The organism is Erythrobacter epiphyticus (assembly GCF_034653295.1).
Taxonomy (GTDB): Bacteria; Pseudomonadota; Alphaproteobacteria; order Sphingomonadales; family Sphingomonadaceae; genus Erythrobacter.
Genome location: NZ_JAYEEU010000001.1, coordinates 1 through 56,383, shown reverse-complemented (window position 1 = coordinate 56,383; position 56,383 = coordinate 1). Strand labels below are relative to the sequence as shown.

At 64.4% G+C, this 56,383-nt stretch carries 56 protein-coding genes and 1 tRNA gene (1 of these 57 cut by a window edge); 32 read left to right on the top strand and 25 right to left on the bottom strand.

Features of this window, described 5'->3' with window-relative positions; all coding sequences use genetic code 11:
- Together SOQ14_RS00285 and SOQ14_RS00280 are read right to left on the bottom strand one after the other, a co-directional pair.
- A protein-coding gene (locus SOQ14_RS00285) for a sensor histidine kinase (protein ID WP_322895669.1) crosses the window boundary here: on the bottom strand, window positions 1–680 show its start. Its footprint begins 877 nt before the window's first position; 680 of the gene's 1,557 nt are visible here — the first part of the coding sequence; it begins with the start codon at window positions 678–680; its stop codon lies beyond the left edge, outside the window.
- Window positions 673–1,446: a response regulator transcription factor gene (locus tag SOQ14_RS00280; RefSeq protein ID WP_322895667.1), complete on the bottom strand. Its 774-nt coding sequence runs from the start codon at window positions 1,444–1,446 to the stop codon at window positions 673–675. Before SOQ14_RS00280 ends, SOQ14_RS00285 begins: the two co-directional genes overlap by 8 nt.
- Window positions 1,447–1,787: 341 nt before the next feature.
- Between SOQ14_RS00280 and SOQ14_RS00275 the strand changes: the two genes are divergently transcribed.
- Entirely contained in the window at window positions 1,788–3,401 is a 1,614-nt protein-coding gene (locus SOQ14_RS00275; RefSeq protein WP_322895665.1) for a phosphoenolpyruvate carboxykinase, read from the top strand.
- A gap of 76 nt (window positions 3,402–3,477) precedes the next feature.
- Window positions 3,478–3,801 (top strand): hypothetical protein, encoded by a 324-nt coding sequence (locus SOQ14_RS00270; protein ID WP_322895663.1) that lies wholly within the window; start codon window positions 3,478–3,480, stop codon window positions 3,799–3,801.
- Window positions 3,802–4,029: 228 nt separating this feature from the next.
- On the opposite strand, the gene SOQ14_RS00265 is transcribed toward SOQ14_RS00270, so the two are convergent.
- The gene (locus tag SOQ14_RS00265; RefSeq protein ID WP_322895661.1) at window positions 4,030–5,871 is read right to left on the bottom strand and encodes a DUF885 domain-containing protein; all 1,842 of its coding nucleotides are present in this window, start codon (window positions 5,869–5,871) and stop codon (window positions 4,030–4,032) included.
- Between the two features lie 11 nt (window positions 5,872–5,882).
- Here SOQ14_RS00265 and SOQ14_RS00260 point away from each other — a divergent pair, with 11 nt between their 5' ends.
- A complete protein-coding gene (locus SOQ14_RS00260; protein WP_322895659.1) occupies window positions 5,883–6,167 on the top strand; it encodes a hypothetical protein in 285 nt (94 codons plus the stop codon).
- Window positions 6,168–6,216: 49 nt separating this feature from the next.
- Here SOQ14_RS00260 and SOQ14_RS00255 read toward each other — a convergent pair whose 3' ends face one another.
- Window positions 6,217–6,873, bottom strand: a complete 657-nt coding sequence (locus SOQ14_RS00255) for an alpha/beta hydrolase (RefSeq protein WP_322895657.1) — start codon at window positions 6,871–6,873, stop codon at window positions 6,217–6,219.
- Window positions 6,874–6,998: 125 nt separating this feature from the next.
- Between SOQ14_RS00255 and SOQ14_RS00250 the strand changes: the two genes are divergently transcribed.
- The 4 genes from SOQ14_RS00250 (at window position 6,999) to parC (ending at window position 11,774) form a co-directional block, all read left to right on the top strand.
- Window positions 6,999–7,988, top strand: coding sequence for a cysteine desulfurase family protein (locus SOQ14_RS00250; protein ID WP_322895655.1), 990 nt, complete (start codon window positions 6,999–7,001; stop codon window positions 7,986–7,988).
- Window positions 7,985–9,079, top strand: a complete 1,095-nt coding sequence (locus SOQ14_RS00245; RefSeq protein WP_322895653.1) for a cysteine desulfurase family protein — start codon at window positions 7,985–7,987, stop codon at window positions 9,077–9,079. Before SOQ14_RS00250 ends, SOQ14_RS00245 begins: the two co-directional genes overlap by 4 nt.
- On the top strand, window positions 9,076–9,411 hold the full coding sequence (locus SOQ14_RS00240) for a 2Fe-2S iron-sulfur cluster-binding protein (RefSeq protein ID WP_322895651.1): 336 nt from the start codon (window positions 9,076–9,078) through the stop codon (window positions 9,409–9,411). Before SOQ14_RS00245 ends, SOQ14_RS00240 begins: the two co-directional genes overlap by 4 nt.
- A gap of 68 nt (window positions 9,412–9,479) precedes the next feature.
- A complete protein-coding gene (gene parC / locus SOQ14_RS00235) occupies window positions 9,480–11,774 on the top strand; it encodes a DNA topoisomerase IV subunit A (RefSeq protein WP_322895649.1) in 2,295 nt (764 codons plus the stop codon).
- 109 nt (window positions 11,775–11,883) lie between these two features.
- Here the strand turns inward: parC and SOQ14_RS00230 are convergent, their stop codons facing one another.
- The 7 genes from SOQ14_RS00230 to SOQ14_RS00200 all read right to left on the bottom strand — a co-directional run bounded on the left by SOQ14_RS00230 (window position 11,884) and on the right by SOQ14_RS00200 (window position 17,294).
- Window positions 11,884–12,444, bottom strand: coding sequence for a hypothetical protein (locus tag SOQ14_RS00230; RefSeq protein ID WP_322895647.1), 561 nt, complete (start codon window positions 12,442–12,444; stop codon window positions 11,884–11,886).
- 86 nt (window positions 12,445–12,530) lie between these two features.
- Entirely contained in the window at window positions 12,531–12,785 is a 255-nt protein-coding gene (locus SOQ14_RS00225; protein ID WP_322895645.1) for a hypothetical protein, read from the bottom strand.
- Between the two features lie 221 nt (window positions 12,786–13,006).
- Complete coding sequence (locus SOQ14_RS00220) at window positions 13,007–14,185, bottom strand: CCA tRNA nucleotidyltransferase (protein ID WP_322895643.1); 1,179 nt, start codon at window positions 14,183–14,185, stop codon at window positions 13,007–13,009.
- The gene (locus SOQ14_RS00215; RefSeq protein WP_322895641.1) at window positions 14,175–14,786 is read right to left on the bottom strand and encodes a CoA pyrophosphatase; all 612 of its coding nucleotides are present in this window, start codon (window positions 14,784–14,786) and stop codon (window positions 14,175–14,177) included. Before SOQ14_RS00215 ends, SOQ14_RS00220 begins: the two co-directional genes overlap by 11 nt.
- Window positions 14,783–15,346, bottom strand: a complete 564-nt coding sequence (locus SOQ14_RS00210; protein ID WP_322895639.1) for a DUF1285 domain-containing protein — start codon at window positions 15,344–15,346, stop codon at window positions 14,783–14,785. Before SOQ14_RS00210 ends, SOQ14_RS00215 begins: the two co-directional genes overlap by 4 nt.
- 40 nt (window positions 15,347–15,386) lie before the next feature.
- Entirely contained in the window at window positions 15,387–15,929 is a 543-nt protein-coding gene (locus tag SOQ14_RS00205) for a GNAT family N-acetyltransferase (protein WP_322895637.1), read from the bottom strand.
- Between the two features lie 198 nt (window positions 15,930–16,127).
- Complete coding sequence (locus SOQ14_RS00200; protein WP_322895635.1) at window positions 16,128–17,294, bottom strand: PQQ-dependent sugar dehydrogenase; 1,167 nt, start codon at window positions 17,292–17,294, stop codon at window positions 16,128–16,130.
- On the opposite strand from SOQ14_RS00200, the gene rnhB reads away from it, so the two are divergent.
- The 6 genes from rnhB to SOQ14_RS00170 all read left to right on the top strand — a co-directional run bounded on the left by rnhB (window position 17,293) and on the right by SOQ14_RS00170 (window position 23,688).
- A complete protein-coding gene (gene rnhB, locus SOQ14_RS00195) occupies window positions 17,293–17,916 on the top strand; it encodes a ribonuclease HII (protein ID WP_322895633.1) in 624 nt (207 codons plus the stop codon). The two genes, SOQ14_RS00200 and rnhB, sit on opposite strands and share 2 nt — an antisense overlap.
- Before the next feature lie 3 nt (window positions 17,917–17,919).
- Complete coding sequence (locus SOQ14_RS00190) at window positions 17,920–18,843, top strand: sodium:calcium antiporter (protein ID WP_322895631.1); 924 nt, start codon at window positions 17,920–17,922, stop codon at window positions 18,841–18,843.
- A gap of 193 nt (window positions 18,844–19,036) precedes the next feature.
- Complete coding sequence (locus SOQ14_RS00185) at window positions 19,037–20,194, top strand: site-specific DNA-methyltransferase (RefSeq protein ID WP_416232708.1); 1,158 nt, start codon at window positions 19,037–19,039, stop codon at window positions 20,192–20,194.
- A gap of 193 nt (window positions 20,195–20,387) precedes the next feature.
- Window positions 20,388–21,173 (top strand): outer membrane protein, encoded by a 786-nt coding sequence (locus SOQ14_RS00180; RefSeq protein ID WP_322895629.1) that lies wholly within the window; start codon window positions 20,388–20,390, stop codon window positions 21,171–21,173.
- Window positions 21,174–21,303: 130 nt separating this feature from the next.
- Entirely contained in the window at window positions 21,304–22,416 is a 1,113-nt protein-coding gene (gene folP, locus SOQ14_RS00175; RefSeq protein ID WP_322895627.1) for a dihydropteroate synthase, read from the top strand.
- Window positions 22,417–22,443: 27 nt separating this feature from the next.
- Window positions 22,444–23,688, top strand: a complete 1,245-nt coding sequence (locus tag SOQ14_RS00170; protein ID WP_322895625.1) for an alkaline phosphatase D family protein — start codon at window positions 22,444–22,446, stop codon at window positions 23,686–23,688.
- A 41-nt stretch (window positions 23,689–23,729) separates the two neighbouring features.
- Here SOQ14_RS00170 and SOQ14_RS00165 read toward each other — a convergent pair whose 3' ends face one another.
- Together SOQ14_RS00165 and SOQ14_RS00160 are read right to left on the bottom strand one after the other, a co-directional pair.
- On the bottom strand, window positions 23,730–24,488 hold the full coding sequence (locus SOQ14_RS00165) for an SDR family NAD(P)-dependent oxidoreductase (RefSeq protein WP_322895623.1): 759 nt from the start codon (window positions 24,486–24,488) through the stop codon (window positions 23,730–23,732).
- Window positions 24,489–24,507: 19 nt separating this feature from the next.
- Entirely contained in the window at window positions 24,508–25,953 is a 1,446-nt protein-coding gene (locus tag SOQ14_RS00160; protein WP_322895621.1) for a sigma-54-dependent transcriptional regulator, read from the bottom strand.
- 302 nt (window positions 25,954–26,255) lie between these two features.
- Here SOQ14_RS00160 and SOQ14_RS00155 point away from each other — a divergent pair, with 302 nt between their 5' ends.
- The 15 genes from SOQ14_RS00155 to SOQ14_RS00085 all read left to right on the top strand — a co-directional run bounded on the left by SOQ14_RS00155 (window position 26,256) and on the right by SOQ14_RS00085 (window position 39,165).
- Window positions 26,256–26,375, top strand: coding sequence for an aa3-type cytochrome c oxidase subunit IV (locus SOQ14_RS00155; RefSeq protein WP_322895619.1), 120 nt, complete (start codon window positions 26,256–26,258; stop codon window positions 26,373–26,375).
- Between the two features lie 14 nt (window positions 26,376–26,389).
- A complete protein-coding gene (locus tag SOQ14_RS00150) occupies window positions 26,390–27,511 on the top strand; it encodes an NAD(P) transhydrogenase subunit alpha (RefSeq protein WP_322895617.1) in 1,122 nt (373 codons plus the stop codon).
- Window positions 27,508–28,281 (top strand): hypothetical protein, encoded by a 774-nt coding sequence (locus SOQ14_RS00145; RefSeq protein WP_322895615.1) that lies wholly within the window; start codon window positions 27,508–27,510, stop codon window positions 28,279–28,281. Before SOQ14_RS00150 ends, SOQ14_RS00145 begins: the two co-directional genes overlap by 4 nt.
- A 12-nt stretch (window positions 28,282–28,293) precedes the next feature.
- A complete protein-coding gene (locus SOQ14_RS00140; protein WP_322895614.1) occupies window positions 28,294–28,575 on the top strand; it encodes an NAD(P) transhydrogenase subunit alpha part 2 in 282 nt (93 codons plus the stop codon).
- Window positions 28,576–28,682: 107 nt separating this feature from the next.
- On the top strand, window positions 28,683–30,146 hold the full coding sequence (locus tag SOQ14_RS00135) for an NAD(P)(+) transhydrogenase (Re/Si-specific) subunit beta (RefSeq protein WP_416232707.1): 1,464 nt from the start codon (window positions 28,683–28,685) through the stop codon (window positions 30,144–30,146).
- A gap of 67 nt (window positions 30,147–30,213) precedes the next feature.
- A complete protein-coding gene (locus SOQ14_RS00130; protein ID WP_322895612.1) occupies window positions 30,214–30,555 on the top strand; it encodes a hypothetical protein in 342 nt (113 codons plus the stop codon).
- Window positions 30,556–30,623: 68 nt separating this feature from the next.
- On the top strand, window positions 30,624–31,829 hold the full coding sequence (locus SOQ14_RS00125) for a parallel beta-helix domain-containing protein (RefSeq protein ID WP_322895610.1): 1,206 nt from the start codon (window positions 30,624–30,626) through the stop codon (window positions 31,827–31,829).
- A complete protein-coding gene (locus tag SOQ14_RS00120; protein WP_322895608.1) occupies window positions 31,826–32,842 on the top strand; it encodes an SO2930 family diheme c-type cytochrome in 1,017 nt (338 codons plus the stop codon). The genes SOQ14_RS00125 and SOQ14_RS00120 overlap by 4 nt, the downstream gene beginning before the upstream one ends.
- A complete protein-coding gene (locus SOQ14_RS00115) occupies window positions 32,839–33,846 on the top strand; it encodes an alpha/beta fold hydrolase (RefSeq protein ID WP_322895606.1) in 1,008 nt (335 codons plus the stop codon). Before SOQ14_RS00120 ends, SOQ14_RS00115 begins: the two co-directional genes overlap by 4 nt.
- Window positions 33,847–33,906: 60 nt before the next feature.
- Window positions 33,907–34,608: an aspartate/glutamate racemase family protein gene (locus SOQ14_RS00110; protein WP_322895762.1), complete on the top strand. Its 702-nt coding sequence runs from the start codon at window positions 33,907–33,909 to the stop codon at window positions 34,606–34,608.
- Between the two features lie 11 nt (window positions 34,609–34,619).
- A complete protein-coding gene (locus SOQ14_RS00105) occupies window positions 34,620–35,795 on the top strand; it encodes a deoxyguanosinetriphosphate triphosphohydrolase (protein WP_322895760.1) in 1,176 nt (391 codons plus the stop codon).
- Complete coding sequence (locus SOQ14_RS00100; RefSeq protein WP_322895604.1) at window positions 35,788–36,480, top strand: NAD(P)H-binding protein; 693 nt, start codon at window positions 35,788–35,790, stop codon at window positions 36,478–36,480. Before SOQ14_RS00105 ends, SOQ14_RS00100 begins: the two co-directional genes overlap by 8 nt.
- Window positions 36,480–36,932, top strand: a complete 453-nt coding sequence (locus tag SOQ14_RS00095) for an ABA4-like family protein (RefSeq protein ID WP_322895602.1) — start codon at window positions 36,480–36,482, stop codon at window positions 36,930–36,932. The genes SOQ14_RS00100 and SOQ14_RS00095 overlap by 1 nt, the downstream gene beginning before the upstream one ends.
- A gap of 71 nt (window positions 36,933–37,003) precedes the next feature.
- Complete coding sequence (locus SOQ14_RS00090) at window positions 37,004–38,566, top strand: long-chain-fatty-acid--CoA ligase (protein ID WP_322895600.1); 1,563 nt, start codon at window positions 37,004–37,006, stop codon at window positions 38,564–38,566.
- On the top strand, window positions 38,563–39,165 hold the full coding sequence (locus tag SOQ14_RS00085; RefSeq protein ID WP_322895598.1) for a DUF938 domain-containing protein: 603 nt from the start codon (window positions 38,563–38,565) through the stop codon (window positions 39,163–39,165). Before SOQ14_RS00090 ends, SOQ14_RS00085 begins: the two co-directional genes overlap by 4 nt.
- Window positions 39,166–39,187: 22 nt before the next feature.
- Here SOQ14_RS00085 and SOQ14_RS00080 read toward each other — a convergent pair whose 3' ends face one another.
- Window positions 39,188–39,334, bottom strand: coding sequence for an Entericidin EcnA/B family protein (locus SOQ14_RS00080; RefSeq protein WP_322895596.1), 147 nt, complete (start codon window positions 39,332–39,334; stop codon window positions 39,188–39,190).
- Between the two features lie 4 nt (window positions 39,335–39,338).
- Window positions 39,339–40,280, bottom strand: a complete 942-nt coding sequence (locus tag SOQ14_RS00075) for a DMT family transporter (protein ID WP_322895594.1) — start codon at window positions 40,278–40,280, stop codon at window positions 39,339–39,341.
- A 66-nt stretch (window positions 40,281–40,346) separates the two neighbouring features.
- Here SOQ14_RS00075 and SOQ14_RS00070 point away from each other — a divergent pair, with 66 nt between their 5' ends.
- The gene (locus SOQ14_RS00070) at window positions 40,347–40,592 is read left to right on the top strand and encodes a hypothetical protein (protein WP_322895592.1); all 246 of its coding nucleotides are present in this window, start codon (window positions 40,347–40,349) and stop codon (window positions 40,590–40,592) included.
- Window positions 40,593–40,635: 43 nt separating this feature from the next.
- Here SOQ14_RS00070 and SOQ14_RS00065 read toward each other — a convergent pair whose 3' ends face one another.
- On the bottom strand, window positions 40,636–42,165 hold the full coding sequence (locus tag SOQ14_RS00065) for a TadA family conjugal transfer-associated ATPase (protein WP_322895590.1): 1,530 nt from the start codon (window positions 42,163–42,165) through the stop codon (window positions 40,636–40,638).
- A 356-nt stretch (window positions 42,166–42,521) separates the two neighbouring features.
- Between SOQ14_RS00065 and glmS the strand changes: the two genes are divergently transcribed.
- Window positions 42,522–44,354: a glutamine--fructose-6-phosphate transaminase (isomerizing) gene (glmS, locus tag SOQ14_RS00060; protein WP_322895588.1), complete on the top strand. Its 1,833-nt coding sequence runs from the start codon at window positions 42,522–42,524 to the stop codon at window positions 44,352–44,354.
- An 82-nt stretch (window positions 44,355–44,436) separates the two neighbouring features.
- Complete coding sequence (locus SOQ14_RS00055) at window positions 44,437–46,791, top strand: putative bifunctional diguanylate cyclase/phosphodiesterase (protein WP_322895586.1); 2,355 nt, start codon at window positions 44,437–44,439, stop codon at window positions 46,789–46,791.
- A 5-nt stretch (window positions 46,792–46,796) separates the two neighbouring features.
- Here the strand turns inward: SOQ14_RS00055 and purQ are convergent, their stop codons facing one another.
- The 9 genes from purQ to infA all read right to left on the bottom strand — a co-directional run bounded on the left by purQ (window position 46,797) and on the right by infA (window position 53,732).
- Complete coding sequence (purQ, locus tag SOQ14_RS00050; RefSeq protein WP_322895584.1) at window positions 46,797–47,486, bottom strand: phosphoribosylformylglycinamidine synthase subunit PurQ; 690 nt, start codon at window positions 47,484–47,486, stop codon at window positions 46,797–46,799.
- A 5-nt stretch (window positions 47,487–47,491) separates the two neighbouring features.
- The gene (gene purS / locus SOQ14_RS00045) at window positions 47,492–47,728 is read right to left on the bottom strand and encodes a phosphoribosylformylglycinamidine synthase subunit PurS (RefSeq protein WP_322895582.1); all 237 of its coding nucleotides are present in this window, start codon (window positions 47,726–47,728) and stop codon (window positions 47,492–47,494) included.
- Window positions 47,729–47,809: 81 nt separating this feature from the next.
- Entirely contained in the window at window positions 47,810–50,677 is a 2,868-nt protein-coding gene (locus SOQ14_RS00040; protein ID WP_322895580.1) for a M16 family metallopeptidase, read from the bottom strand.
- 110 nt (window positions 50,678–50,787) lie between these two features.
- A complete protein-coding gene (gene purC, locus SOQ14_RS00035; RefSeq protein ID WP_322895578.1) occupies window positions 50,788–51,588 on the bottom strand; it encodes a phosphoribosylaminoimidazolesuccinocarboxamide synthase in 801 nt (266 codons plus the stop codon).
- A gap of 23 nt (window positions 51,589–51,611) precedes the next feature.
- Window positions 51,612–51,686, bottom strand: a tRNA-Phe gene (locus tag SOQ14_RS00030).
- Between the two features lie 97 nt (window positions 51,687–51,783).
- Complete coding sequence (locus SOQ14_RS00025; protein ID WP_416232709.1) at window positions 51,784–51,966, bottom strand: DNA gyrase inhibitor YacG; 183 nt, start codon at window positions 51,964–51,966, stop codon at window positions 51,784–51,786.
- Between the two features lie 2 nt (window positions 51,967–51,968).
- Window positions 51,969–52,925 (bottom strand): ribonuclease E/G, encoded by a 957-nt coding sequence (locus SOQ14_RS00020; protein ID WP_322895573.1) that lies wholly within the window; start codon window positions 52,923–52,925, stop codon window positions 51,969–51,971.
- Window positions 52,918–53,481: a Maf family protein gene (locus tag SOQ14_RS00015; protein WP_322895571.1), complete on the bottom strand. Its 564-nt coding sequence runs from the start codon at window positions 53,479–53,481 to the stop codon at window positions 52,918–52,920. The genes SOQ14_RS00020 and SOQ14_RS00015 overlap by 8 nt, the downstream gene beginning before the upstream one ends.
- 5 nt (window positions 53,482–53,486) lie before the next feature.
- Complete coding sequence (gene infA, locus SOQ14_RS00010) at window positions 53,487–53,732, bottom strand: translation initiation factor IF-1 (protein WP_007163491.1); 246 nt, start codon at window positions 53,730–53,732, stop codon at window positions 53,487–53,489.
- Window positions 53,733–53,958: 226 nt separating this feature from the next.
- Between infA and SOQ14_RS00005 the strand changes: the two genes are divergently transcribed.
- Window positions 53,959–56,383: TonB-dependent receptor (locus SOQ14_RS00005; RefSeq protein ID WP_322895549.1), on the top strand; the 2,425-nt coding region annotated here is incomplete at its 3' end.

Here is a 56,383-nt window from a genome sequence, read left to right as displayed (position 1 = left end):
GCCAGCACCAATGTCACCGCAAAGCCGAGCGTGGTGCGCGCCGAGCGCACTGACTGCGTGATGTCGACTGCGTTGCGCACCGTCAGCAAGGTCGCGCCTTGCAGGCCAACCGGGGCGGCGGCGGTAATCACCGGGGTGCCATCGCTCCAGTCGTAAAGCCGCACCTGCGACAATCCCAGCTCGCGTGCACGGGCCAGTTCGGGCCAGGCATCGGCTTCCTGGGCTTCGGGCTCGCGGTAGTCAGTGATCGGTTCAGCCGCGACGATGGTGTCCACCGTGCGATCAAGCCAGCGCGCAAAGCGCTGCTCCCAATCGTCATCCGCGATGTTGTTGAACTGGAACGCGGGTTCGGCAAGGGCAAAGCTGTCGGCGGTGAGCCGGCCCTCGGGATCGAACAGCCGCAGGCGCATGCGCTGCTCCTTGCCGATCTGCACCAGCAGCGCTTCCTGCCGTTCGCGCGTCGCGCCTGCGAGCGCCTCGGCGGTGATCTGGGCTTCGATACGCGCCAGCTTGAAGCGTTCGTCGACAAGCTGCGTGCGGTAGCCGTCGAGGTAGAACAAGCCGCCACCGAGCAGCGCCAGCGGCATGATGTTCACCACAAGGATGCGCGCCGTGAGCGCAAAGCGCCCGCGCGCCAGCCAGCGCCCGGCCAATCCGCGTGGAGTGCCCGCGTCAGGCATCGTTGAAGCTGTAGCCTGCCCCGTACAGCGTCTCGATCGCGCCGAATTGCGGATCGACGCTGCGGAACTTCCGCCGCATCCGCTTGATATGGCTGTCGACGGTGCGATCATCGACAAAGACATCATCGGGATAGGCCGCATCCATCAACTGGTTGCGGCTCTTGATGACGCCGGGGCGGATGGCGAGCGCTTCGAGGATCAGAAATTCGGTGACGGTCAGGCTGACATTGCGCCCGTCCCAGGTGACAGTGTGCCGCGCCGGATCCATGAACAGGCGCCCTTGTCGGATCATTGGCCCGATCGGCATGGGCGGCTCGTCGCCCGCGCTGGTTTCACGCGGGGGTTCGGCACGGCGCAGGATGGCGCGGATTCGCGCAATGAGCAGGCGCAGGCTGAACGGCTTGGCGATGTAATCATCCGCGCCGAGCTCAAGCCCCATTTCCTCGTCGTTCTCATCATCCTTGCTGGTCAGGAAAATCACCGGCAGCGCGGAATGTTCGCGCACCCGTGCGAGCAGTTCCAGCCCATCCATCTTCGGCATCTTGATGTCGAACACCGCAAGATCAGGCGGGTTTTCGAGCAAGGCCTTGAGCGCGGTTTCGCCATCGGAATAAAGCCGCGTCGCAAAGCCTTCGGATTTGAGCGCGATCGAGACCGTGGTGAGGATATTGCGATCATCATCCACGAGCGCGATCTGATAGGCGCGCGCGGCCTCGGCAGGGTTGGCCTCGCCGGAGGTGGGATCGTGCGCGGCGCCTGATGGCATCGGGGGTTCCTTTGTCTCGCAACCGGTTGGCCTGTGCCGAAGCCTAGCCGCAAGCGGCCTTGCAGACAATTGATTGCAGCGCATGATTCCTGCGCGGCGTCAAAGCGCTTCGGCGAGGTTGCAAAACGCGCTGCCGCACATGCGTTTTGGGTGGTTTGACGCCGCGGCAGCGGCATTCTATGGCGCGAGGCCGAGGGGTGAATCAGCGGCGCATCTCAGGTAATCTGCCCATGGCTGCATAGGTATGCAATGCGCTATGTGGAGGGCAGGACCGGCGAGATGAGGCCTCTGATGTGCCCTCCCGCCTTGCCGCCCTGCCATCAGGCTCAGGAGACACGACTTTGACCGCTCTTGCTCACCCGCTCGCCGCCCAGAACCTCAAGACCGGCGCGTTCATCCATGCCAATCTCGGCACTGCCGCTCTGGTCGAGCACGCGCTCAAGAAGGGTGAGGGCAAGCTGACCAAGCATGGTGCGCTGCTCGTCGACACCGGCCGCTTCACCGGCCGCAGCGTCAAGGACAAGTATGTGGTCCGCGATGCCGAGACCGAGAACAGCATCAACTGGGGCCCGATCAACCAGCCGATGAGCGAAGCGCACTTCGCCAATCTCAAGGCCGATTTCCTCAAGGAACTCGAAGGGCAGAGCGAACTCTATGTCGCCGATCTGTTTGGCGGCTCGCAGCCGGAATACCGCGTCGACGTGCGCGTCATCAACCAGCTGGCGTGGCACAACCTGTTCATCCGCACCCTGCTGGTCCGCCCCACCGCGGAAGAACTGGCGGATTTCGTCCCCGAATACACCATCATCAACCTGCCGAGCTTCAAGGCGAACCCCGAACGCCACGGCTGCCGCAGCGACACGGTGATCGCGGTGAGCTTCACCGAGAAGCTGATCCTGATCGGCAACACCGAATATTCGGGCGAGATGAAGAAGGGCGTGTTCGGCCTCCTGAACTATCTCCTGCCCGCGCAGGGCGTGATGCCGATGCACTGCTCGGCCAACATCGGCGCTGACGGCAAGAGTGCGATCTTCTTCGGCCTGTCGGGCACCGGCAAGACCACGCTTTCGGCTGACGCCAGCCGCACCCTGATCGGCGATGACGAGCACGGCTGGTCGGATACGGCGGTCTTCAACTTCGAAGGCGGCTGCTACGCGAAGATGATCAACCTTTCGGCCGAGGGCGAGCCGGAGATCTACGCGACGACCAAGATGTTCGGCACGATCCTCGAAAACGTGGCGATGGATGAAGACACCCGCGAGCTCGACTTCACCGATGCGAGCAAGACCGAGAACACCCGCGGCGCCTATCCGATCGAATCGATCCCGAACACGAGCGAGAAGAACCTCGGCCCGGCGCCGTCGAACGTGATCATGCTCACCGCAGATGCTTTCGGCGTGCTGCCCCCGATCGCGCGGCTGACCGCGGATCAGGCAATGTATTACTTCCTCAGCGGCTACACCGCCAAGGTCGCGGGCACCGAAATCGGCGTGACCGAGCCGGAGGCGACCTTCTCCACCTGCTTCGGCGCTGCCTTCATGCCGCGTCACCCGAGCGTCTATGGCAACCTCCTCAAGGAGCGGATCGCCAAGGGCAATGTGCAGTGCTGGCTGGTCAACACCGGCTGGACCGGCGGCAAGTATGGCACCGGCAGCCGGATGCCGATCAAGGCGACCCGCGCGCTGCTCAACGCCGTGCTCGATGGCGACATGGACAATGTCGAGTTCCGCAAGGACCCCAATTTCGGCTTTGACGTGCCGGTGCATGTGCCGGTGCTGGCCGCAGCCGGGATCGATCAGACCATCCTCGATCCGCGCAGCACCTGGGCTGACGCCGCCGAGTATGACGCGACCGCCAAGAAGCTGGTGCAGCTGTTCATCGACAACTTCGCCCAGTTCGAAGCCCATGTCGATGAAGGCGTGCGCAACGCCGCCCCGGCGCCTGTCGCCGCCTGAAGTTCTGGCCTCGCGCGCCATCATGGCGTAACCTTGGTGGCGGAGTGTAAGGCTCCATCACCGAGGGAGAGGTGCGATGAGCATTTTTGACGGTATCCTGAAAAGCATCGGCGGCGCGCCCGATGATGTCACCAACCTGGCCAAGCAGGTCGGGCTTGATCCGGCCATGGTTGAGCAGGCGATTGCGGCGCTTGGTCGCACCCATCAGCTTGATGGCGACACGGTGACGCTGGCGGCGGAAAAGACTGGCCTCAGCCCCGATATCCTTCAGCAGATTGTCGGCGCGATTGGCGGTGAAGGATCGCTCAGCAATTTTGCCACGATCCTTGACCGCGATGGCGACGGCAACCCGCTCGACGATATCATGGGCATGGCCAAGGGGCTGTTCGGCAAAAGCTGATTCGGGTGCTGTTCAGGCTTCGTAACGGTTTCCTTGCAGTTGGAGACAGTTGAGACACTGTCTAAGACAGAAAAATCCCCCTTGCGTGTGGCCGCAAGCGGGGGCGGGATGCCTGTATCGGGGATTGTCCGGGCGTGCATATCGCGGGCGAGGCTAGCCTACCCGGTCGCGGTAGGAAATTGCTTTCCCCCAGCGGCCAAGCCCGCGCGGGCGCGAGCGGAGTGGCAACTACCCCTTTGCGCCTGCGATGTAACGGCTGACGGTGTTGGCCATCACATCGAGCGGCGCATTGCCGCCGAGCACCACGGCGGTGTTGAAAGCGCGCATATCGTAAGCCGATCCCAGCGCGGATTGCGCCCGCGCCCGCTGGCGCACGATTTCGGTGTGGCCGATCTTGTAGCCGCAGGCCTGCCCCGGCCAGCTACAATAGCGATCCACCTCGGAGGCGACTTCATCGACCTTTGAGCCGTTTTCCTCGACAAAGAACCGCCGCCCTTCCTCACGCGTCCAGCGCTTGTGATGCAGGCCGGTGTCCACCACCAGGCGGCAGGCGCGAAACGCGAGGCTTTGCAGATACCCGAGCCGCCCGACCTTGAATTCATCATAGGCGCCCAGTTCATCGGCAAGCTGTTCGGCATAAAGCGCCCAGCCTTCGGAAAAGGCGTTGAAAGCAAGGATCGACCGGATCAGCGGCAGGCGGTTCGAGAACTCGCCTTCCCACACGTGGCCGGGGATGCTTTCATGGAAGGTGAGATCCGCCAGATCATATTTGCGGTGCAGATCGGTGGTGCGCAGGTTGATCCACATCCGCCCCGGAATGCTGCCATCCTTGCTGCCCGCTCCGCCATAAGCCCCCGGCGCGCCCGGCTCTTCGGCCAGCGGCAGGCGGCGCACTTCGAGCGGCGGGTTGACGAGCTGGGTGAAGGCCCGCGGCATCTGCGCCTTGATCCACGCAATCCGGTCTTCGATGAAGGCGACGATTTCCTTTCGGCCCGGATCGCCCGGCGTGAATTTATAGGCGGGATCATCGGCCAGTGCGCGCATCCGCGCACCGACACTGCCCTGAGTGTAGCCGAGTTCCTTCAGGATCACGTCCATCCGGCTGTGCAATTCCGCCAGTTCGGCCCGGCCCTGTTCGTGGATGTCGTCGGGTGAGAGCGTGGTCGTGGTCGAGGCGCTGACGGCCCAGGCGTAATATTCCTCGCCGCGCGGCTGGGCCCACATGCCCGCGTTGCTGGTTGCGCGGCGGCGCTGGGTCTTGATCTCTTCAAGCTGCGCGGCGAGCGCGGGCTGGATCCCTTCGGCGATGATCGTCCGCACCGTGCGCAAGGCGCGTTCATTCTGGCTGAACGGCGATGCGGCGAGCGGCCCGGCATAGCTGTCCTCGGCCCCTTTGATCGCGGCTTCCATCTGGGCGATCGTCTTGTCGAGCAGGAAATCGGGCGGCACCAGCCCCATACCCCGGTTCTGGCGCAGTAGATCGGTTTCGGCAGCGAGGATGGCCGGGATCTCGCTCACCCGCGCGACATAATGCACCACATCATCCGCGGCGCGCAGCGGTTGGGTCGATCCGAAAAAGCGCGGGTAATCAATATAGCCGCCGACATTCTGGATCACCATGTAAGGAGCATTGCGCCAACTGCCGACAGCGACCGAACCATAGGGCAGCGCCATCCCGTCGAGCGCCTTGGCAAAGGCGCTTTCGACAACTTCAAAGCCGATCACCTGATCGGGAGTGAGGCCTGCGCGCGGATAGGCCCGCGCCTCGGCGAGCAGTTCCTTGAGCGTGGCGGCGTATTTTGCCTCGCCGGCCTCGCCCGGTTCGCCGAAAGTGCCGCGCCACGCGGCATATTCGCCGACATCGACGCCCAGTCCGGTCGCGCGCCCCGGTTCGTGGGCGAGCATGCGGTAAGCGATCCGTTCGAGCGCGGCATCCGCAGCATGGCTGGTGGCAGACGCGCTGGCTGGCGGTGCACTTGTCGCGCAGGCGGGCAGCAGGGCGAGGGCGGAAGCGCCACCAAGGCCCGCAAGGGTCTGGCGGCGGGTGACATCAGCGAAAGGCTCTCTCATGGTGCCAAGGTGTGACGCTGGCCTTGGCCCAAGTCAATTCGCGCCTGTGCACGGCGCGCAGCTACGCTATAGGCGCAGGCGTTATGTCTGATTTCGTTCTTTCGCTCGTGATGTTGACGGCGCTGCTGCTGGTGGCAGGCGCGTTTTTCTCTTGGCGGCGCAGCGGCGCGGTGAAACAGCCCGCGCTGATGGTGCTGCTTGCGGTGATCGCCATCATCAATGTGCTGATCTGGACCATCCCGACGAAGGACGGCCGCGCTCCGCTGGAAGCGATCAAGGCACAGCAGGACGGTTGATCAAGGCTGTCTCAGGTCGTGAACGGCCCGCCGCAGGACGGCGCATCGCTTATTTGATCGGGCAATCCGGCGACAGGCGGAAGTCGAGGTAATTGTCGACCGACGCCATCAGCTCTTCAAGCTCGTTCTCGAAGAAGTGGTTGGCGCGCGGGATTTCCTCGTGGTGGATCGTGATGTGCTTCTGGGTGCGCAGCTTGTCGACCAGCTTCTGCACCGCATTGGGCTGCACCACGGTATCCGCCGCCCCCTGCACGAACAGCCCGCTGGCAGGGCAGGGCGCAAGGAAGCTGAAATCATACATGTTGGCAGGCGGCGCCACCGAGATGAAACCGCGCACTTCGGGGCGGCGCATCAGCAATTGCATCCCGATCAGCGCGCCAAAGCTGTAGCCGGCAATCCAGGTGCTTTGCGCTTCGGGGTGGATCGATTGCACCCAGTCGAGCGCGCTTGCCGCATCGGAAAGCTCACCCACGCCGGAATCGAAGCTGCCTTGCGAACGGCCGACACCGCGGAAATTGAACCGCAAGGTGGCAAAGCCGCGATCGGCAAAGGTCTTGTAGAGCCGCTGCACGATCCGATCATTCATCGTCCCGCCGCCTTCTGGGTGCGGGTGCAGGATCATCGCCACCGGCGCACGCGGGCGCGGGGGCGGGGAGAAACGGCCTTCAAGACGGCCTTCCGGGCCGGGAAAGATGACGGAGGGCATCAGAAACCTTTGCAAAATGACGGATCGGGCGTGGCCGCTGGCGCACGCCGAAGCGCGCTCTATATAGGGCGCGATGCAGATTTCGCAATTTTTTGTCGCCGATGATGCAAGGGCCTGCCTGCGCCATGGCTGAACGGGTCTATCTTGACCATGCGGCCACCTCTCCGCTGCGGCCCGAGGCCAAGGCGGCGATCGAGCAAGGCTTGGCCATCTGGGCCAATCCTTCGAGCCCCCACGCCGAAGGCCGCCGCGCCCGCGCCGCGCTGGAGGACGCACGCGAACGGATCAAGACCAGCCTCGGTTGGGACGGCGAGTTGATCTTCACCAGCGGCGCGAGTGAGGCTTTGTGGATCGCGCTGAACCGGGCAAAGGTGAAGTGCCGCATCGTCAGCGCTGTAGAGCACGACGCGGTGTTCCGCGCCGCGCCGGATGCCACCATCTTCACCGGCGCAGAGACGATTGATGCGGATGCCTTGCTGGCCATCCAGCATGTCAATTCCGAAACCGGCACGATCAATCCGCTGCGCGATATGGCCGCGATGATCCGCGCGGCGGGCGCGCTGCTGCTGTCGGACTGCGCGCAGAGCGCGGGCAAGCTGGCTTTGCCCGATGGCGACATGATTGTGGTGAGCGCGCACAAGTTTGGCGGGCCGATTGGCGTCGGCGCGCTGCTGGTGCGCGATTTCAAGTTGCTCGCGCCCGTTGGCGGGCACGAGCGCGGCTATCGTCAGGGCACCGAGAACCTGCCCGGCGCGCTCGGGATGGCGGCGGCGCTGGAAGCGGGCGGATGGGCAACATCGCCGGAACAGCGCGCCGCTTTTGCCGCAAGGGTCGCCGCTCATCGCCTTACCATGGGGGAGCAGGTCGATTACATTTTCGCGCTGACTCACCCGACAATGAGCGCGCAGGCCATGCTGATCCGGCTCGACGCCATGGGCTTTGCCGTCTCGGCCGGGAGCGCGTGTTCTTCGGGCACGCTCAAGAAAAGCCGCGTGCTTGATGCCTTTGGCGTGCCCGATGATGTCGCGGCGCGGACAATCCGGGTGAGCATGGGCTGGTCAACCACGCCCGACGATCTTGAGCGGTTTGCCGAGGCTTGGGCATCGCTGTCATGATCTACCTCGACTACCAAGCCACCACCCCGCTTGCGCCCGAAGCGCGCGAGGCGATGCTGCGCTGGCTCGGCGGGCCGGATAGCGATACCTTCGGCAATCCCCATTCCCCCCACCGCATGGGCCGGATGGCGGCTGCCGCCGTCGAGGCCGCGCGCGAGCAGGTCGCCGCGCTATTTCCGCCCGGCGGGCGCGTGATCTTCACCTCCGGCGGGACCGAGGCGCTCAATCTCGCGCTGCGCGGGACCACCGGCGATGTGCTGACCTTTGCCACGGAACATGCCGCCGTGCTCGATTGCGCGCGCGCGGTTGAGGCACAGGCGCGCGGGTTCACGGTATTGCCCGTGCTGGGCGATGGCCGCGCTGACTGCGCGGCGCTCGAAAGCGCGATCACGCCGCAAACCGGTGTGATCGCGGCGATGGCCGTCAACAACGAGATTGGCGTGATCCACCCCTTGGACGCGGTGGCCGCCGCCGCGCGGCAAGCCGGCGCGTTGCTGCTGGTGGACGCGGTGCAAGCGGCAGGCAAGCTCGCCCCGCCCGAGGGGGCTGACCTGATCGCCATCAGCGCGCACAAGCTGCACGGCCCCAAGGGCATTGGCGCCTTGTGGGTGCGGGACGGTGTGAGCCTCGCGCCGCTGATCCTCGGCGGCGGGCAGGAGGGAGGCTTGCGCTCCGGCACGCTCTCGCCCGCGCTGTGCGCCGGGTTTGGCGCGGCGGCCAGGATCGCTGGCGAACGGCGCGAGGAGGATAGGGCTCATCTCGAGCGCCTGTGGAACCGCGCCCGCGATGCCTTTGCCGGTTGGGAATTGAACGGCAGCGCTGTGCATCGCTGGCATGGCAATCTCAATCTCCGCAAACAGGGGCTCGATGTCGCCCGGTTGATGAGCGACTGCCGCACCGTGATGCTCGCGGCCGGTTCTGCCTGCGCCAGCGGATCGGGCCGCCCGAGCCATGTGCTCAAGGCCATCGGCCTTGCCGATGCTGAGGCCAAGTCTTCGATCCGCTTGGGCTTTGGCCGCTACACCACTATGGCTGATCTCGAAGCCGCCGCCACCGCCATCATCACCGCTGCGAGGGAGCAAGGGATTTGAGCGTGACCGTCACTTTCATCGATCCCCGCGGCCATGCGGTGGCGACCACCTGCGAGGCGGGGGATAATCTGCTGCGCGTCGGACAAGCGGCGGGCCTGCCCTTGGAAGGCACCTGCGAAGGGCAGATGGCCTGTTCGACCTGCCATGTGATCGTGGCGGCAGAATGGTTCGACACGCTGCCTCCCGCCGCCGAGGAAGAAGAAGACATGCTCGATTTCGCCGCTGGCGCGCGCCGCACCTCGCGGCTTGCCTGCCAGATCGAGGTGACGGCCGCGCTGGATGGCCTCACGGTGAGCATTCCCGGCGAAAGCCATGATGCGCGGCGGATGTGAGGCGGCGCGGTTTCAACCCTGTGGAAACCCCTCTCCCTCGCAGCAGCGCGGCTTGCTAGACGGCAAGCATGGCCGAAACCGATCTTCCTGCTGATTCCGATCCCTTTGATGCGATTGTCGATGCGCCTTTCGATGCGGCGCTGTCCGAACGCTATCTGGTCTATGCGCTTTCGACCATCACCGCGCGCTCGCTCCCCGATCTGCGCGATGGGTTGAAGCCGGTGCACCGCCGCCTGCTGTGGGCGATGCGGCAGTTGAAGCTTGATCCGGCGTCAGCGTTCAAGAAATCGGCCCGCGTGGTCGGCGATGTCATCGGCAAGTATCACCCGCACGGCGATGCCAGTGTTTACGATGCGATGGTGCGCCTCGCGCAGGATTTCGCGCTCAGGTATCCGCTCGTTGAAGGGCAGGGCAATTTCGGCAATGTCGATGGCGATAATGCGGCGGCCTATCGCTACACCGAAGCGCGCCTGACGAAGACCGCGCTCGAATTGATGGCGGGGCTGGATGAAGGCACCGTCGATTTCATCCCGACCTATAATGGCGAAGAGGTAGAGCCGGATATCTTCCCCGGCCTCTTCCCCAATCTCCTCGCCAATGGTGCCAGCGGCATTGCCGTGGGCATGGCGACGAGCATTCCCAGTCACAATGTCGCCGAGATCATCGACGCGACGCTGGAGCTGATCGACAATCCGCACGTCTCGCACGAGCGGCTGATGGAGCTGTTCCACGGCCCCGATTTCCCGACGGGCGGCCAGGTGGTCGACAGCGCGGCAGCCATTTCCGAGGCCTATCGCACCGGGCGCGGATCATTCCGCCTGCGCGGGCGGTTCCATGCCCCCGAGGCCAAGGACGCCGAAGATGTCGCGGCGGGGATCGAACGGCTGGGCGGCGGGCAGTGGCAGCTCGTCATCTCGGAAATCCCTTACCAGGTCGCCAAGGGCAAGCTGATCGAACAGATCGCGCAGGCGATTGCCGATCGCAAGCTGCCGATCCTTGAGGATGTCCGCGATGAAAGCGATGAACAGATCCGCATCGTGCTGGTGCCCAAGAGCCGCAATGTCGATCCCGAATTGCTCAAGGAAAGCCTCTACAAGCTGACCGATCTGGAGATCCGCTTCAGCCTCAACATGAATGTGCTCGACGCGACCCGAACCCCGATGGTGATGGGCCTGAAGGAGTTGCTCGATAACTGGACGGCCGCGCAGATCGATATCCTGCAACGCCGCACACAGCACCGGCTCGACAAGATCGCCTCGCGGCTCGAACTGGTGCGCGGCTATATCATCGCCTTCCTCAATCTGGATCGGGTGATCGAGATCATCCGTACCGAGGATGAACCCAAGCCGCTGATGATGGCGGAGTTCGAACTGACCGACCGGCAGGCCGAAGCCATCCTCAACATGCGGCTGCGCTCGTTGCGCAAGCTCGAGGAAATGGAGCTCAAGCGCGAGCAGGATGCGCTGCTGGCCGAGCAGGATGAACTGGAACAATTGCTCGGCAGCCCGGCACGCCAGCGCACCCGGCTCAAGCGCGATCTGCGCGATCTGCGCAAGGCCTATGCCGAGGATACCACGCTGGGCCGTCGCCGCACCCTGATTGCCGAGGCCGCCCCGGTGGTCGAATTCTCGATGGATGCGATGATCGAGAAAGCCCCCGTCACCGTGATCCTGAGCCAGAAGGGCTGGATCAGGGCGGCGAGCGGCCATGTCCCGCTTGATCAGGAGTTCAAATACAAGGAAGGCGATGGCCTCGCCTTCATCTGCCACGCGCAGACCACTGACAAGCTCCTGCTGGTGGCGGATAATGGCCGCTTTTTCACGCTGGGTTGCGACAAGCTGCCCGGTGCGCGCGGCTTTGGCGATCCGGTGCGCACGATGATCGACCTTGAAACCGAAGCCGGGATTGCGGCGATGCTGGTTTACAAGGCAGGCGGGCGCTTGTTGCTTGCATCCACCATCGGCAAGGGCTTCATCGCCGAAATGGACGAATTGCTCGCCGAAACCCGCAAGGGGCGGCAGGTGGTCAACCTGAAGGATGGCGCAGCGCTGCGGGTGGTGCGCGAGATCGCGCCTGCGCATGATCACATTGCCTGCGTCGGCGATAACCGCAAGCTGGTGGTCTTCAATCTTGAAGAACTGCCGGTGATGAGCCGCGGGCAAGGCGTCACCCTGCAACGCTACCGCGATGGCGGGCTGAGCGATGCAACGACCTTTACCCTTGCCGATGGTCTGAGCTGGCAGATGGGCGGCAGCGGCGAGCGCACCCGGACGGAAACAGAGATCGGTCTGTGGAAGGTCGCGCGCGGCGGGGCCGGGCGGATGCCGCCGCAGGGCTTCCCCAAATCAGGGCGGTTCGACTAGTTTTTCCCTGCGCCGTGCGCGCCTTTGTCCCGCTATCGCTTTGCTGCTTGCGCGCAAAAAGACCGCCAGCGCGCTGCGCCAGCGGTCTTTTTGACTGTTGCGAAATCGCTTAGTTGCTGGCGCCGTTGGCGCCTGCGCCCGCCGCAGCCGCGGTTTCAATCTGTTCGCGGGTGAAGAGCGCCATCAGGCGGCCCTGACCATCGACCGCGAAATGCTCCTTCTTGAGCGCAACCTTGCCCTTGGGGCTTGCCAAGACGATCATGTCGGCATCAAGGTTGACCTCGGTCAGCGTGCCTGCCGGATTGCCATTGGCGGAAATGACTTCGGCGCCAGCAACCAGAGCGGCATCGCGCTTGGCCGTGGCTTGGGCCACTTGCGCATCCATCATCTCGTTGAGCTGGGCCTGCGTGATATTGACGCTGAGGCCCTTGTCACTTGTGCCAATGGCAGTGGCTGGAACGGGAGCACGGTGCTTGCCGGTGTTGATGACCACCACTTCGCCCGAGATCGTCTCGATGGTTCCTACCGGATTGCCATCATTGCCGAGCACGGTTGCGCCGGTCGCAAGCGTGGGGCTGCCGGCTTCAGCGGCGGGTGCGGCATCCTGCGCCAGGGCAGCGGGAGCAGCGGCAAGGGCCGTCGCGGCGAGAGCAATCTTGAGGAACGTCATGGCATTACACCTCCTGAGGGTTGGTGGGATACGATGCGACCCCGCCGACCGGGGGGGATCGACGGGGCCGCAATCGTGGTGAGCAATTACAGGGCCATCGGCTCGCTGTAGCTGTCATCGCTGTTCGAAACCTCGGGCTTGGCTTCTTCGTATTCCGGGGTGTCCGTATCGGTGGTGGTTTCCGGCGCCGGCATCGACGTGGCGTCGGTGTCCTGCTGCGTTTCGGGGGCCGGCTGTTCGGTCTCGACCGGCGGCTCCGCCGGCTGTTCAGCAACCTGCGCAAAGGCAGCCGGAGCAAAAGCAATAGCGGTAGACAAAATTGCGATCTTGAGGGTCTTCATTTTGAAATCCTTTCGAATAAAACTTCGTCACGTCTTGAAGTAAAAATAAAGATCATTCTGTAGTCAGACAAATAGGAAAAATAGGGGTTATCTGACCTTCGTATCGACTTTCACTCGGGGGTTGATGTCCGTCGATGTTCAAAAGTTAAGCGAAGCAATCTGCGCTTGGCAAGGCAGCCAAGGGTGGTTTGTCCCATCTGACAAACGGTTTGTCCCGCGGTTCAGATTTTCGCCAGCTCTTCGGAAAGGATCTGCGCGATCCGTTCATCTGGGGGAAAGCCTTCGGCCACCCAACGCGCTTCGATAGATTTGAGGATTCGCGCGACAGCGGGCCCGGCGCTGACGCCCTGTGCCACGATGGCTCCGCCCTTGAGCGGGAACACCGGCGGCTGCCAGTCTGCCAGCGCACGGGCATCGGCCCCGAGCAGCAAGAGCCGGTCCTGTGCAGGGGGCACTCCCATCGCATAGGCAAGCGCGCGCGGATTATCGGCATCGGCCGCGCTGCGGGCGCTGGCGCTGACCAACCGGCCACGCTGGACCTTGGACAGGCGCAGCCGCGCGGCGACCACCTCGGCCAGTTGCGGCGAGGCGGGAAGCAGTGCGGCGAGGCGGCGGATCGGATCGGGGGCAAGGCCCTGCGCGGCTTCCTGTGCGATCAGCGCGGCGAGCGCTGCCACTTCGTCAGCCCCTGCCTCGGGCAGGATCACGCCAAGCACACCGTGCGCGTGCATGCGGGCAAGGGTCGGGTACGGATCGGCAAGCGCCAGCAGCGCGAGCAGTTCGGCGGCAATCCGTTCGCGGCTGAGCCCCTTGAGCGTGTGGGCGAGGGCGGCGCAGGCGGCTTCGGCCTCGGAATCGAGCGCCGCGCCGAAGCGTGCCTGAAAGCGGTAATAGCGCAGGATACGCAAGTGATCTTCGGCGATGCGATCTTCCGCCCGCCCGATGAACCGCACCCGCCGCGCTGCCAGATCATCCCGCCCGCCGAAATAATCGCTGATCTCCAGCGTTTCCGGGTGGGCATAAAGCGCGTTGATGGTGAAATCGCGGCGCGCGGCATCCTCGCACCAGTCGCTCGCAAAAGCGATGGTGGCGCGCCGACCATCGGTGGCGACATCGCGGCGCAGGGTCGTCACTTCGATGGGCCCATCAGCCAGGATCGCGGTGACAGTGCCGTGTTCGATCCCCGTCGGCACGGTGCGGATGCCCGCGCGTCCGCAGGCTGCGATGACTGCATCAGGGGTCAGCATGGTGGCGCAATCGACATCATGCACGTCCAGCCCGAGCAGCCCATCGCGCACCGCACCGCCGACCCAGCGGATATTGTCGGCGCCGAGCGCGGCGGCAAGCTGGCCAAGGCCCGCGCGCTGCGTCCAGCCAGCGGATGTCAGATCACGCAACATCGTGCAGCTTCTCCAGAGCAATCCGCCGCGCGAGGTTGGCAAGGATCGCCGCTGTCACACCCCAGATGCGGAAGCCCTGATACTCCATTTCGAGATAGCGCCGGTTCGCCCCGCGCCAGAACACCTCGTTGCTGCGCCATTGTCGGCGATCGAGCAGCATGGCGAGCGGCGCTTCGAAGATCGCGGCGACTTCCGACGGGCTCGGCACCAGCTCAAGGCCCGGCGGCACCACGCCGACCACAGGGGTGACGATAAAGCCGGTGCCGGTGACATAATCATCGCTTGCCCCGATCACCCGCACCGCTGCCGGGGGAAGCGCGAGCTCTTCCTCGGCCTCGCGCAAGGCAGCCGTGATCGCGTCCTCGCCGGGATCGATCTTGCCGCCGGGGAAGGCCACTTGCCCCGGATGGTCGCGCATCGTGTTGGGGCGTTGGGTCAGGATCACCTGCGGGTTGTCGGCCACATCGGTCACCGCGATCAGCACGGCGGCCGGCGTGCGGCGCCCATCGCGGGCAAATGCGGCGTCGCTCAGAAGATCGGGGATCGGCGCCTTGTGCCCTTCGGCAAACAGCCGCGCGAGATGATCGGCAAAACCGCTCATCGGCCAGCCGCGCCCGCGGGCAGCAGCGAGAACCGGGTGCCACGGCTTTCCACCACCCAATCCTCGCCCTGTGCCAGCGCGATTTCGGCAAGCTGCGCATAGGTCGAGCGGTTGAGCCGGGCTTCAAGGCCATGGCGCACCGCCAGATAAAGCGCCGGGGTTTCGGCATCGCCCGACGCGCGCAGCGGGTGATCCGGCCCGGCGATCACCAGATCATCGGTGTTGAGCCGGAACACCAGCGCACCATCACGCTGCGCACAATCAACCGCGACAAAGGCTGCGTCATCGACGTCGATCACCAGCTTTTCGAACGGGGTGACGAGCCAATGCGCGCCGCTGGCATCGCGGGTCAGCAGTCCGGCAAAGGCGCGCACCATCGCTTCACGCCGGATCGGATCGCCCTGATGAAACCAGGTGCCGTCAGCGGCGATCCGCATTTCGCTGTCGCCGAGCTTGCCGGGCGACCATTGCTCGACCGGCGGCAGCTTGCGCTGCGCCACCAGCGCGGCAATCTGCTCAAGCGTCAGTTCGGACAGATAGGGCGGCGGCTCATAAGGCATGGGCCAAGCGATGCCAGATCGCGGCTCCCGCGCCAAGAGCCTAGGCTGCGGGGGTCACCCATGGGCCGAGCATGCCTTCGGCGGGCATGGCGCTGAGCGCCGCGCCACGTGCGAGCAGGCGATCCTGTTCATAGGGGCCGGGGCAACGCCAGCTCTTGGTCGCGGCATTGGTAAAGCCCCAGCGCCCGTAATAGGCGGCATCGCCGATCAGCACTTGCGGGAGCGAAGCGCCACGTTCCTCGGCGAGGCGCGCATCGGCTTCGATCATCGCGCTCATCAGCCCGATGCCGAAGCCTTCGCCCTGCCGTTCGGGCACCACCGCGACCGGGCCGACCATCACCAGCGGCACTTGCCGGCCTTCCGGCGTCAGCAGGCCAATCGGCCAGCACTGGATCGTGCCGACCAGCAGATCATCCTCGTCCAGCGCGGCAAAGCTCAAGGCATCAAGCGGCGCCATCCCGGCGCGGATGCGATAGGCGGTGCGGGCATGGCGATCCGGGCCAAAGGCACGGTCCAGCACGGCCTCGACCATGGCGGCATCGCAGGCGGCAAGGGGAATCAGGCTGGCGGTCTTCGGGCTCATGGGCAGGCGCGGTTAATCGCTTTCCCGCGCGCTGCCCAATGGAATCTTTGTCAAGGCCGCGCACCCACGCGGTGCAGACCACCCGCCCCGCCTTCCTGCCTTTGGCCCAACCGGCCACCAATGATACCATCAGAATATGGTAACCGGGTAGGGAGGCCGGGCGGGCGGGGCATAGGTTCACGCCCGTGAACCCTTATATCAAAGCGGCGTGAGTTTCAGCAGGCGCGCGCCTTTGCCATCTTCGGCGACCCAGATCGCGCCATCCGGCCCTTCGGTGAGCGAGCGCAGCCGCTTGTCCATCGGATAGCGTGCGGTTTCGCGCGCGGTCTCGCCATCGAGGCTGACATGGATGATGGCTTGCGTCGCCAGTCCGGTCATCAGCATTGCACCGCGCCAGCCGGTAAATTGCTTGCCGGAATGAATCAGCATGTCGCTTGGCGCGATCACCGGGGTCCAGCCCAGCACGGGGGCTGCGAGATCGGGGCGGGTATTATGATCGGGGATGTTGTCCCCGTTATAGTGATCGCCGTTCGACACCAGCGGCCAGCCATAATTGGCAGCAGGCTTGACGAGATTGAGTTCATCCCCGCCGGCCGGGCCATGCTCGACTTCCCACAGGCGGCCAGCGCCGTCGAACGCCATCCCGAGGATGTTGCGATGGCCGTAAGACCAGATCTGCATCGCGGTGCCGCCGCGATCCTGAAACGGGTTCTCCTTGGCCGGGGCACCGTCCAGCTTGAGCCGCACGATGGAGCCGAGATTGTTGTCGAGATCCTGCGCGGGCAGCATCTTCTGCCGCTCGCCGCTGGCGATATACATGTGGCGGCCATTGGGATCAAAGGCGATGCGGTGCGAATAATGCCCGCGGCCGGTTACCTTCTGATCCTGCCGCCAGATCACGGCGAATTCCTTGATCCGGCAGGCGGTGATCTCGGCGCAGACCAGAATGCCGCGCCCGGCCGCTGCGCCGCGCGTGTCGTTCTCGCCCTTTTCGGCCCAGGTGAGGTAGATCACCCGGCCATCCAGCGGCTGGCTCGCCTCGCCCGGCAGGAAGGCGACATCGCCGAGCCCGCCTTGCCCGCCGTAATCCACTTCCGGCACGCCTGCGACGGTGGCGACCTGGCCGGTTCTGGTGTCCATCACCTTGAGCGTGCCGGCCTTTTCCGTCACGAACAGCATCGGCGTGCCGGGCGCGAAGCGGATCGCCCACGGCTCTTCGAACTGGCCCATCGGGGCGGCGGTGAAGGGGGCGGCGGTGCCGGTGGCATTATCGGTGGTTTCTGCCCCGCTTTCGGCATTGGCACAGCTTGCCAGCAGCGCGGCGGGAAGCGAGAAAGCGATCAACGCACGGGATTTTGTCATCATGCTAGGGGTAACTCACAGAAACGGGTTCGGTGCCGAGGGCTATGCCATCGGCGTTGACGAGGCGGGGCGGGGGCCACTGGCAGGGCCGGTGGTGGCCGCTGCTGTGGTTCTGGGGGTTGAGATACCCGTGGGCCTTGATGATTCCAAGAAACTTTCCGCACGGCGCCGCGCGGTGCTCGATGGGCAGATTCGTGGCTCGTGTTCATGGGCTGTCGGCATTGCCGAGCCGGAAGAGATTGACCGGATCAATATTCTCAATGCGACGATGCTGGCGATGACCCGTGCCGTCACGGCGTTGACCAGCGCGTTGGGGGATGATCCCCGCGATATCCTGATCGACGGCAATCTCACGCCGCAGGGCCGCATCCCGGCATGGCGCTGGGGCGCGCGGGCGATCATTGGTGGCGACGGGATCGAACCGGCGATTTCGGCCGCCTCGATCATCGCCAAGGAATGGCGCGACCGGATCATGCTGGCCGCGGCCGCAGACCATCCCCACTATGGTTGGGAGCGCAACAAGGGTTATGGTTCGGCGGAACACATGGCGGCCTTGCGCACCCATGGCCCCTCTCCCTTGCACCGCCGCAGTTTCGCGCCGGTTGCCCAACTGGCATTGCTCTAGACCATGATGAATGCATTGATTTTCTGCGCGGTGGGCCTTGTCGGTCTTGCGCTCGGCGGTGAACTGCTGGTGCGCGGTGCGGTCGGCATGGCGCAGCGGCTGAGGGTCTCGACCCTGTTCACCGGGCTGGTGATCGTGGGATCGGCAACGTCCATGCCCGAAATGGTTGCCAGCGTTCAGGCTGCGCTCGCCGGATCGCCGGAGATCGCGTGGGGCAATATCGTCGGCTCGAACAGTGCCAATGCGCTGCTGATCCTTGGCGTGACAGCGCTGCTGGCGCCGATCGCGGTCTCGGGCATGGGGCGGCGTGATGCCGTGGTCGCGCTGGGGGTGAGTCTTGCGCTCTGGGCTCTGGCGATCAGCGGGATCGGCGCGCGCGGGATCGGGCTGGTGATGCTGGCGCTGCTGGTGGCCTATGTGGTGTGGCGTTACCGCCATCCCGGTGCAGCCGTGCCCGAGGATGATCACATCGACCACCCGCCAGGATGGTTTGCGGCGGGAGGGCTGTTCGTCGCTGGCCTTGCGGCGCTGGTGGCCGGTGGGCAGGCGCTGGTGAGCGGCGCGATTGATCTTGCGCTGCTGGCCGGGGTTTCGGAAACCGCGATTGGCCTTACCGTGGTGGCAGTAGGCACCAGCCTGCCCGAGCTGGCGGCCTCGCTTGCCGCTGCGATGCGCGGCAGGCCGGGGCTTGCGCTTGGCAATGTTGTCGGATCGAACATCTACAACATCCTGATGATCGGCGGGGCGACCATGGCGATCGCGCCATTCCCGCTGCCCGCCAGCCTTGCCGGGGCGCAGATGGCGCTGATGTGCGCGAGCGCTGCGATGGTGTTGGTGCTCTTGTGGCGCGGCGAGACCATTGGCCGCCTCGCGGGCGCGGCGATGATCACGATTTTCGCGGCCAACGTCGTCTGGGTGTTCAGTTGAGTCTTTTGCGCCACACCCCCTGATGTCGAGTCTCTGATTGCCAGCCAGACTCAACATCTTGTGGCGATCTCGTTTCGTTCCGTGTGAAGTCGGGTGGGATCGCCGAAGCCCGGGAAAATTCCCTGCTTGACGCCGAGTCCCCGAGGACTCATGCCTGTGGATAAGTTTCCGCAGATTGAATCGGGGTGGCCGCGTGGGCGTTCAGGAAAAAACCAAGTTACCGGCAAAACTGGCTGAAAAGGGACGTGAAACCGCTCCCGTTGTCGCCGAATTGCCGCTGGGCCGCATCCTGCCGGGCGATTGTGTCGCGGCGATGCGCTCGCTGCCTTCTGCCAGCGTTGATCTCGTGTTCGCCGATCCCCCCTACAATCTGCAACTGGGCGGCGACTTGAACCGACCCGATGGCAGCCATGTCGATGCGGTGACCGATCACTGGGACCAGTTCGATTCCATGGCCGCCTATGACACCTTCACCCGCGAATGGCTGACCGAGGCGCGCCGCGTGCTCAAGCCCGATGGCGCGCTGTGGGTGATTGGTTCCTACCACAACATCTTCCGCGTCGGCGCGATCTTGCAGGATCTCGGCTTCTGGATCCTCAACGACATCGTCTGGCGCAAGACGAACCCGATGCCCAATTTCAAGGGCACGCGCTTCACCAATGCCCACGAAACCCTGATCTGGGCGAGCATGGGCGAAAAGGCGCGCTACCACTTCAACTATCGCGCGATGAAGACCTTGAATGACGAGCTCCAGATGCGTTCGGACTGGGTGCTGCCGATCTGTTCGGGGGGCGAGCGGCTCAAGGAAGACGGCAAGAAGGCGCACCCCACCCAGAAGCCCGAAGCGCTGCTCTATCGCGTGCTGCTCGCGACCACCGAAAAGGGCGATGTGGTGCTCGATCCCTTCTTCGGCACTGGTACCACCGGCGCCGTCGCCAAGCGGTTGGGCCGCCAGTGGATCGGCTGCGAGCGTGAGGATTTCTATCGCGGGGTCGCGGAAAAGCGCATCGCCAAGGAGTTGCCGCTGGATGAAAGCGCGCTCACGACGATGCAAAGCGCCCGCACCGCGCCCAAGGTAGCCTTTGGCGCCGTGGTCGAGGCCGGGCTGATCCCGCCGGGCAGCACGATCTTCGACAAGAAGCGCCGCTGGATCGCCACGGTGCGCGCCGATGGCTCGCTTGAGTGCGCCGGCAAGACCGGTTCGATCCACGGGCTGGGCAAGGACCTGCAAGGCGCGCCAAGCTGCAATGGCTGGACATTCTGGCATTACGAGATCGCCGGGCCGCAGGGCCGCGATGTTCAGCCGATTGATGCTGCCCGCCAGCTCTATCTGCTCGCCAGCGAGGACTGAACGCCGCACGGTGTGCGGCAAAAATGTGGCGCCAAGATTGCTGTGAAATTAACAGCCTGTTCAGAGAAACGGACTGTCGCCATCCGGTAACATTTTGTCGCACAGGAATGAAACCAATCCGGCAACTCATGCGTAAAAGGCCCGTCCGGCCACCCTCCCCCTACCGGCCGGCGTTTACTCATGAGGACACAACATGAAGTTCAACACCAAGCTTTGCCTCATCGCAGCAGGCACCGCCGCTTTTGCCGCTATCCCGAGTGCGGCGATGGCCGAAGGCGTCTATATTGGTTTCGGTGCCGGCGTGTCGCTGCCCGGCGACAGCGAGAACCTTGGCGAGTTCAACGCCACTGTTCCGGCAACCCCTGACTTCGGTGCGATCCCCGCTGGCACCCCGCTCGGCTGGAACACCGGGTTCGATACCGGCCTCGCGCTCAGCGGGCAGGTGGGTTACAAGTTCGACAATGGCTTCCGTCTCGAAGTCGAAGGCAATTTCAGCCAGGTTGATGTGTCCGGCCACAATGGTTTTCAGGTCGGCGGCGCCAATATCGATGGCGTTGATGTGGCTGTGCTGACCCGCGGCGCACCGGCTGCCGGCAACCCGACCGTGGGCGCCTTTGGTGCGACCGATACCGGCCGCGTCAACACCTATGGCCTGTTCGCCAACGTGTTCTACGACATCAACACGGGCACGGCGATCAAGCCCTATGTCGGCGCAGGTGCCGGCGTGCAGTGGGTTGATGTCCGTTATCAGCCGTCGGATGTACGGATTTCGAACGATACCGCCTCGGGCTTTGCCTATCAGTTGATGGCGGGTGCCACCTATGAATTGTCGTCGCGTGCGGAACTGTTCGGCCAGTATGCCTACCGCGCCAACACCGAACGCGCTGACATCGGCCTCGATCTGCTCCCGGCGACGCTGGGTGTTGAAAGCAACCAGTCGGTGCTGACGGCAGGCCTGCGCCTCAAGTTCGGCAACTAAGCTCCCCGCCGCAGCCTCAAGCGGGCTGCATCACAGGAAGGCCGCACCCCACAAGGGTGCGGCCTTTCTTGTTGGCCCAGGTGGCGAGGGGGCTTTGCGGCGCGCGGCGCAGGGGCTAGTCCCTCATGCCATGTCGCTGACTGTCTATGTTCGTCCGATCACGCTGATCTCTGGCCCACAAGAGGCCGATGGCGATGCCATCCGGCTCGGCGGCGCGATGGCCTATGCCCGCGAATTCGCGCTGATCCTGCGTGATGGCGATGCGGTGATCCAACGCATCATGGCAACCCGCAGCAGCATTGCGGATGCGTTCGTCCGCCTGCCTGATGCCGTGCGCGAGGATGCCCGCATGCAATGGGAGCATCTCCAGCGCGTCCATGCCCCGCTGCAACTGGGCACGCGCACGATCCGGCTCGATCAGCCGCAGATCATGGGCATTCTCAATGTCACCCCCGACAGCTTTTCCGATGGCGGGCATTTCAACGATGTTGCGGCAGGGCGCGTGCAGGCGGCTGCCATGCTCGAAGCCGGTGCGGCGATCATCGACATCGGCGGCGAAAGCACGCGGCCGGGTGCCGCGCAGACCTGGGAAGGCGAGGAACTGGCCCGGGTGGTGCCCGCAGTGGAATATTGCGCGGCGATGGGCGCGGCGATCAGCGTGGATACCCGCCGGGCCGGTGTGCTCGAAGGCGCGCTGCAAGCGGGCGCCCACATGGCGAATGATGTTTCGGCCTTGCGCTATGATCCGCGTTCGATCGAGCTGGTCGCGCAGGCGGGCTGCCCGGTGGTGCTGATGCATGCACCGGGCGCTGGCGATGATCTCCATGCGGGCGGGGCCTATGGCGATGTCGTGTTCGATGTGTTCGATTTCCTGCGCGAGGCCCGCGCGCGGGCGATAGCCGCGGGGATCGCGCCAGAGCGGATCGTGCTTGATCCCGGTATCGGTTTTGGCAAATCGCTGGCGGATAACGTGCGGCTTATCAACGCGCTGCCGTTGTTCCATGCACTCGGCTCGCCGCTCATGCTGGGGGCCAGCCGCAAGCGGATGATCGGCGCGCTCAGCCGCGAGGAAGCGGCAGAGGATCGTCTCGCCGGTTCGCTCGCGCTGGCGCTCAAGGGGATGACCGCCGGTGTTCACCTGCTACGGGTCCATGATGTCGCCGCGACCGTGCAGGCGCGCAATGTCTGGCGCGGGCTGGCCGATGCGGCGCTGACGGATTTCAGCCAATTGCCGCCCGTTTGATGGGGCGTCGCCATTGTGTCATCGAACATGACCACTAAAACCCTGCGCCAGCCCGCCGCGATGCGGCACGTGCGCGCCCTGATTGCCATGACGGAGATAAAAATGCCTCGCTTCCCGCTTCTCGCCGCCACCGCGCTGGCTGCTGCCGGCCTTGCCGCCGCACCGCTGCTGGCGCAGACCTCCGCTCCGACGGTGAGCCTTTCGGCCGAGGACGCGCTGACGCCCTATTATGATCAACTGCGCCAGCGGGTCACCCTGCCGGTGGCTGGCCCCAATCCGGCGCTCAGCCCGGCCACCACCCTCACGCGCATTGCCTTTGGCAGCTGCAACCATCACCTCGCCCCGCAGCACATGTGGGCGCAGATCGCGGCGCAGAGCCCGCAGGCCTTCCTGCTGATCGGCGACAATGTCTATGGCGACACCGGCTGGAATGCGGATGCTGGGCTCGAAAGCTTGCGCGCGGCCTATGAAAAGCAGGCCTCGCATCCCGAATTCCGCGATTTCCGCGCGCGGTTCCCGATGATGGTGACATGGGATGATCACGATTACGGCCTCAATGATGCAGGCGGCAACTTCCCGTTCAAGCGCTGGGCCAAGGAGCTGTTCGACACCTTCTGGGGTTCGTCCGAGGAAGTGCGCGCCCGTCCGGGCGTCTATGAAAGCCGCATCATCGGGCCGGAAGGCCAGCGCGTGCAGTTCCTCATGCTCGACACCCGCTATTTCCGTTCTGATCTCCAGCGCGCCGAATGGACGCGTGATCGTGCGCCGCTCGGCAGCTATGTGCCCAATACCGATCCTGCGGCGACCGTGCTCGGGGATGAGCAATGGCGCTGGCTCGAGCAGGAGCTGGCCAAGCCGGCTGATCTGCGTATCGTCGTCTCCTCCACGCAGGTGCTGACGGAAGCGCACCAGTTCGAAGGCTGGACCAATTTCCCGCTCGAACGGGCACGCTTGCTAAAGATGCTCGAAGGGCGCGCCCAAAGCGGGCTGGTGATCCTTTCGGGTGATCGCCATGCGGGCGCGATCTACAAGGAAAAGGCCCCCGGTGGCAGCGAGGATATCTGGGAATTCACCAGTTCTTCCCTGAACCTTGCCTTTTCGAGCGATGTCGAGGCGAGCACCAAGCGTGAGCCCGATCCGCGCCGTATCACCAAGTTCTTCGGGATCGAGAATTACGGGCTGGTCGATATCGACTGGAAAGCCAGGACGCTGACGATGAGCCTGATGGGCAACACCAGCAACACGCTGGCGCAGCACAGCTTCCAATGGTGAGGCGGGGTGGGCGGTGATTGCCACCGAAGGTGGCCGCAAACCTAGAGCGTGTAGCCGCCGTCTGATACCATCACATGACCGGTGATATTGGCGGCGGCATCGCTGAGCAGGTAGAGGATGCTGTCGGCCATTTCCTCGGATGAGGCAAAGCGGCCGAGCGGGGTCGTCTTGGCCATGGCTTTGAGGGTCGCCTCGCGGCCGATCGCCGCAACCGAGCGCTGGAAATCCTCGCCGCCGTCCCAGATCGCGGTATCAACCCCGCCCGGCGCGATAGCGTTGACGCGGATGCCCAGCTTGGCATTTTCCACCGCCGCAATGCGCGCCATGTGCGCGACGGCTGCCTTGGAAACGCCATAAGGCCCGATCCCCGGCACCGGCTTGATCCCCGTGGTCGAGGCGACCACGACCGCGCTCCCGCCTTTGGCGGCCATTGCGCGCAGGGAGGCTGCGAGCGTCAGGAAAGCCCCATCGAGATTGACCGCCATCACCCGGCGCCATTCCGCCAGGGTGAGCTGCGCAATCGGCCCGCCCGCGCCGATCCCGGCGTTGACCACCGCATGATCAAGACCCTGCATCTGCGGTTCGAGCGCTTGCCACAGGGCCTCGTCAGCGACAGAGCCGGTGATGCGGTGCACTTCGCCCGGAAGGTCGAGCGCATCCAGCCCTGCGCCGTCAACATCGACCAGCACCAGCCGCGCGGCGCCGCGGGCGGCCAATGCGCGGGCGCATGCCGCGCCGATCCCCGATGCGGCGCCGGTTACCAGCGCGCTGCGTCCTGCAAAATCCTGAAGCTGTGTCATGTCCGCAGCGCTAAGCGTATCACGCGGCGTTATCAATCCCGAGATCCGACAGCTTGCGATAGAGGGTCGAACGCCCGATCCCCAAGCGCCGCGCCACTTCGGTCATGCGGCCGCGGTAATGGCCGATGGCGAGGCGGATGACATCGGCCTCGATCTCTTCGAGCGGACGCAGATTGCCATCGGGCGTGTAGAGCGTGATGCCGACACCCTCGTGGCTCGTATCGAACAGCGGGGCCTGTTGACCGCCGAGCATTTCCGACAATTCGGGAAAGCTTCCCGCGGTGAGCGCTTCGCCCTCGCAATAGACCGCCGCGCGAAACAGCACGGATTGCAACTGGCGCACATTGCCCGGCCAATCATAGGCGGCAAGCAGGGCGAGCGCGCTATCGGTGATCGACAGATGCTTGAGGCCTGGCTGTTCGCCGATGCGGGCAAGGAAATGGCGGGTCAGTGCGGGCACATCGCCCGGTCGCTCGCGCAGGGGCGGCAGCGAGATGCGGTTCGCCGCAAGCTTTTCGGCGAGGGCAGGATCAAACTGGCCGCTCACCACCAAATCGCCGAGTGCGACATTGCTGGTGACAAGCAGTCGGACATCGACCCGGAAGCCATAGGTCGCACCCACCGGGCGGATAATGCCGCTGCTCAGGGCTTCGAGCAGGGATTGCTGGGTCTGCGGTGTCAGGCGATCGACATCATCGAGCACCAGCGTGCCGGTGTCGCAATGCTGGAACGCCCCGATCTGGCGATCAAAGGCGCCCGGAAAGGCACCCGGCTCGTGTCCGAACAGCACTGATTCCACCGAGGTCGGCGGGATCGTGGCGAGATCGACGATACGAAACGGCTCGCGCGCACGCGGGCTGGCCGAATGCATCGCGCGCACCAGCATTTCCTTGCCCGTCCCGCTCGCCCCGTCGATTGCGACATGGCCGTGGCCGCGCGCGGTCTTTGCCGCCTGGGCCAGCGCGGCGCGAAAGCCGGGGGCGGTGCCGATCATGGCATCGAAATCGAGGCTGGCGGACATTTTTTCGGCAAGCGGCGCGAGTTCGCGGCGCTGCGTCTCGCGCGTGGTGACCGCGCGCAGCGCATCCATCAGCCGCTCGGGCGAAACCGGTTTTACCAGATAATCGCTGGCGCCGGCGCGCATCGCTTCGACCGCGAGCAGCGGCGAGGCGCTGGTTGTCAGCATCAGGATCGGCACGGCGGGGCGACGCGCTTTCAACTCGGCAATCAGCTCACAGGCGTTATCTCCCGGCACCCAGTGATCAAGCAGGATCGCGGAAATCTGCATCCCTTCACGGGTGCCGAGCATGGCAATCGCGGTGTCGGTATCACCCGCCACCACGGCGCGCCAGCCATCGCGCGCGATGATCGCAGAGATCAGGCGCGTCTGCGCAGGCTCATCATCGATCAGCATGATGGTGCGCACATCCTGATCGATGCATTCGCGGTTGTGACTATCCGGCATCGTTTGCTTTGCCCTGATCCTCGGCCGTTCCGGCACCTCTGGCCGGATGTGGAACGGTCCAAGGCATAGAAGCGATGAGTAAAGACCCGATTAAGGCTGTTGCACTTTGTGCTTTGTCAAAGCCCCCATCCGTTCGAGACAACGCCGCGCCAGCAGCAAATTGGTTGCCTGATATTTAAGGTGGCTTGAGAAGCGCGGCGGGCTCCGATACGGGACAGACATGCGCGCGCGCCTGCGTGCACATGTTTCTTGCAACCATATGCCGATTGCGGTGTTTACCAGCCCAAAGGGGAATTGAAAAAATGGCAACGCACGACATGGATAAGGCACAGGCCACTTACGAGGGTTTCATGGGAACTCTCAAATGGGCGGTGCCGGTGATTGCGGTGATCGTCGCTTTTGTCGTCATGCTGATCGCCTGAAGCGAAGGTAAATCGTGAAGATCGCGATCCTCAAAGAGCGCGCCCCCGGGGAAACCCGGGTGGCGGCCACCCCGGAAACGGCCAAGAAATATGCCGCCCTCGGCCTGACTGTCGCTGTCGAGGCGGGCGCGGGCGCCACGGCATCAGTCACTGATGCCGCCTATGCCGAAGTCGGCGCCAGCGTCGGCGATGCGGCAGCCACGGTGAAGGATGCCGACATCGTGCTCGGCATTCAGGCGCCTGATGTGGCGCTGCTCAAGGGCGCCAAACCCGGCGCATGGGTCGCCGCGCTGTTCGATCCCTTTACCCGCCGCGATGTGGTGGATGCCTATGCCGCCGCCGGGTTCGAAGCGCTCAGCATGGAATTCATGCCGCGCATCACCCGCGCGCAATCAATGGACGTACTGTCGTCGCAATCGAACCTTGCCGGTTACAAGGCGGTGCTCGTCGCGGCCGATCATTATGGCCGGGCCTTCCCGATGATGATGACGGCGGCCGGCACCGTGCAAGCGGCCAAGCTGTTCGTGATGGGTGTCGGCGTGGCGGGCCTTCAGGCGATTGCCACCGGACGGCGGCTCGGCGCGCAGGTTTCGGCGACCGATGTGCGCTCGGCCACCAAGGAACAGATCATGTCGCTCGGCGCCAAGCCGATCTTCGTCGAGAATGTCGCAGGCATCGAAGGCGAAGGCTCGGGCGGCTATGCCACCGAAATGAGCGATGAATACAAGACCGCGCAGGCCCAGCTCGTTTCCGAGCATATCGCCAAGCAGGACATTGTGATCACGACCGCCTTGATCCCGGGCCGTGCCGCGCCGCGGCTGATCACCGATGCGCAGATCGCCACGATGAAGCCCGGCAGCGTGATCTTCGATCTCGCGGTGGCGCAAGGCGGGAATGTCGAAGGTTCGGTGCCGGATGAGGCCGTGGTCAAGCATGGCGTGACGATCATCGGCTATTCCAACACGCCCGCGCACCTGCCGGCCGATGCTTCGGCGCTGTTTGCGCGCAACCATTACAATTTCCTCAGCGCCTTCTGGGACAAGGAGCAGGGCAAGCCCGTGCTCGATGAGGAAATCGGCAATGCGATCCGGCTCACGCAGGGCGGGAAGGTCGTCAACGAGAGGCTGTTGGGGTGACCGCCGTCAGCGCCATACTGACAATGGGCGCGGTTCTCGTGCCCGCTCAGAACCCTGACTACATCGAAACGGCTTGGATCGTTCAGGCTGATCCGTCGCAAATCGGTGAGCGCACCGTCCGCGACGGCGAATTCGTGATCCGTCATCGACTCCTTCCGCCTTCCTTGATCGAGCTGAGCGAGGACGCGGTGGATGCCAAATCAGGCAAGACGCTCGCCAGCGCCGGCGATCAGTTGTTTGGCCTGCTGACGAGCGGGGCACCGGTGTTCTGCGTGAGCGGTGTGCCGAAGCAATCGCTGGCCCGCAGTCTTCTGCTGGGATCGGGAAATCTGCAAAAGTGCCTGATCGATGCCGACTCAGATGGCAGGCTTGATGGCTCGTTCAATGCGGGCAATGCAATTCCCGGCTTGCCGAACTTCGCGCGCAATCGGCCCAAGAAGCCCAAGACCGTTTCTGGCGGTGCCTATCGCCGGATCGATCCCAGCCTCCACACGGCAAACTACATTGTGGCTGTGCGTTACGAGGGCCGTTCCGCCACGCTGGGGAAGGGGGCCCTTCCGACCTTCAGCGTGCGCTTCGGAACAGTCGGCAATCTTGGCAGTCTCAGCCAAAGCGAATTGCCCCAAGGCGCGAGCTTTCCCTTTGATATGTCGATCCTTCAGGCGCGCTTTTCAGTGCTGGCGCGGGATGGCGAGACAATTCGTGTAAACGTGAGCAGGGCGATGCCTGAACAGCGGTTCGGCGTCGTCCAAACCGTACGATATTATTGAGCCGGAGCAGACATGGATTTCATCTCAATTCTTAGCATCTTCGTGCTAGCCTGCTTTGTCGGCTACTACGTAGTCTGGTCGGTGACCCCGGCGCTGCACACCCCGCTGATGGCGGTGACCAATGCGATCTCCTCGGTGATCATCGTCGGCGCGCTGATCGCCTCGGCGGAGGCGGGCAGCCCGGTCGCCAAGTATCTCGGTCTGTTCGGGGTGGTGCTCGCGAGCATCAACATCTTCGGCGGCTTTGCCGTGACCGAGCGCATGCTCGCGATGTACAAGAAGAAGGAGAAGTGAGGATGAGCTTCGCGCTTCCCCTTTTGTCATTGCGAGGAGCCGCAGGCGACGCGGCAATCCAGAGACGCAAGCGCCCGGCCGCCCTGGATTGCTTCGCTGCGCTCGCAATGACGATCTTTTTCGCCACCCCGGCCTATGCTGCCGGGGTTGAAGGCGGCACGCCTGCCTGGGCGATGCTCGCTTACCTTGCCGCAGGGGTGTTCTTCATCCTCGCGCTGCGCGGGCTTTCCAGCCCTGCCACCAGCCGCACAGGTAACCGCAATGGCATGATCGGCATGGCCATCGCGTTGGTGACGACGCTGGTGACCCACGATCTCGCCAACATCACCGAAATCTCGATGGCGATCGGCATCGGCGCCGCTGTCGGCATTGTTGTCGCGCGGCGCATCGCGATGACCGCGATGCCCGAACTGGTTGCGGGCTTCCACAGCCTCGTCGGCCTCGCTGCCGTGGTGGTGGGCTTTGGCGCATGGCTTGATCCCGAAAGCTTCGGGATTGTCGATAGCGCCGGGCAAATTCTGGCGGTGAGCCGGATCGAACTGGGCCTTGGCATCGCCATCGGCGCGATCACCTTCTCGGGCTCGGTGATTGCCTTCCTCAAGCTGTCAGGCCGGATGAGCGGTTCGCCGATCATGCTGCCGGGACGCCACGTCATCAACCTTGGCACGCTGGCGGCGATCCTGGGGCTGATCGCCTATTACACCGTGTCGCCGCAGGGCGGTGCGGGCGAAGGGCAATTGGTGCTGCTGATCGCGGTTCTGGCCTTCATCATCGGCTTCCTGCTGATCATCCCGATTGGCGGCGCGGATATGCCGGTGGTCGTCTCGATGCTGAACAGCTATTCGGGCTGGGCGGCAGCGGCGATGGGCTTCACGCTGGGCAACACCGCGATGATCATCACCGGCGCGCTGGTCGGCTCGTCGGGGGCGATCCTCAGCTACATCATGTGCCGCGCGATGAACCGCAGCTTCATCTCGGTGATCGCGGGCGGCTTTGGCGGCGATGCGGGCGGCGGCGGTGCCGGCGCGCCGCGCGAACAGCGCCCCTACAAGCAGGGCAGCGCGGAAGACGCCGCTTACATGCTCGAACAGGCCGAAAAGGTCATCATCATTCCCGGCTACGGGATGGCGGTGGCGCAGGCCCAGCACGCGCTGCGCGAAATGGGCGACAAGCTCAAGGAAAAGGGCGTGGAGGTGAAGTATGCCATCCACCCCGTCGCCGGGCGTATGCCGGGCCACATGAACGTGCTCCTCGCCGAAGCCAGCGTGCCCTATGATGAAGTTTTCGAGCTGGAGGACATCAATTCCGATTTCGCCCAGTGCGATGTCGCCTTCATCATCGGCGCGAACGACGTGGTGAACCCGGCGGCCAAGACCGACAAGTCTTCGCCGATCTACGGGATGCCGGTGTTCGATGTCGACAAGGCCAAGCAGGTGTTCTTCATCAAGCGTTCGATGGGCGGCGTGGGCTATGCGGGCGTCGATAACGACGTGTTCTACATGAACCAGACCGTGATGCTGCTGGCCGACGCCAAGAAGATGGTCGAGGAAATCGTCAAGGCGCTCGATTGACCCAAGCATCGCGCCGAAAAGTGGGGACCGGGTTTCGGCTCCTCGGCGATGCGAAAAAGAGGTCGGGATGAAGAAGCTGTTGTTGATTACCGTGTTGCTGATCGGAGCGGGCGTGCTGGCGGTGCAGACCGGCTTGGCGCGTCCGCTGATCGTCTGGCAGGTCGAACGCTCGCTGGTCGCCTCGGGCATGGGCGAGGGCCGGGCCGCATGCATGGCGGGCCGCATGGTGGATCGCCTCAGCCTTGGTCAGCTTTGGACCTTGCGTCAGGCGATGGCGCCGCGCGAGGGTGAGCCTGAGCAGGCGCGCGGGCTGTTTGACAGTATCGAACGCCTGCGCCGCACCGAAGATGGCGAGATCATCGGGGTTGTCACCACCAGCGCGGCGCTCTGCGCGATCGGGCTCGGCTAAGGCAGCGGCCGGACTTGCCAAGCCTCCCCGCGATGCGCACTATGGCGCGCGGAGAGGGAGACTTCGCGATGCTGAGAACAACGCTGGCCGCTGCACTGCTGGCTTCCGCTGCGCCCGTCTGGGCGGCGACCCATATGATCGCGCCGGGGGCGGATGCGGCGGAGAAATTGCAGGAAGCCCTGATTATGGCCGAGCCGGGTGACGAAATCGTGCTCGCGGCCGGGCGCTATCCACTCAGCGACGGGCTCAGCCTCGATGTGGCGGGGGTGACTGTGCGCGGGGCAGGGCCTGCGCTTACCATCCTTGATTTCACCGGCCAGCAAGGCTCAGGCGAAGGGCTGCTTGTCACCTCCGACAATGTCACCTTGCGCGATTTCGCGATCGAGAATCCCAAGGGCGATGGCATCAAGTCGAAGGGCGCGGATAACATCATCTATCACCGCATCCGCGTGACGTGGACGAACGGGCCGAGCGCCAGCAATGGCGCCTATGGCATCTATCCGGTGGAAAGCACCGGGATCCTGATCAGCCATTCCGAAGTGTCCGGCGCATCGGATGCCGGGATCTATGTCGGCCAATCGCAGCGGATCACCGTGCGCAATTCGGTTGCGAGCGACAATGTCGCCGGGATCGAGATCGAGAACAGCCGCGATGCCATCGTCACCCAGAACTATGTCACCCGTAACACCGGGGGCATTCTCGTGTTCGATCTGCCGAGCCTGCCGGTGATGGGCGGGGGCAATGTGGTGGTCAGCGGCAATCTGGTGGCGGGCAACAACACCCCCAATTTCGCGCCGCCCGGCAACATTGTCGGCAATGTTCCGCGCGGCACCGGCATCATGGTGATGGCGAACGAGAATGTCTGGGTCGATGGCAATATCGTGCAGGATAATCCGACCGCGCCCTTCATGGTGATAGCCTATTCACAGCGCTTCGATGATGCGCGCTACAACCCGTTCCCGCGCAATGTCGTGATTGGCGAGAACATGGTCGATAGCGGCGCGACAGACCCGGCGCTGCCGGGTGCCCCGCTGCTGCTGGCAGCCTTTGGCGGGGCGCTGCCGCCGATCCTGTGGGATGGCCTGTCGCAAGCGGGGGCAGCCCCGGCGCTGGCGGTGACAGGGGATATTGCCGGCTGGTCGCTCAATCTCCAGCGGCAGGGCCAGGCGCTGGCCGAGGCGCAGCCCGGCCCGCTCACCGCGCCCGAACAGGGGATCAAATGGGATGCCAGCGCGGTTGGCGCGCCGCCCGAGTTGGAGGCGCGGCTGAAGTGAGGCGGAGTTCAGCGCTTCTGGCAGTGGCGGCGCTGGCGCTATCAGGCGCGATTGCGCACGCGCGGCTGGTGTCGCCCCAAGTGTCCGATGCGGCAATCACAGGTGCCAGCCTGCCGCCCAAGCTTTCGGACTTCGGCTTTTTCATCCATCCGGATGCGCAGGTGCCCACTTTGGGCGTGACACCCTATGCGCTCAACACGCCCCTCTGGTCGGACGGCGCGGACAAGCTGCGTTTCATCTACCTGCCCGAAGGCACGCGGCTGCACGCGGACGGGGAAGGCTTGCTGCGCTTTCCGGTGGGTGCGGCGATCATCAAGACCTTTGCTTTCGGGGAGGGGACATCGCGGCGGCTGATCGAAACCCGCGTGCTGTTGCACCGTACCGATGGTTGGGTGCCGCTGCCCTATCGCTGGAATGCGGAACAGACCGAAGCCACACTGGCGCTGGCCGGGGCGCGGATTGATGTCACGAACCCGGCGGGCGAAGCGATCAGCTATCGCATCCCCAACACGAACCAGTGCAAGGAATGCCATAGCCTCAACGGCGCGGTCATCCCGATCGGCCCCAAGGCGCGCAATCTTGCCGCGGCATGGCTGGGTGACATGGTGCAGGCGGGGCTGCTCGATCAGGTGCCCGAGAGCGCCAACCGCCTGCCCGACTGGCGCACTCACGTGAAAGGGGCAGCCGCACCGCTGGCGCGCGCCTATCTCGATGTGAATTGCGCGCATTGCCATCAGCCCGGCGGCATGGCGTCGAATTCGGGGCTCGATCTGCGCTGGGAACAGGCCGATCCCCATGCCATCGGCATCATGAAGCGCCCGGTTGCCGCCGGGCGCGGCGCGGGCGGGCATGAATTCGCGATTGTGCCCGGCGCGCCCGATCAATCGATCCTCGCCTATCGGCTGGCATCGGCAGAGCCGGGGGTCGCCATGCCCGAACTGGGCAAGTCGACCGTCGATCCCGATGGGGTCGCGGTGGTGCGCCGCTGGATTTTGGAGATGAAAACGCAATGAAGTGGGTTGTTCGGGTGGTGCTGGCACTGGTCGCAGTGCTGGTGGTGCTGTTTCTCGTTTTTCGCATGCCGGATACTAATGCCGCCGCGATGCGCGCCAAATATGGCGCGGCGCCCTCGCAATTCGTTGATCTGGGAGACGGGCTGACGGTGCACCTGCGCGATGAAGGCCCCAAGGATGCGCCCGCGATCATCCTGCTTCACGGCTCCAACGCCGATCTGCACACTTGGGAGCCGTGGGCCCGGGATCTCAAGGCCGATTACCGCGTGATCCGTTTCGATCAGGTCGGCCATGGGCTAACCGGCCCCGATCCCAAGGGCGATTATTCGCGCGACAATTATGTCGCCCACATCCGCCGCGTGGCCGACAAGCTGGGCGTCGAGCGCTTCATCCTCGCCGGCAATTCGATGGGCGGCAAGCACGCGCTGGCATTTGCCGTGGCTTATCCCGAGCGTCTCAACGGGCTGGTGCTGGTCGACGCGAGCGGAATGCCGATGCTGTCGCCGGAATCGCTCAGGACCGGCCAGCCCAAGGAGGACACGCAAAAGCGCTCGAGCGGCAATATCGGCTTCAAGATCGCCGGCATGCCGGGGCTGAACAGGATTGTCGAACAGGTTACCCCGCGCAGCCTGATCGAAAAGAGCCTGCGCCAGAGTGTTTCGGTCGAAAGCATCGTCACTGAACCGATGATCGATCGCTACTGGGAATTGCTGCGCTATCCCGGCAACCGCCGCGCTACCTTGCAGCGCTTTGCGATCCCCTATGACGCGCTGGATCGCGCTGATATTGCCGCCATCCCGGTGCCGGCCTTGATCATCTGGGGCGAGGAAGACCGGCTGATTCCGGTGGCCGCGGGGCGCTATCTTGATGAGGTCATGGCCGAGAGCACGCTGGTGATCTATCCGGGGATCGGCCATCTCCCGCAGGAGGAAGCGGCTGACCGGAGCCTTGCTGATCTGCGCCAATGGCTTGCCGCCCTGCCGCCGCGCGCCGCGCGGCAATAAGCGCTCCCCAAAAGTGTCCTGCCCCGCTAGAGGGAGGCGCCGGATTCGAGGAGCAATATGTTGCGCAAGTTGGGTATTATCGGAGGCATGAGCTGGGTTTCGACCGGCTCTTATTATGATCGCATCTGCCGCCTCGTTCAGAAACGCGCTGCCCCGATGGTCAGCCCGCCGCTGCTGATCGAAAGCCTCAACTTTGCCGAATTGTACGCGATCCGTGAGGATGAAGGCTGGAGCCGCGTCGCGAGCGTGTTGATCGACAGCGCCAAGCGGCTCGAAGGGGCGGGGGCGCAAGGCCTCATCATCGGCGCCAATTCGATGCACAAGGTCTATGACGAGGTCGCCGAAAGCGTCGCGATCCCGATCCTGCACATTGCTGATCATGTCGGCATGGCCTTGAAGGCCGCAGGCCACAGCAATGCGGCGCTGATCGGTACCCGCAATGTGATGACCGAAAGCTTCTACCGCCGCCGTCTGGTGGCGCACGGGATCGATCTGCTGCCGCCCAAGACCGAGAATGTCGAACTGCTTGACCGGATCATCTATGACGAATTGATGGTCGGCAAGGTGACCCGCGACGCCGAACGCACCTTGAAGACCATCATCACCGGCAAGGCGCAGGATGGCGCCGAAGCGATCGTGCTCGCCTGCACCGAGCTGGATCTGGTGGTGGATGTCGATGCCAATGTGCTGCCGGTGTTCGAAGGCACCCGCATCCATTGTCAGGCGGCGGTTGACTGGATGTTCGGGGACGCGGCGGCTTGACCGATTCCGCGATCACCCGCGCGCCTTACGCTGCTGATCCGTTCCGGCATGGCGGGCGCGAATTTGCGGTGAGCCGCGACGGGGCCGAACCCGGCGAGCGGCGCGGCCCGCGCAGCGAATTCCAGCGCGACCGCGATCGCATCGTCCATTCGATGAGCTTTCGCCGCCTCAAATCCAAGACGCAGGTGTTCATCGCGCCCGATGGCGATCACTATCGCACGCGGTTGACCCATAGTCTGGAAGTCGCCCAGATCGGACGGGTGCTGGCGCGTGCGCTGGGGCTCGATGAGGATCTGACCGAAGCGCTCTGTCTTGCGCATGATCTCGGCCATCCGCCGTTCGGCCATGCGGGGGAAGATGCGTTGAGCGAGGCGCTCAGCCCGTATGGCGGTTTCTGCCACAACGCCCATGCGCTGCGCACGGTGATGCGGCTCGAAAGCCCCTATCCCGCGCATGATGGCCTTAATCTGACTTGGGATCTGCTCGAAGGCCTCGCCAAGCATAATGGCCCCGTCGCCGAGGCAACCTGGGCGCTGGCGGAACTGGATGCAGCCTTCTCGCTGGCGCTCGATACCTGGCCTTCGCTTGAAGCGCAGATCGCCGCTGTCGCCGATGATATTGCTTACGACAATCACGATATTGATGATGGGCTGCGCGCCGGCTTTCTCGAGCTTGATCAGTTGCTCGCGCTGGATTTTCTTGCGGATCAGTGGCGCGCGGTCGAACGGCGCTTCCCCCACGCGCCGCGCGACCGTCTGATGCGCGAGCTGGTGCGCGATCAGATCGGGCTGATGGTCAATGATGTGCTGGCCCACACCCGGGCGCAGACTTCGGGGATCGGTTCGGTGGCCGAGGTGCGCGGGGCAGGGCGCCAGCTTGCCGGGTTCTCGCCCGCGATGGCGACGCAGGAGCGGGTGCTCAAGGATTTCATGTACCGCGAACTCTACTACCATCCCGAACAGACTGCGGCGGCCGAGCGCGCCCGTGCCGTGGTGGCGCAGCTGTTCGCAGCCTATGCCGATGATGCGCGCCTGATGCCGCCCGAATGGCAAGCGCGTTTGCCTGCAGCCCACCCCGAGCGGGCGCGGGTGATCGCCGATTTCATCGCGGGGATGAGCGATCGCTTCGCCATGCAGTGCTTCGCGCAGATCTTTGGCGAACGTCCGGTGGGGCTGATCAATGTCTGAGGCCGCGCGGATCGCGCTTGTCGGAGCCACCGGGCTGATCGGGCGGCGGGTGATCGAGCTTGCGAGCACCACTAGCGAGGTGCGCCTGATCGGGCTGGCCCGCCGCGAGGTGCCTTTGCCTCGCGGTGCGCGGGTCGAGATGTTTGTCGCTGAACCGGCCAAATGGGGCGAGGTGATGGAGGCCGTCCAACCGCGCGCGCTGATCTGTGCGCTTGGCACGACCTGGAAGAAGGCGGGCAAGGACGAAGCGGCTTTTCGCGCTGTCGATCACGATCTGGTGCTGGCCAGTGCGGCAGCAGCGCTCAAGGCGGGCACGCGGCATCTTGTGGTGGTGAGCGCTGCCGGTGCGGATCGCCACGCCAAAAACCGCTACATGCGCACCAAGGGCGAGGTGGAAGCCGCGCTCTCGCAGATGGCGTTCAAGCGGCTGGATATCCTGCGGGCCGGCCTGCTGCGTGGCCCGCGCCCGGATGATTGGCGGCTGGCGGAACGGCTGGCGCTGGTCGCGGCGCCCTTGATTGATCCTTTGCTGATGGGGTCATGGCGCGGCATGGGTTCGATCGACGCGCGCGATGTGGCCGGTGCCGCGCTGCGGCTGGCCTTGCGCGCGGCACCGGGGCGCTTCATCCATGATAATGATGCGATGCGCCGTGCGGCGCGCGAACTGGCCCGAGGAACGCGGTGATGGACTGGACGCAGCTTTTCAATCTCGTGAACCTCGTGGCACTGATCGCGTGGGGCGCGCTGATCCTGCTGCCGCGCTGGCCTGCGCTGCTCGCCGGGGTGCTCTATTGCGGCATCGCCCTGCTCTGCCTGATCTATGCGGGCGGGCTGATCGGATTGATGAGCGGGATGCTGCCCGCAGGTGGGCCAAGCGGCGGCGCGGATTTCACAACCATCGCGGGCGTGCGCGCGATCTTCAGCAATGATGCAGGCGTTGCGATCGGCTGGACGCATTATCTCGCCTTTGATCTGTTTGTCGGCCTGTGGATCGCCCGCGATGGCGATGCCAAGCGCATTTCGCGCTTGCTCCAGGCACCGATCCTGCTCGCCACTTTCGTGGCGGGCCCGCTCGGCCTGCTGGTGTGGCTGATCATCCGCGAACCGGCTGCGCGCAAGCAGGGTCGCTTTAGCTAATTCACTGCTGGATTCCGGGGCGTGCTTTGCCCTACCTAGCGTAAACAACGCTTTGGGGAGAGAGCAGCGCCATGGCACGCAAGGCCTATCACAGCCACGAACACTTCGACGACATCCTCCATTTCTGGGCGGCTGAACGGCCTGACGGGATTGCTTTCGAGCAGGATGACGACCGCATCACCTATCGCGAGACCGATCATCTGACCCGCCAGCTGATCGCGTGGCTCAAGGCACGCGGTATCGCCAAGGGTGATCGCATCGCGTGGCTCGGCAAGAATGAGGTGATGTATTTCCTCGCCTATCTCGCAGCGGCGCGGATGGGCGCGGTGATGGTGCCGATTGGCTGGCGGCTGGCAGCGCCGGAGATTGCCTTCATCCTCACCGATACCGGCGCCAAGCTGGTGATCGCCGGACATGATTTTGTCGACCTTGTGCGCCAGGTCGCGGAGCAGGTTCCCGCGCAGCCGCAGGTGGTGGCCGGTGCCACAGCCCGCGCCGAGGCCGCAGCGCTCGATCCGGTGCCTTACACCCCGCCAACGCGCGATGAGCCGGTGTTGCAACTCTACACCTCGGGCACCACCGGCAATCCCAAAGGCGCGATGCTGTCCAACCGTAATCTGCTGGGCACGCGCAATAATGGCATTGCCGCGGGCTTGCCGTGGAATTTCTACGAGCCAGACGATTGCATCCTGATCTGCATGCCATGTGCGCATATTGGCGGAACGGGCCTAATGAATATCGGGGTCGCCAATGGCGTGCGCAATCTGGTGCAGGCCGAATTCACCCCCACAGGCGTGCTGGCGGCGATTGAGAGCGGCGCGACGCATCTCTTCATCGTGCCCGCCGCGCTGCAAATGGTGGTGCAGCATCCGCAGGCGGCGACCACTGATTTCAGCCATCTCAAATTCCTGATGTATGGGGCGGCGCCGATGCCGCTCGAACTGCTCAAGCAGGCGGTCGCCACCATGCCCAATGCCGGCTTCCTGCAAGCCTATGGCATGACCGAGACGAGCGGGACGATCTCGGCGCTGCTGCCCGAAGATCACACGCTTGAAGGCAACCAGCGCATGCGTTCGGCAGGCAAGGCGCTGCCGGGCGTGCAGATCGAAGTGCGCGGGCCGGATAATGTCGAAGTGCCGCGCGGTACGATTGGCGAAGTGTGCATCCTCTCGCCCACCAACACCGCCGGCTATTGGCAATTGCCCGAAGCGACCGCCAAGACGATTGATCCCGATGGCTGGCTCCACACCGGGGATGCCGGGATCATGGATGATGATGGCTACATCTACATTCAGGACCGTATCAAGGACATGATCATTTCCGGCGGCGAGAATGTCTATCCGGCCGAAGTCGAGAACGCGATTTTCGGCCACCCGGCGGTGGCGGAAGTCGCGGTGATCGGCGTGCCGAGCGCCACCTGGGGTGAAGAGGTCAAAGCCTGTGTCGTGCCCAAGCCCGGCGCGACGATTGACGAGGCCGACATCATTGCCTGGGCGCGGTCACGGATCGCTGCCTTCAAGGCACCCAAGAGTGTTGATGTCATTCCGCTCATGCCGCGCAATGCCAGCGGCAAGATCCTGCGCCGTGAATTGCGCGCGCCCTATTGGGAAGGGCAGGAGCGGCAAGTTTCGTGACGGCGAAGCGTTCCGCCCCCGCAACCGAACGCAACCGTGAGCCCATTGCCGAGGTGCTGACGCGCGAGCTGCCGCCGCAGGGCCGCGTGCTTGAAATCGCCAGTGGCACGGGGGAGCACGCGGTGTTCTTCGCGGAGCGTTTCCCCGCGCTGCACTGGCAGCCGACCGATCCTTCGGATGAGGCGCTGGCCTCGATTGCCGCCTACCGGGCGGAGTATGCCGGGGACAATCTGGCCGCGCCGCTGTTGCTGGATGCCGCGGCGCCCGCAAGTTGGCCGGTCGAAGCTGCTGATGCAATTTTGTGCATCAACATGGTGCACATCAGCCCGTGGTCAGCGACGGAAGGGCTGTTTGCAGGTGCTGCCCAAATTTTAGGCAGCGAAGGCGGGCCGCTGATCCTCTACGGCCCCTATCTTGAAGCGGGCGTCGAAACCGCGCCGTCCAATCTCGAGTTTGATGCCAGCCTCAAGGCACGCGATCCGCGCTGGGGCTTACGGGATGCGGCCGCTGTCGATGCCGTGGCGGCAAGCCATGGCTTTGTCCGCATGGCGCGCTATGGCCTGCCTGCCAACAATATCATGCTGGTGTATCGCCGCTAACGCAGCGGCGGGGACGTCAGCCTCAATCGATAGCGCGTTCGCCCGCGCGGCCAACCGACTTCACGTCTTCGCCCAGGCCCTTCACGGTGTTGCAGGCGGCCGAGGCAAGGCTCAGCGCTGCCAGAGCGGCAACCACGAGGCCGGTGCGGAAATTGCGGTTACGGGTCATGTCGTCAATCCTTTCGGGCGCTGTCTTGGCGATCGGAATATGAACGGTGGTTGAGCCGTGCCAGTTCCCGTTCGCGATAGGCGATAATCAGACCGGCGGCCACGATCAATGGCGCACCAAGCCACAGGCTGGCCGGTGCCGCGCGCTCGAACACGAAAAAGCCGTAGAAACTGGCCCACAGCAGCGCGGTGTAATCCATCAGCAGGATCACGGCGGCTGATCCGAACCGCAGCGACAGGGTAAGCAACACCTGCGCCAAGGCACCGCATAGCGCCATGGCGAGGATGATGCCCCAGGTCGCGAGGTCATGCGGTCCGAGCACAAAGGGCAGGGCCAGCGCCAGCACCGGGGCGGAAAGCGCAGTGAACCAGAACACGATGCTCCACGCGCTTTCGGTGGTGTTGAGATCCTGCACCTGAAAGCTGATCAGCGCGACCATCAGCGGCGCGATCAAGCCGACAATCACGCCTGCGACCGTCACCGCGCCATCGCCACTACCGAGACCCGGCCCCATCACCACCAGCACGCCGGTAAAGCCGATGGCGATCGCGCTCCAGCGGTAGGGTCCGATGGTCTCGCCGAACAGCACCAGCGCGATCAGCACTGCAAAGATCGGCGCGGTGAAGCCCAGAGTGGTGGCCTCGGCGAGCGGGAGCAGCAGCACCGCGCCATAGGTGAACATCATCCCCACCGTGCCGCTGATCGCGCGGCGGCCATGGGCTGCCAGCCGCTTGGTGCGCAGCAGCGCGAGCTTGCCTGTCAGCGCAAGGCCAGCGCCAAGCAGAGCGGCGCTCAGCGCTTGCCGCCAGAAGATCATCTCGACGAGATGCGCGCCGCGCTCGCCCGCGAGTTTGACGAGCATCGCCATGGTCGCCAGCGCCAGCGCGGCGAGCAGACGCAGGCCGAGCGCGAGCAGCGGGCGGGGGCGGGCAATCGAGCCATCCATCACGTGCTCGCTTGAAGCAGGTGCAGGGATTGCGCAAGCGCACTCAGCCCCCATATGCGCCGCACAATGAGCGATCCGCTATCCCAATTCGCGCTGTTGAGCGAGGCTGGCCAACTGGCAGTGGTGGGCGCGGGTCTGTGGGTGCTGGCGGGGGTATGCGGCGTGATGGATTACCGCCGGGGCAAGCGCCGCGATGTCGCCCGGCTTGAACAGGTTGGCTGGGTGCCGTGGCTGACCCTGTTCATGCTCCTTGCAATCATCGGCGGCGGCCTGTTGGCGTTGAGCCTGCCCGCCGTGATCGGAAGCCTCTGACTTTCGCACGCCCGCCGGCCGCTCAGACCGGATCGCCTGCCTCTTAGAGGCAGGCCTCAAGATAAGCCTGATCAAAGCCGAATTGGCGCGCCTTTTCGAGCGTGTAGGGGCGCAGGCCTGATGAGCGGAATTCCCCGATGATCTTGCCGTCATCGGTTTCGTCGAGATACTCGAACTTGAACAGCTCCTGCGTCACGATCACATCGCCTTCCATCCCGATCACTTCGGTGATGTTGGTGGTGCGGCGCGACCCATCGCGCAGACGCTTCACCTGCACGATCATGTCGACCGATTCGGCAATCTGGCGGCTGATGGCTTCCTTGGGGATCTTGATGTCGCCCATCAGGATCATGTTTTCCATACGGCCAAGGCATTCGCGCGGGCTGTTGGCGTGCAGCGTGCACATCGAGCCATCGTGACCAGTGTTCATGGCGGCGAGCAAATCAAAGCACTCGGCGCCGCGGATTTCGCCCAGGATGATGCGGTCCGGGCGCATACGCAGGGCGTTCTTGACGAGGTCGCCGATGGTGATCGCACCTTGACCTTCGAGGTTCGGCGGGCGGGTTTCGAGCGGCAGCCAGTGCGGCTGCTGCAAGCGCAATTCCGCTGCGTCTTCGATGGTCAGCACGCGTTCGCCCGGGTCGATCATCTTCGACAGGGCGTTGAGCATCGTCGTCTTACCCGAACCCGTACCGCCCGAGATCACGATGTTCATACGGCAGGCGCCCGCGATCTTGAGGCAGGTCGCCATCTTCTCGCTCATCGAACCGAAGTCCTTGAGCATGTCGATGGTGATCGGCTTTTCGGAGAATTTACGAATCGAGATCGCGGTACCGCGCAAGGACAGTGGCGGCACGATCACGTTCACACGCGAGCCGTCCTTGAGGCGGGCGTCGGCGAGCGGGGTGGTCTGGTCAACACGGCGGCCGACCTGGTTCACGATGCGCTGCGCGATCTGGAACAGGTGCTGTTCGTCACGGAAGCGGATGGGGGCGAGTTGCAGCTTGCCCTTCTTTTCGATGTAGGTCTGATCCGGCCCGTTGACCATGATGTCCGAAACGTCCGGGTCGCCGAGCAATTCTTCCAGCGGGCCGAAGCCGAGCAGTTCATCGATCAGCACCTTCTCCAGCGCGAACTGCTCGCGCCGGTTGAGCGTGACCTTGAGTTCGGCCAGCACTTCCATGATGATCGGGCGGAATTCCTCGGAAAGTTCCTCCTTCGACAGCGTCGCTGCCGCTTCCGGATCGACCCGTTCGAGCAGGCGTGGGAGCACCTGTTCCTTGATCTTGTGAACACTGGCTTCAAAGCCGCCGACTTCGGAGATGCTTTCGTTGATCGCGGCCGCGCGCTCGGCAAGACGATCCAGCGCGTCGGCGGTCGAACCCCCGCGCGACGGGGTTGGGGCCGATGCTTGCGGTGCCGGAGCGTCGCCGGGCAGCGGGGGGAATTGATCGCCGCCCATCGCCGGTTCTGCCGGGCGGCCTGCCCCTTTCATCGGGCGAGCAACCCCGAAAGCAGGGCGGGCGCCCGCCTTCATCGTGCCCACATTACCTTTTTTGCCGAACGCGCTCATCGATAGCCCCCAAAAGGCATGAAAAGTCTGCCGTGCACCCTGTCTGCTACAAACGAAGGATGCCTCACGAGAAAGAGTGAATGGCGGATAAACCTTATTTTTTTGCTAAGGCGAGCCCGGCTTGGTGCAATCTGCCCCGCGATTGGCCTTGCGCTGGACATCCGGCTGGCGGAAAGGCGCCGCCGGTACCATCGGCAGACACCTGTTCGATAGCGGTCGCATGGCGCAAGCGGCTGTTTCATGCTGTCGCGGGCTTTGCCAGCGGTGCGACAGGGTCTTGCGGTCGCGGGCGGGCCCTGTAGCGGTGGCACACGAATAAAGGCGCGAACGAATCACGCCGCAGGGAATGGCAGCTTATGTGCGGAATTATCGGGATTGTCGGGTCGGCAGGCGGAGAGACAGTAGCTGAACGGCTGGTCGATGGCCTGCGGCGCATGGAATATCGCGGCTATGACAGCGCCGGGATCTGCACCTTGCACAATGGTGCGCTGGTGCGCCGCCGTGCCGAAGGCAAGCTCGCCAATCTGGCCGCAGTGCTGGTGGGCGACCCGGCGCCAGGATTTGTCGGCATTGCCCATACCCGCTGGGCAACCCACGGCGCACCGACGGCTGCCAATGCCCACCCCCATGCCACGGGCGAGGTGGCGATCGTCCACAATGGCATCATCGAGAATTTCAAGGAATTGCGCACCGAACTCGCCGCCAAGGGCCGGGTGTTCGAAAGCGAAACCGATAGTGAAGTGGTTGCGCACCTGATCTCTGTCGAGGTTGAAGCCGGAGCCGATCCGGTCGACGCGGTCCGGGCCGTCCTGCCGCGCCTGCGCGGCGCCTTTGCGCTGGCGATTGCCTTCCGTGCGCATCCCGATCTGTTGATCGGCGCGCGGCTCGGTTCGCCGCTGGTGCTGGGCTATGGCGAGCAGGAGATGTATCTCGGCTCCGACGCGCTGGCGCTCGCCCCGCTGACCCAGCGGATCAGCTATCTTGAAGAAGGTGACTGGGTGGTGGTGCGGCGCGACAGCGCCCAGATCTATGAGGGCACCGGCGCGCCGGTAACCCGCGAGATCCGCGCTTCGGGCGCCTCGGCGGCGGCGGTGGAGAAGGGCAATTATCGCCACTTCATGCAGAAGGAGATCTACGAGCAGCCCACCGTCGTGGCGCAGACGCTCTCTTCCTATCTGCGCCGTTCGGATAATGCGGTGGCCTTGCCGCAGTTCGACTTCGATCTGTCTGCCGTGCCCCGGCTTACCATCGTTGCCTGCGGCACCTCGTTCTATGCCGGGATGGTCGCGAAATACTGGTTCGAACAATTCGCCCGCGTGCCCGTCGACATCGATGTGGCGAGCGAGTTCCGCTACCGCGATCCGGTGCTTGAAGATGGCGGGCTGGCGCTGTTCATCTCACAAAGCGGCGAGACAGCCGATACGCTGGCCGCGCTGCGCCACTGCAAGGCGGCAGGGCAGACCATCGCGGTGGTCGTTAACGTGCCGACCAGCACCATGGCGCGCGAAGCTGATCTGTTGCTCCCGACGCACGCGGGGCCGGAGATCGGCGTGGCTTCGACCAAAGCCTTCACCTGCCAGCTGGCCGTGCTTGCCGCGCTCGCCGCGCATATGGCGGTGAAGAAAGGCCGGCTGGGTCGCGAAGAGGAGGCTGAAATCGTGCCTCACCTGCTTGAAGCGCCCGCCGCGCTCAACGCCGCGCTGGCGCATGATGATGATATCGCCGCCATGGCGCACCTGATCGCCCCGGCGCGCGACGTGCTTTATCTCGGGCGCGGGCAGGATTATCCGCTGGCGCTCGAAGGCGCGCTCAAGCTCAAGGAAATCAGCTATATCCACGCGGAAGGCTATGCCGCGGGCGAAATGAAGCACGGGCCGATTGCGCTGATCGATGATGCCGTGCCGGTGGTGGTGATCGCGCCTTCGGGCCCGCTGTTCGAGAAGACCGTCTCCAACATGGAAGAGGTGCGCGCGCGCGGCGGGCAGGTGGTCCTGATCTCGGACGCGGCGGGGATCGCGGCCGCAGGCGATGGCTGCATTGCGACCATCGAAATGCCGGTGGTGCACCCGCTGATTGCCCCGCTGGTCTATGCGGTCCCGGTGCAATTGCTGGCCTATCACGTGGCGCTGGTGAAAGGCACGGATGTCGATCAGCCGCGCAATCTGGCGAAGTCCGTGACGGTCGAATAGCGCGCGCGATATCGGCTTATTTCGTCAGGATTGGTTGGCCATCCTTTACTCTGCCCTAACTTTTGGCAGGTAAAAGCGCGCTGTGCGCAAGACCTCTTCCCACACTGATACCGCCGCGTCGACGGATCTTTCTGTTGCAGCCGTGCTGGGTCTCGACAGCAAGGCGGGGGCGGATTGGAGCCGCCTGCGCGGGTTGCAACACAGTGGTCTTGCCCAGCTCAGCTTCCAGCGCGTCTATGCCAATGCCCTGCTGACCTTTCTGATGGTCTACATCCTCGGCCCCCAGATGAGCCCGCTGGCGATCCTGCTGTGGCTTGCCGTTCAGGGCGCTGCGCAATTCAACGGGCGGCGGGTGGATCTGGCGCTGGCTGATGTTGCCAGCCGCGGCATGACCCGCGAAGAACTTCGCCGCCAGATGCAAAGCTCCGTGCTGACTGCGGTGGTCTGGCTGATCCCGCTTTATGCTTTTGCTTCGTCTGCTCAGACCGAGCAAATGCTGGCGCTGCTCGCGATCTACGCCTTGCTGATGGCTGGATCGGTCTATCTCTACGCGACCGTGCCGGTTAGCATCATCGTCTTCATCAGCGTGATCGGCGCGGGCAATGTGATCTATCTGCTGGCGAGCGGGATGTGGGATGCAGCGTTGGGCATGATCCTGTTCACGCTGGCAGGGCTTGTCGGCACGATCGAGGTGGGCCGGGTCTATCTCAAGGCGCGGCTGGCCGAAGCCGCCGGGGCCGAGAAGGAAGCAGTGGTCTCGATGCTGCTGCGCGAATTCGAGGAAAACGAAGCGGACTGGCTGTGGGAACTCGATACCGCGCGGCGCGTGCGCTCGGTCAGCCCGCGGTTTGCCTTTGCCCTCGGGCGTAGCCAAAGCCAGGCCGAAGGCATGCCGCTTCTGGAATTGATCGCCGGCCCCGGTTGGGAAGGCGGCCGTTATGGTGCAGGCCTGCGCGATCTGGCCGAGCGGCTGCGCGCGCGGGAGCATTTTTCCAACCTGCTGGTGCATGTCTCGATCCTTGGCGAAGAACGGTGGTGGGAGCTTTCGGGCACGCCGATGCATGGCGAGGATGGCCGGTTCGCGGGGTTCCGCGGAGTAGGTTCAGACGTCACCGAGCAGCGCAAATCATCCGAAAAGATTGCCTATCTCGCGCGCTATGACACGCTGACGCAGCTGCCCAATCGCTTGCAGCTTACCGAGGCGCTTGGCGATGCGCTGCGCCATGCCAGCCAGTGGCGTGGCAAGTGTGCGCTGCTGATGGTTGATCTTGATCGCTTCAAATCGGTCAATGATTCGCTCGGTCACCTCACCGGCGACAAGCTGCTGGCACAGGTTTCGGGGCGGTTGCAGGCCTTGATGGGCAAGGAGCACATTTGCGGGCGGCTGGGCGGTGATGAATTCGCCATCGTCATGCGCAATGTCACCCTTCACAGCGAAGTGCGCGATCTGGCCCAGCGCGTGATCGAGCATCTGTCGGAACCCTATCAGGTCGATCAGCACACGCTTTATGTGGGCGCGAGTGTCGGCTCGGCCTTGGGCCCGCGCGACGGCGCGACGGTCGAGGAATTGATGCGCAATGCCGATCTTGCGCTCTATCAGGCCAAGGATGCCGGGGGCGGTGAACAATGCGCTTTTGAGCCATTGCTGCATGCCTCGGCCGAGGAACGCCGCCAGCTTGAAGTATCGCTACGCAAGGCGCTTGGCCGCGATGAACTGATGCTCAATTATCAGCCTGTGGTCGATGCGCGCAGTCAGGCAGTCGTCAGCTTCGAGGCGCTGGTGCGCTGGAACAGCGCCGATCACGGCTTTGTCAGCCCGGGCAAGTTCATCCCGCTGGCCGAAGATACCCGCCTGATCGTGCCGATCGGCCAGTGGGTGCTGCGCAAGGCCTGTGAAGAGGCCCGCAATTGGCCCGATCACGTGAAGGTCAATGTCAACGTCTCGCCCGAGCAACTGCTCGAGCCTGATTTTCACAGCCATGTCGTCGAAGTGCTGGCAGCCACCGGGCTGCGCCCCGAACGGCTTGAGATCGAAGTGACCGAAAGCATTTTCCTGCGCGATGCGAGCGTGGCGCGCAATGCGCTGGAACAGGTGATGGCGCTGGGCTGCTCGGTGGCGCTCGATGACTTTGGCACCGGCTATTCCTCGCTCGGCTACCTGCGCAAGCTGCGCTTCTCGACGATCAAGGTCGATCGCACCTTTGTGCAGGGCGCAGCGCAAGGCAGCGCGGAAAGCCTTGCAATCATCAACGCGGTGGTCGCAATGGCCAAGAGCCTCGACATGACCACCACGGCAGAAGGCGTCGAAACCATCGAGGAAGTGGAGCTGATCCGCAATCTCGGCTGCGACAAGATCCAAGGCTATTACTTCGGCCGCCCGATGAGCAATCTCGATGCCTTGCGGCTGTTCAGCAAGCCCTCGCGGCTGACGGCGTAACCCGGTCAGGCGCTGGCAAGCGCGGTGACCACATTCTCGAACAGCTTGCGGCCATCTGCCCCGCCGAGCGCCGGATCGGCAGCGGGTTCGATCGCGCGTTCGGGGTGCGGCATCATGCCGAGCACCCGGCCATTGGCGCTGAGCACGCCGGCAATATCGCGGGCCGAGCCATTGACGCTTTCGGTGTAGCGGAAGGCAATGCGGTCTTCCGCTTCGAGCGCATCAAGGGTCGCCGCATCAGCGAAGTAATTGCCATCGTGGTGCGCGACCGGAATCCGCAACGCCTCACCCCGGGCAAAGCCCTGCGTGAACAGTGAGCTGGTGTTGACCGCTTCCAGCCCGACCGTGCGGCAGATGAAGCGCTGCCCGGCATTGCGCATCAGCGCGCCCGGCAGCAGACCGGCTTCGGTCAGCACCTGAAATCCGTTGCACACCCCGAGCACCGGCACACCGCGCCCGGCCGCTTCGACCACGGCTCGCATGATCGGGCTCTTGGCCGCCATCGCGCCCGAACGCAGGTAATCGCCATAGGAAAAACCGCCGGGCAGGGCGATGAAATCGAGCCGATCAGGCAGGGCCGCATCGCCGTGCCATATGCGCAAGGCCGGCGCGCCGCTGATCTTCTCCAGCGCCACCGCCATGTCGCGATCACAATTGGAGCCGGGGAAGGTGATGACGCCCGCACGAAACGCCATGGCGCTTACTCCCCGGCTTGTTCGATGGTGAAATTCTCGATCACCGTGTTGGCGAGCAGCTTCTCGCACATCGCGGTGATGGTTGCCTCATCGGTGCCATCGGCCAGATCAAGCTCGATCAGGCGCCCGATGCGGACATCCGCCACGCCATCAAAGCCCAGCCCTTCGAGCGCATGGTGCACCGCGCGGCCCTGCGGATCGAGCACTCCGGGCTTCAGACGAACAAGGATGCGGGTCTTCATGGGCGGATATCCTGTGCTGGCGCCGAAGTCGGCTTGCCAAGCGCCTATAGCCCGATGCGCGCGCCGTGCAATCGCGCAAACTCACTTTGCCCCATCAAGCGTGATCGCGGTCGCCTCGGGCACCACCAGCACTTCGACCGGCACAGCGCTGCCGAGATAGGTCTGCGCGGTCTGTTGCAGGCTTTCCGGCGTGATCGCCCGGATCAGGGCCGGGGCGGCCTGCCAGCGGGTCAGGCGATCGGGTTGGCTCTGCGCGCGGGCCGCAAGGCCAAGCCAGCCGCCGAGATCCTTGAGCGCATTGTCATAGGATTCGAGCAGCGGCCGCGCCGCCCGTTCGAGCATATCGGCATCCACCGGCCGGGCCGCGAGATCGGCAGCCAACGCGCGCATGGCGGCCTGCACGGTGGCGATCTGATCGGCGGCGACGGTCGCGCTCAGAGTGAAAGTGCCGTAGCCGGGATAGATGCGGCTGTTGCTCGATCCGGCGGACGGCGAATAGGTCTGTCCCAATTCTTCGCGCAGCCGTTCAGTCAGCGCGATCTGGGCGACGCGGGCGAGCAGGGTGAGGCGCAGCGTCTCGTCCTGATCGCGGTCATCAGTGGTGGGCCAGATCATTTGCACCAGCGCCTGATCGGCCTCACCGCGGTGGATCACGATGCGCTGCCCGCGCTTGGCGGTGAAGCTGCGCTGCCGGGTTTCAGTACGGGGCAGGAATTCTGCTTCGCGGGTCGGCAGCGCGCCGAGCGTGGTGGCCACCGCCGCAATCGCATCGCGTTCGACGATATCGCCGACCAGTGCAATCTCGATCGCGCCCTGTTCGAGCCGTTCGCCGATATCGCGCTTCAGCCGGGCGAAGTTCAACGCTTCGAAGGCGCGTTGCGATTGCAGCGTGAAGCGGGGATCGCCATCCGACAGGATGCCACCCAGCGCCGACGTCAGCGCCCGTCCCGGTGTGGCATCGCGGGTGGCGAAGAAATTGGCGATGCTGCGCCGGTATTGTTCCTCGCCCTCGCGGCGGTTGCCGGGGTCGGTGATCAAGGCGGCGATCACCCGCAGCTGCAAATCGAGATCGCGCGGCGTGGTGGTGGCCGAGAACGTGAAGGCATCCGGCCCGCTCGACAGCCCTATGCTCACGCTGCGCCCCGCCAGCACGCTGGAAAGTTCATCGCGGCTGTGACGGCCGAGCCCGCCGCTCGCAAGGCTGCTCACCATGCTGGTCGTCAGCGGGTTTTGCCCGGTGTTGAGCAGATCGCCGCCATCAATTGCCACCGCCACCGCCACCCGGTCTTCGCGCAAGGTGGTCTGCTTGAGCGTGAGCCGCACCCCATTGGCAAAGCGGATCAGGCGCAGCCCAAGCGTGGGCTCCACCATATCGCTGACGACCGTGCCCGGCGCACCGAAGAACTGGTAGGCAAAGGGGAGGGTGAACTGGTCGATGGGCGCGGCAATCGGCAATTCCATCGCGGCGGTAAAGGCGCTGCGCAAGGCCGCCTCGCCGCCCTGCGGGGCGCTGCGTCCTTGAAAGCGGATCAGCGGATCATAGAAGATCGAGGCATCATCCAGCATCGCGCGCCACACCGCTTGCGCAGTGATCGCCGGGGTCAGGCGGGTGAATTGTTCGAGCTGCCAGGCGGGGGTGGTGGGCACGCGCGCGTCACTCAAGGCAGCGAGGGCCGCGGCGACAAAGGCGCTGTGGCTGCGGGTTTCGGCGGCCTTGGCTGCATTGTCGAGCGCGCTGCGCCAATTGGCGATCTGCTCTTCGACCTCGGCCGGGGAAAAGCCGTAGGTCATCGCCTCATTCACCGTGCGCACGGCGGCCAGCATGCCCTTTTCCCACTGCCCGTCTTCGCTGCTGATCGAAAGGCTCGTTAGACGGGCATCGCGGAACAGATCGCTGGTGCCGAAGGCCGCGCCGCGAAAGGGCGCATTCTCGCCGCGCGCCAGCCGGCTGAGGCGGCGGTTGACGATGGCATAACCGATCCGGCGCAGGGTTTCGATATCGCGCTGGGCGAGGCTGTCGGGTCGCTCACGCCAAGGGGTCAATTGGGTGATGGTGACGCTTTCGGACAGCGCCGGATCAAGATGGATCGCGGTTTCGCCGCGCCGCGCGGTATCGACGGGGCCGGCGCTCATCGCGGCAGGCGCGCTTGGCCCCTGCCAATCGGCAAAGCGGGTGCAGATCGCTGCTTCCATCAACTCGACCGGGTAATCCCCGACAATGATCAGCGTGGTATTCGCCGGCACATAGGTGCGTTCATACAGCGCGCGCAGATCGGCTGCGGTGGCCTGCTCGATCACCTGTGTGACTCCGATCGGCAAGCGCTCACCATAACGTGCGCCCGGCGCGATGAAGCCGATATTGGCTTCAAGCGCGCGCTGGGCATAGCCGGAGCGGTCGCGCAGCTCGGCAAGGATCACGCCGCGTTCCCGTGCAACCGCGTCTTCGCTGAGGGTAAGTTCGCTGGCGGTTTCGCGCATCAGCATCAGCGCGGTGTCGAGCAGTGCGGGCGTGTTGCGCGGCAGGTTGAGCATGTAGGTGATCGCCTCGAACCCGGTCGAGGCATTGGTGTCCGCGCCAAAGGCCAGCCCCTCGCGTTCGAGCAGCTTGATCATTTCGCCTTCGGGGATGCCGCGCGATCCGTTGAAGGCCATGTGTTCAAGGAAATGGGCAAGGCCGCGTTCGTGCTCGCGCTCTTCCAGCGAGCCGGATGCGATGCGCATCCGCACCAGCGCGGTGCCTTCGGGCGTACTGTTTCGCCGCAGAATGTAGCGCAAGCCATTGGGCAATTCGCCGAAGACGAAGCCGGGATCGCGTGTGATGTCTTCGCCGCTGACCGGCCAGACCGGCGCGCGGGTTGCCTGCGCAGCGAGCGGGACCGGGCCAACCACCGCAAAGGCGGTAAGGCCGAGCCCAAAAGCGAGAAGAAAGGTAGCGAAGCGGCGGAGCATCAGCCGCAGATCGGAATGTCAGGCTTGCACATCGCTGAACAGCCTAGAGCCGCCACCGCCAATGTCAGCCGGAAATTCGCCGATGCGAGGGCGCCGGCGCGATAAGCTGATTATTTCTTGGGCGGAGCGCCGCGCAGCCGTGAGCGGTGATGCGACATGTCAAACACCTCGCCCGGGCCATTATCCTCGCCATTGAGAAGCCCGAGACGGCGCGCGACTTCGCGATAGGCTTCTTCCTCGCCGCCAAGATCGCGGCGGAAGCGATCCTTGTCGAGCTTTTCTCCGGTGTGCATGTCCCACAAACGGCAGCCATCGGGGCTGATCTCGTCGGCGAGAATGACGCGGCTGTAATCGCCATCATAAATGCGCCCGAATTCGAGCTTGAAATCAATCAGGCGAATATCGATCGCGGCAAACATCCCGCACATGAAATCATTGATGCGGATCGCCATCGAGGAAATGTCCTGCATTTCATCCTGGCTCGCCCAGTTGAAGCAGGCGATGTGTTCTTCAGCGATCAGCGGATCGCCCAGCGCATCATCCTTGTAGTAATATTCAATGAGGGTGTGCGGCAGCGGTTCGCCTTCTTCGATGCCGAGGCGCTTGGAAAGCGAACCGGCGGCGACATTGCGCACCACCACCTCGAGCGGGATGATGTCGACCTGGCGCACCAGCTGTTCGCGCATGTTGAGGCGGCGGATGAAGTGCGTCGGGATGCCGATATGCGCGAGGCGCGTGAAGACGTGCTCGCTGATGCGGTTGTTGATCACGCCCTTGCCGCTGATCGTGCCCTTCTTCTGGGCATTGAACGCGGTCGCATCATCCTTGAAATACTGGATCAGCGTCCCAGGCTCGGGACCTTCGTAAAGGATCTTAGCCTTGCCTTCATAGATCTTGGTGCGGCGGGACATGGGCAACTTTCCCCTTCAGCGAATGGTGCCCGAGGGCGGATTTGAACCACCGACACGCGGATTTTCAATCCGCTGCTCTACCCCTGAGCTACTCGGGCATTCGCTGCGAGCGACGGAAGAAGGCCGATTGGCCGCCCCCGGCGAGCAAATGAGAGCGCGCCTATGGCGAAGGCCGCAGCGCTTGGCAAGGGGATTCTATGCCTTTTTGTCCCAATCGCTGTGGGCGATTTCTTCGGGGTCAGCAGGCGGGCCGGGGACGGCATAGGAATCCGAGAACCAGCGCGCCAGATCGCGGTCGCGGCAACGGCTGGAGCAGAACGGCGCATGATCAGGATGCCGCGGTTTGCGGCAAATCGGGCAGGATTTGGTGGCAGACATGTTCATGCGCTGATGATCTGGGCACTGGTGGTTTCGAGCGCAAGGGCCGGATTGGTCTCCAGCCGGACCTCGCGGCCCGTGCGGCGGGCGAGTTCGTCAAGCCATTCCGCGCGCAGCTTGGGCTTGAGAGCGGGATGCACGGTCAGCAGCAGGATGCGCCCGGTGCCCTGCGCCCCTTCGGCCTGCCGCAGCGCAAGGCGCGCGCATAGTCCCACCCGCGCTGTGGCAAAGCGGTGGAGCAAGCTTGGCCCATCGAGCCGCGCCACCAATTGGACAAGGCCAAACCCGTTCATGGCGGTGCGTTCATGCGGCCAGTCAGCAAGCGCCGCCTCCAACGCGGTATCGACCGCGCGGCGATCGGCCTTGGCGGGAAGCGTCGGAAAGTCGATCGCGATATTGCCGCCGAGATCGAACCAGCGCAGCGCCTGTGCGATGGCAGGAATTGCCGCCAGCGCAGCCGCGCGCGGCGGTGCGGCCCCATCAATATCGATCACCGTCATGGCAGGCGTGGCGCTGAACAGGATCTCGCCGCCGTCAAAACCGATGCTGGCCGCCGAGGCGGCGTGCCATAGATCTTCCCACAAGCCTTGCGGGAAGCGGGGCACGATGCGGCCCTGTGCCGTGGCAGGCGCAGCTTCCGATCCGATCCGCGCTTGCGCAAGCTTGTAGCGCCCGCGTTCGGCCAGCGCGGCGCGGGTGATGACCAGATCAAGCTGTGCGCCTTCGGTGACTTCGGGCGGCAGGTGATCGACCAGCACTTCGCGTCCGGCGAAAGCGGGGGTCTCGATCCGCGCCAGACCGCGCCTTGCGCCCTTCGCTTTGCTGACAAGCTGCGCGGTGACCACGGTGCCCGCGGTGAGTTCACCCGGCCAGACCAATCGGGCAGCCAGCGCCTTATCGCCCTCGACCAGCAGCCAGCGGGTCTCGCCGATGCCCTGCTCGATGAGCCATTCAGCCAATCGCAAACCCCGCCAATTTGAGCAGTGCGCGGGTTTCATAGAGCGGGAGCCCCATGATCGCCGAGTGGCTGCCTCTGATCCACTGGATCAGGCCTTCGGCTGCGCCCTGAATGGCATAGCCGCCAGCCTTGCCGTGCCATTCGCCGCTCGCCAGATAGGCGCGGATCTCGTCCGGCGAGAGCACCTTGAAGCGCACGATGTTTTCGGAAAGGCGGGTCTTGATCGATCCATCGGGCGCGCGCAGCGCCACGCTGGAGAGCACCTGATGCCGCCGGCCCGACAGAAGTTCGAGGCAGGCGCGGGCTTCATCCTCGTGTTCGGTCTTGGGCAGGATGCGCCGTCCGGCGGCGACCACGGTGTCGCCGGCCAGCACATGGCCGGTTGCGGTAACCACGCGTGCTTTTTCCAGCCCCATCCGCACACAATAGGCGCGGGGCAATTCTCCTCTTAGCGGAGTTTCATCAATATCAGCCGGAGAGACGGCATCAGGGGCGATCCCCAGCCGCGCGAGCAGATCTCGGCGCCGCGGGGATGCCGAGGCCAGCGTCAGATGCACGGAGCCTATTGCGGGCCGGGGCCGCCACGGCCCGGCATGAAGCGGTAGGTGATGCGCGCCTTGGTGAGATCATACGGCGTCAGTTCGCACAGCACTTCATCGCCCACCAACACGCGGATGCGGTTCTTGCGCATCTTGCCCGCAGTGTGGCCAAGCACTTCATGGCCGTTTTCAAGCTCTACCCGGAACATCGCATTGGGCAGCAGTTCCACCACGCGCCCGCGCATTTCGAGGAGTTCTTCTTTGGCCATGTAATCCCTTTGATGATGGTGCGGTGCAATAACCGTCTGTCGATAGCTGCGCGCCGTTTAGCGATGGTGAGAACAAAAGGGAAGACTTGTGCGTTAGGGGCGCGAGCCCAAAAAGCGAACCCTGGCTTCATTCAGCCAAGAGAAAAGTCGCTAACCTCAGGAAAAGTGCATGTCGGCAGGTGGTTGTCCTGTCTGGCACGCCCAGAACAGTAATGAAGGCCTCTCGATGAACTGCTCATTTTCTTCCCGCACCCTGCTGCGTGCGGGCGTCTGCCTTGCCAGCCTGGCCGCCCTTTCCGGTGTGGCAGGGGCGGCAGCACCGGACGCGCCCGACGGGATGAACGACGCGGCTAGCACCCAATCCGCCCAGCGCAGCGACCCGCCGTCACCGGCCGAGGAAGAGCAGCTTGATCAACCCGCGCCACGCGGCACGGGCGAGATCGTCGTCAGTGGCCGCCGCGTGCGCGGCCAGCTGGTGGTGGATCAAGCGCCGCTGCTTTCGCTCGACGAACAGGCGATTGCGGGCGAGGGGGTGACCTCGATTGCAGATCTCATTGCCCAGATCTCGTCGCAAACCGGCTCGGCCCGTGGCCGTGGGGGCGGCGGGCAGCCGATCGTGCTGGTGAATGGCATCCGCATCGCCTCCTTCCGCGAATTTGCCGCCTATCCGCCCGAAGCGCTCGCCAAGGTGGAAGTCTTCCCCGAGGAAGTCGCGCTGCGCTTTGGCTTTCCGCCTGATCGCCGGGTGATCAACCTGGTGCTCAAGGACAATTACTCGAACCGTCAGGTCGAGCTCGAAGCGGGTACGCCATCGCGCGGCGGCTTGGTGACGAGCGAACAGGAAATCGGCTATCTCAAGATTGCCGACGGCGGGCGCTTCAATCTCAATTTTGAAGTCAACGATTCGACCATGCTCACCGAGAATGAGCGGAATATCATCCAGACCCCGGGTTCGGTCTCGCAAGTCGTCGGCGATCCCGAACAAGCACCGTTCCGCAGCCTTGTGGCCGATACGCTTGATATCACCGCCAATGCGAGCTGGGCCAAGGCCTTTACCAACAGCGGCACCTCGCTGAGCGCCAACATCAATTATGCCCGCAACCAGCGGCGTGATCAGGACGGCCTCAATGTCGTCACGCTCACCGATCCGGCTGGCAACAGCCTCGTGCGCACCTTCGGCGAAGCCACCCCGCTAGAACGCAACACGTCGGTCGATACGGTCTCGGCAGCCGCTTCGCTGACCAAGCCGATCAATGGCTTCCGGCTGACCAGCACGGTTGACGCCTCGTTCAGCGAAAGCGAAACCGCGATCGATCAGCGCTTTGACGCCAGCGGTTTTGTCGCCGATGCCGCAGCGGGCCGTCTGCCGATCAATGCGGTGCTGCTGCGTTCGCTTGATGCAGGCGTGAACCTCGCCAACAGCCGCACGATCAACGCCGAAAGCCGCCACACGCTTGATGGCCCCCTGGCTGAACTGCCCGGCGGCGAGCTGCTCGCCACCTTCACCGCCGCGCTCGACTGGCGCCGGATCGAGAGCAGCGACAGCCTCAGCGCGCAGAATATCGAGCTGACCCGCCGCCGCGCCGCCACCAGCGCCAACCTTGTCGTGCCGATCACCAGCACGCGTACCGGCTTTGGCGATGCCATCGGCAATCTCACGCTCAACATGCAGGCAGGGCTTGAGGACCTTTCAGACTTCGGTCTGCTGGGCGATTGGAATGCCGGACTGACCTGGGCACCGCTCGATAAGCTCGATCTGTCGGCAACTTATATCTACCGCGAAGTCGCCCCCGGTCTGCCGCAGCTCGGCAATCCGATCATCACCAATTTCAACGTGCCGGTGTTCGACTTCGTCAATGGCGAAGCCGTGCTGGCGACGGTGATCACCGGAGGCAATCCTGCGCTGCTGGCGGAAACCCAACGGGACTGGAAATTTGCAGCCAACTGGGAATTGCCGGGGATCAAGGACACGCGCCTGACGGTGGAATATATCCGCAACCGTTCGGATAATGTGGTCTCGCCCTTCCCGCAGATCACGCAGGCGATCGAAGCCGCGTTTCCCGGGCGGGTGCAACGCGATGCCAGCGGGCGACTGATCCAGATTGATCAGCGCGCGGTGAGCTTTGCCGAAACCAAGTCGGATCGCCTCCAATTCACGCTGTCGACTCGTGGCAGCTTTGGCGCGCCCAAGCAGACCGGCGGCGAGGCGGAAGGCCGCGGGGCGGGTGGCCCGCCGCCGGGCGCGGGCGGGGCTGGTGGCCCCCCTGCGGGTGCCGGTACTCCTGCTGCGGGCGCACGGTTCGGGGCCGGCGGGCCGCCGACCCCGGAACAGCGCCAGCAGTTCCTCGCCTTCCGCGAGCGGCTCTGCAAGGATGATGGGCTCGACTTTATCAACGGGCTGGTCGACGGGATCGAGAAGGGCGAGGATCTTTCGGATCGTCTGCCCGGCTTTGATCCGGCGCGGTTCGAACAATTGCTCAGTCGGGTGCGCAAGCCCGATGGCACCGTGGATCGCGAGCGATTGGCGCAATTCCGCACCCAGATCTGCGCGATTGATCCGGCGCTGCTCAGTGGCCCTCCCGGCGGCGGCGCGCGTGTCGCAGGCGGCGGAGCCGGTGCACCCGGTGGCGGCGCTCCGGCGGGTGGCCCGC

Coding starts and splice junctions, on each gene's coding strand:
- SOQ14_RS00255 (WP_322895657.1), bottom strand. CDS start 6,873: ATGCCCTCCGTCATCTTTCCCGGCCCGGAAGGCCGTCTTGAAGGCCGT.
- SOQ14_RS00155 (WP_322895619.1), top strand. CDS start 26,256: ATGGCAACGCACGACATGGATAAGGCACAGGCCACTTACGAGGGTTTC.
- SOQ14_RS00025 (WP_416232709.1), bottom strand. CDS start 51,966: ATGTCTGCCACCAAATCCTGCCCGATTTGCCGCAAACCGCGGCATCCT.
- SOQ14_RS00100 (WP_322895604.1), top strand. CDS start 35,788: ATGTCTGAGGCCGCGCGGATCGCGCTTGTCGGAGCCACCGGGCTGATC.
- SOQ14_RS00095 (WP_322895602.1), top strand. CDS start 36,480: ATGGACTGGACGCAGCTTTTCAATCTCGTGAACCTCGTGGCACTGATC.
- SOQ14_RS00075 (WP_322895594.1), bottom strand. CDS start 40,280: ATGGATGGCTCGATTGCCCGCCCCCGCCCGCTGCTCGCGCTCGGCCTG.
- folP (WP_322895627.1), top strand. CDS start 21,304: ATGTCGCTGACTGTCTATGTTCGTCCGATCACGCTGATCTCTGGCCCA.
- SOQ14_RS00090 (WP_322895600.1), top strand. CDS start 37,004: ATGGCACGCAAGGCCTATCACAGCCACGAACACTTCGACGACATCCTC.
- SOQ14_RS00040 (WP_322895580.1), bottom strand. CDS start 50,677: ATGCTCCGCCGCTTCGCTACCTTTCTTCTCGCTTTTGGGCTCGGCCTT.
- SOQ14_RS00270 (WP_322895663.1), top strand. CDS start 3,478: ATGAGCATTTTTGACGGTATCCTGAAAAGCATCGGCGGCGCGCCCGAT.
- rnhB (WP_322895633.1), top strand. CDS start 17,293: ATGCTAGGGGTAACTCACAGAAACGGGTTCGGTGCCGAGGGCTATGCC.
- SOQ14_RS00230 (WP_322895647.1), bottom strand. CDS start 12,444: ATGACGTTCCTCAAGATTGCTCTCGCCGCGACGGCCCTTGCCGCTGCT.
- SOQ14_RS00130 (WP_322895612.1), top strand. CDS start 30,214: ATGAAGAAGCTGTTGTTGATTACCGTGTTGCTGATCGGAGCGGGCGTG.
- SOQ14_RS00225 (WP_322895645.1), bottom strand. CDS start 12,785: ATGAAGACCCTCAAGATCGCAATTTTGTCTACCGCTATTGCTTTTGCT.
- SOQ14_RS00220 (WP_322895643.1), bottom strand. CDS start 14,185: ATGTTGCGTGATCTGACATCCGCTGGCTGGACGCAGCGCGCGGGCCTT.
- SOQ14_RS00065 (WP_322895590.1), bottom strand. CDS start 42,165: ATGAGCGCGTTCGGCAAAAAAGGTAATGTGGGCACGATGAAGGCGGGC.
- parC (WP_322895649.1), top strand. CDS start 9,480: ATGGCCGAAACCGATCTTCCTGCTGATTCCGATCCCTTTGATGCGATT.
- glmS (WP_322895588.1), top strand. CDS start 42,522: ATGTGCGGAATTATCGGGATTGTCGGGTCGGCAGGCGGAGAGACAGTA.
- SOQ14_RS00135 (WP_416232707.1), top strand. CDS start 28,683: ATGACGATCTTTTTCGCCACCCCGGCCTATGCTGCCGGGGTTGAAGGC.
- purQ (WP_322895584.1), bottom strand. CDS start 47,486: ATGGCGTTTCGTGCGGGCGTCATCACCTTCCCCGGCTCCAATTGTGAT.
- SOQ14_RS00265 (WP_322895661.1), bottom strand. CDS start 5,871: ATGAGAGAGCCTTTCGCTGATGTCACCCGCCGCCAGACCCTTGCGGGC.
- SOQ14_RS00170 (WP_322895625.1), top strand. CDS start 22,444: ATGACCACTAAAACCCTGCGCCAGCCCGCCGCGATGCGGCACGTGCGC.
- SOQ14_RS00160 (WP_322895621.1), bottom strand. CDS start 25,953: ATGCCGGATAGTCACAACCGCGAATGCATCGATCAGGATGTGCGCACC.
- SOQ14_RS00070 (WP_322895592.1), top strand. CDS start 40,347: ATGAGCGATCCGCTATCCCAATTCGCGCTGTTGAGCGAGGCTGGCCAA.
- SOQ14_RS00190 (WP_322895631.1), top strand. CDS start 17,920: ATGATGAATGCATTGATTTTCTGCGCGGTGGGCCTTGTCGGTCTTGCG.
- SOQ14_RS00165 (WP_322895623.1), bottom strand. CDS start 24,488: ATGACACAGCTTCAGGATTTTGCAGGACGCAGCGCGCTGGTAACCGGC.
- SOQ14_RS00115 (WP_322895606.1), top strand. CDS start 32,839: ATGAAGTGGGTTGTTCGGGTGGTGCTGGCACTGGTCGCAGTGCTGGTG.
- SOQ14_RS00125 (WP_322895610.1), top strand. CDS start 30,624: ATGCTGAGAACAACGCTGGCCGCTGCACTGCTGGCTTCCGCTGCGCCC.
- SOQ14_RS00080 (WP_322895596.1), bottom strand. CDS start 39,334: ATGACCCGTAACCGCAATTTCCGCACCGGCCTCGTGGTTGCCGCTCTG.
- infA (WP_007163491.1), bottom strand. CDS start 53,732: ATGGCCAAAGAAGAACTCCTCGAAATGCGCGGGCGCGTGGTGGAACTG.
- SOQ14_RS00200 (WP_322895635.1), bottom strand. CDS start 17,294: ATGATGACAAAATCCCGTGCGTTGATCGCTTTCTCGCTTCCCGCCGCG.
- purS (WP_322895582.1), bottom strand. CDS start 47,728: ATGAAGACCCGCATCCTTGTTCGTCTGAAGCCCGGAGTGCTCGATCCG.
- SOQ14_RS00140 (WP_322895614.1), top strand. CDS start 28,294: ATGGATTTCATCTCAATTCTTAGCATCTTCGTGCTAGCCTGCTTTGTC.
- SOQ14_RS00280 (WP_322895667.1), bottom strand. CDS start 1,446: ATGCCATCAGGCGCCGCGCACGATCCCACCTCCGGCGAGGCCAACCCT.
- SOQ14_RS00245 (WP_322895653.1), top strand. CDS start 7,985: ATGATCTACCTCGACTACCAAGCCACCACCCCGCTTGCGCCCGAAGCG.
- SOQ14_RS00210 (WP_322895639.1), bottom strand. CDS start 15,346: ATGCCTTATGAGCCGCCGCCCTATCTGTCCGAACTGACGCTTGAGCAG.
- SOQ14_RS00215 (WP_322895641.1), bottom strand. CDS start 14,786: ATGAGCGGTTTTGCCGATCATCTCGCGCGGCTGTTTGCCGAAGGGCAC.
- SOQ14_RS00180 (WP_322895629.1), top strand. CDS start 20,388: ATGAAGTTCAACACCAAGCTTTGCCTCATCGCAGCAGGCACCGCCGCT.
- SOQ14_RS00250 (WP_322895655.1), top strand. CDS start 6,999: ATGGCTGAACGGGTCTATCTTGACCATGCGGCCACCTCTCCGCTGCGG.
- SOQ14_RS00205 (WP_322895637.1), bottom strand. CDS start 15,929: ATGAGCCCGAAGACCGCCAGCCTGATTCCCCTTGCCGCCTGCGATGCC.
- purC (WP_322895578.1), bottom strand. CDS start 51,588: ATGTCCCGCCGCACCAAGATCTATGAAGGCAAGGCTAAGATCCTTTAC.